A 57,671-nucleotide genomic window follows, 5' to 3' on the forward strand; every position below is an offset into this window, starting at 1 on the left:
TGGGGATATTTTCCATTACATGCATTCAAAAGGTTATTATCCTGCCTATGATTTGGGAATGCTTCTTAAAAATGACTTAAACAATGCTGAGCGTGCATTAACAATGCCTTATGAATAAAAAAAGCAGTGTGAAGATTCCCCTTTTCACCTGCATAAAATAACAGGTAAAAGGGGGAGTCTTTTGGACAAAAAACAGGAATTTTTAATAATTTTAATGACAAGCATCTTGTTGATCTTTGTTTTATATATCTTTAAAGGCTATATACCTTCGGTCAGTGGCAACAAAGAAGGACCAATTCAACAACAATGTAGTCTTTTGAAGAACGAATTATGGAGGTGAAAGTGGTCTAAAGCTGCTATGAACGGGGATGGAACTGTTCATTTATCGGAAAATGTGCCATTTCCCAGCATCCCTGATATAACTTCACTGTCATTTCTCGGTTTGGAGAGGGAGATTGATTATTATATCATTTACACCTTTTCAATATTTTGCTACTGTAAAATAAACTCTTTATTCGAAAAGCGGGGATGAAATATATGGACACGATTTTAACTCTTCAAGATGTTTCGTGGAAACGGGATGGCCGCAACATTCTAAGCGGCATTGACTGGAAAATGAAGAAGGGGGAGCATTGGGGAATTCTTGGGTTGAATGGTTCAGGAAAAACTTCTATCCTGAATATCGTATTAGGCTACCATTTTCCTTCTGAAGGAAGCGTAACGGTACTTGATCACCGGTTTGGGGAATCGTACCTGCCGGATCTTCGTAAAGAGATTGGCTTTGTCAGCAGTTCTTTAAACCGCTTTTCCCATATTATTGAGTATGAATCGATAGAAGAAATTATTGTAAGTGGAAAATTCGCTTCCTTTGGAATCTATGAAGAAGTGGCAAAAGCCGACTGGGATAAGGCGGATGACTTAATAGAAAGATTCCGTTTGGAAAAATTAAAGGGAAAACCATATCATCAGCTGTCACAAGGAGAAAGAAGAAGGGTTCTGATTGCACGCTCTTTAATGAACGATCCAAAATTATTAATATTGGACGAGCCTTGTACAGGGTTAGATATTTTATCCCGAGAGCAGGTTTTGGCTTTAACAAAGGAAATTGATAGAAACAACTGCAGCATTATTTATGTCACCCATCATATTGAAGAATTGGTCGAAGATATTACACATGTTTTGCTGCTGAATGATGGAAAGATAGTGGCTGCAGGCCCTAAAGAAAAAGTCTTAAAAGATGATTTATTGTCTGAAGCGTTTCAACTTCCGGTCAGCGTGCACTGGAAAGAAAAAAGGCCTTGGTTGTCGGTGGCCCAACATGCTGAAGTGAATAGTTAACAGGAATAAGCCGGCCATATGTGCCGGCTTATTTTTTATGTTTATTCATAGCCTAACTTATAGATAGGGACAAGTGTTTCAAATGTTTCTTTTGCCAATGATACGAATCGCTCACCATCTTTGACTATAGGGTCGTCTGCAGCAATATGTCTTCCGATCAGGAACTCAGCTTTTTTGACGTCACGGAAGCGTTCAAGCGCTTTTTTTAAGTCTATTTCATCTAGCCTGACAGCGTCCTTTTTCATATGGTCCATCGAAATGACAAAGTTGCCGGGCACTTTCTCTTGGATCACGTCCATATGATTCAAAAACTTCTTCGCAATTTCGGACTTTTCCGGTAACTCATATATATAGGCAAGCCAAAGAAATGCATGGTCATCAAAAAGCCCGACTTGAAAGTGGGGGTGTTTCTTATAGCCCCGCTTGTTATTTGCAATGGCCAACCACGTGTCTTTAGGCGGATTCACTGTTCTTCTAGCGTGCTTGGCAATATGTAAATACATTTCATTGCCGATCATGGCGGTTAAGTCGGAAGTTAGAGTTTCTCCAATTATTTTGAATTTCGGTTGAATTCTATTTTGGATGGCGGACATTCTCTTGTCCAGGCCGTCGATATGAAATGTCTGAAAGTCACTTTTTGTAAAACCATCAAACTGCATCATTAAAACTCCTCTCTCGAATGATATATTTAGTTTACCAAATAATTCACTGTGTATAATCAAAATGCTCTCAAAACGAAAAAACCCCAGGCATATGCCCGGGGGCTATGAAGGACTATTTCAGTAATCAGGCTGTTCATTGCCGCTATTGTCTAAATTTTGACCTGAATAGCCACTTGTATATCTGTTTTCAAAAGGGTTGACTTCTTCCTCGTATTCCCTTTTTCTACCTCGCGATACAATACCTGCCTCGCGTTCTTTTGGCCTTCCAGCCTGTCTTTCGGAATCCTTCCGAGATATTGCATGAACCCTTCCATTCAGACTATGTTTATCTCTGTCAAATCTATCTCCCATTGTGAAATTGTCCACTTTTTCGCCATGAATTTTTATATTGTCCGTATTATTCAGAGGCATATTTTCTGTAGATAAAGTCTCGGTCCTGCCTCGATCGACATGACTGTCCACAAGTACTAAAATACGTCCGTTCTCCAATTCACTTACATATCTGGCAACATCCGTTTCTGTCACACCAAGATCCAATAAAAGATCGGAGTACTTCCTTGGTTCTGTATCTTCATTTGTAAAAAAGAATTTGAGCTCCTTCCAGAAGTTGTCATACCTTTCAGTATGTTGGCGTCCATCTTTGACAGTCACGCCGGTTTTTTCCTCAATCGTATCGGACTTCAAAACATCATTGGCGATTACATATATATGATCATTATCTATTCCGTCATGCCTTAACGAATCAATGGCCTTCATAGCCTCAAAGCTTGTGGCGAAGATTCCGACAATATTCTTTTTCATTCTTGAAGCCCCTCCTCTTTAGTCTTTTGCCAGTGTCAGTTGAAGTGGAGTGTTTCATTTTGTTTACCCCGTCGTGATAGTTCTAAACTATCTATTTTTATGGCAACTCATCGTTGACTCTGACTTCTGTATTCCCCTTACGGAATTGGTGTGAGATAAGCCAAAGTATAATTTTTTTATCAAGATAATCTTTATTGAGCAGTATAGGGATGTTATAAAATCTGCCGGTTATTAAGAGTGTACAGTCCTTAAAGGCGGGGATCATTGCTTTCTTATCGATCGTACGATAAAGAAAATCATTGGCAAAAATGTTAGAGCAAGAAATATCGGCAGGAAGCCCCAGCCGATCGATCCGGCTTTTCCAAGCGCTATCTGAACGGTCTTCCAAGTGAGATACACGAAGAGCCCGACTATGATATTCTTCGTGACATTTAGCAGCATCCTCGAATTTTTGTACTGAAATTCGATGTTCCGTTCGTTTAGACTCGTCATATAATTATGCCATTCAGGATGTTTTTCAAAGAATGACATAAGAGTCGCAAGTCCTGCTGCCACGATTGGCAACGTGATCAATTCCCATTTCGACCCCCACCGGTCCACTTCACCAATTGCGTTATAGTGGCCAGGTACCTGATCGGGCAAATCTCCCCATATGACGATTAAATAAACAATGCATGCGGCATAGATAAGCCCAGCCGATAAGTCCAGCGCCTTTTCGAATGTTGTCTTCGGGATGTCCAGTTTCGGACGGTCGTAGTTTTTCATCTAAAACACCTCTTTTAGCTATACGGGCGAAAACCTTTCAGGTTTCATAACAGAATAAAGCAAGTATTACGAGAAAACACTACTTGACTGGAACATCAATACACGTGGTGAATTGTATTTGAAAGTCAGTTTTGCGCAAATTTCGGAAATCTTTTGTGCTGTATATTTTATATTAAACATCAGAAATTCAATTAGAACATATGTTGTTTTTTGTATAGTGAAGATTGAATTATATGATACAATGATGGTTAGTATGAAAGAGGAGAGAAAGCATTGTACGAATATATCAAAGGGACTGTGGGACAAATTGGCCCCGAATATGTAGTGATAGAAAATAATGGAATCGGTTTTCAGATTTTGACGCCGAATCCTTTCATTTTTTCCGCGAAAAAAGGAAAGGAAACAATTATCTATACATATCAGCATGTAAGGGAAGACATCCTTGCACTTTATGGCTTTGAATCCAACACGGAAAGACAGATGTTCAAGAAATTGATCAGTGTTTCTGGGATTGGCCCAAAAGGGGCTTTGGCCATTTTAGCTGTTGGAGAGCCTGAACAGGTCATCCAAGCAATAGAGATAGAAGACGAGAAATTTTTAACTAAGTTTCCTGGAGTCGGAAAGAAGACGGCCAGACAAATAATCCTGGATCTAAAAGGGAAATTGAACGACGTGATACCGGAAGGAATGGCGGAAGCTGCAGCAGGTGTTGAACATGAAGTGGCTGGAGAAACTTCGGATGTTTCGTTGGAATTGGACGAAGCGATGCTTGCTCTTGAGGCATTGGGATACTCTGAGAGGGAATTGAAAAAGATTCGTCCGAAGCTCGCGACAAATGACCTTACGACGGATCAATATATTAAAAACGCACTTCAATTGCTTCTGAAACAATAACATGGAAGGAGTGTTCATGGATGGAGGAAAGGGTACTTTCCGGAGAAGCTTCGATGAATGATGTATCTTTTGAACAAAGTCTCCGTCCGCAGTCGCTTTCCCAGTATATCGGCCAGGACAAAGTGAAAAACAATTTGTCCGTTTTTATTCAAGCGGCGAAAATGAGGAAGGAAGCTCTTGACCATGTTTTGCTGTACGGTCCTCCTGGACTCGGAAAAACGACACTGGCAGTGGTGATTGCAAACGAAATGGGTGTGAACGTCAGGACTACATCCGGACCAGCCATTGAGAGGCCTGGGGATCTTGCGGCCGTTCTTACTTCACTTGAACCCGGAGAGGTCCTGTTTATTGATGAAATCCATCGGCTGCCGCGTGCAATCGAAGAAGTTCTCTATCCCGCAATGGAGGATTACTGCCTTGATATCGTGATCGGAAAAGGACCCGAAGCAAGATCTGTCAGGCTGGACTTGCCCCCTTTTACACTTGTCGGCGCCACTACCCGTGCAGGGTCTGTTTCAGCGCCCTTGCGTGATCGGTTTGGGGTGCTTTGCCGCTTGGAATATTATAATGACAAGCAACTGACCGATATTGTCGTTAGGACTGCCGAAATTCTCGAAACTGAAATCGAATGGGACGGAGCGGTTGAAATTGCAAGGCGCTCCAGAGGAACACCCCGGATTGCCAACCGTCTTCTCAGAAGGGTCCGTGACTTTGCACAAGTTCGAGGGGATGGCACCATTACACTTTCGTTGGCTGATGAAGCTCTTGAACTGCTCCAAGTTGACAAGCTTGGGCTTGATCATATTGACCATAAGTTGCTTCGAGGAATCATCGAAAAGTTCAGGGGCGGTCCTGTGGGTATTGATACGATTGCTGCAAGTATTGGAGAAGAATCGACAACGATAGAAGATGTATATGAGCCGTATCTTCTGCAAATCGGCTTTCTGCAACGGACTCCGAGGGGACGAATGGTGACGAAGCAAGTATATGAACATTTCAAATTGGAGGTGCCGAACTCTTGAACGGGATGGCAAAGCTTTTGATGGTTGCCGGCGCAGTTATTTTTATTGCAGGGTTTCTGATCCATTTTCTTAAGCTTGGCAAGCTTCCTGGCGATATTGTCATTAGGAAAGGAAATGCTACTTTCTTTTTTCCCGTTATGACATCTATTATTATTAGTGTTATTCTATCGGCAATTTTTTTTCTAGTTGGGAGGCTTAAATGAGTTTTGAAAGTAGATATGTTTGATTTCGACCTGCCTGAGGAGCTGATTGCTCAAGTACCGCTTAAAGACCGATCATCAAGCAGGTTGATGGTATTGAATAAGAAGACTGGAGCTATAAAGCACGAAAGATTCAGCCACTTAATTGATTATTTAAATCCGGGAGACTGCCTTGTTTTAAATGATACGAAAGTTCTTCCGGCACGTCTGTTCGGCATAAAGTCGGACACCGGGGCAAAAGTGGAAGTTCTTCTGTTAAAACAAGTGGCCGGAGATTGCTGGGAGACCCTCGTCAAGCCGGCAAAACGAGTAAAAGTGGGAACCGAGATTACTTTTGGCGATGGCCGTTTGAAAGCGATTTGTACAAGGACAGAGGAACATGGGGGAAGGCTGTTCGAGTTTCATTATGAGGGGATATTTTATGAAATTTTGGACTCCCTTGGCAAGATGCCTCTCCCTCCGTATATAAAAGAACAGCTGGAAGACCAGGACAGGTATCAGACGGTATATGCACGGGAAAGAGGGTCAGCCGCTGCCCCGACGGCAGGCCTCCATTTTACAAATGAAATGCTTGAAACAATTAAAGAAAAAGGGGTCTATGTTACCTTTATAACCCTTCATGTGGGGCTTGGGACATTCAGGCCTGTAAGTGTGGATAGTATCGAAGACCATGATATGCATGCCGAGTTTTACCGCATGTCGGAGGAGACATCGTCCCTTCTTAACGAAGTTAAAAATAACGGAGGCAGAATCATTTCCGTAGGTACCACTTCAACAAGGACGTTAGAAACTATCGCAGTGGAAAATGATGGAGTTTTTAAAGCAGGCAGCGGCTGGACTGATATTTTTATTTTTCCAGGCTATAAATTCCGAGCAATAGATGGACTAATTACAAATTTTCATCTGCCAATGTCTACATTGATCATGCTTGTCAGTGCATTGGCTGGACGTGAAAATATTCTCCATGCATACGAAACGGCTGTTCAAGAAAAGTACAGGTTTTTCAGTTTCGGTGATGCTATGTTGATTATTTAATATAAAACAGGAAAGGGGGGTTCTCATTGCCTGCCATTACATATGAATTGATCAAGACATGCAAACAGACCGGTGCAAGGCTGGGGATGATTCATACTCCGCATGGATCGTATGAAACACCTATGTTTATGCCAGTAGGGACGCTGGCAACGGTCAAAACGATGAGTCCCGAAGAATTAAAAGAAATGGGAGCTGGAATTATTCTCAGCAATACCTATCATTTATGGCTGCGACCTGGAGAGGATATCGTCGAAGAGGCCGGAGGGCTTCATAAGTTTATGAACTGGGATCAGGGTATTCTGACTGATTCAGGGGGCTTCCAGGTATTCAGTTTAAGTGAATTCAGGGAAATTGAAGAGGAAGGGGTCCATTTCCGTAATCACCTGAACGGGGATAAATTATTTCTTTCACCCGAAAAGGCGATGTCTGTCCAAAATTCTCTAGGGTCGGATATCATGATGGCATTCGATGAATGTCCGCCGTATCCGGCTTCACATGAATACATGAAAAAATCGGTGGAACGGACATCGCGCTGGGCTGAGAGATGTCTCAAAGCTCACGAACGCCCGGAAGACCAGGGACTTTTCGGGATTGTACAGGGCGGTGAATATGAAGACCTACGAAAGCAAAGTGCAAAGGAGCTTGTTTCTCTTGACTTTCCAGGCTATGCGATTGGGGGCTTGTCTGTAGGAGAACCGAAAGATGTAATGAACCGTGTACTCGAGTTCACAACTCCACTCTTGCCGTCTGACAAACCCCGTTACTTGATGGGAGTGGGGTCACCGGACTCTCTTGTTGATGGAGCAATAAGGGGGGTGGACATGTTTGACTGTGTCCTTCCGACGCGTATAGCAAGAAATGGTACTTTGATGACGAGCCAAGGGCGACTTGTTGTAAAAAATGCGGCCTATGCCAGAGATTTTGGACCGCTGGATGAAAATTGCGATTGTTATGCATGCAGGAATTATTCACGTGCATATATACGTCATTTAATTAAATGCAATGAAACACTCGGAATTAGGCTTACGACTTACCATAATTTATATTTTCTGTTAAAATTGATGAAGCAAGTCAGAGATGCGATAAAAGAAGATCGTCTCGGTGACTTCAGGAAAGAATTTTTTGAGCGTTATGGATTTAATCGTCCTGACGCAAAAAACTTCTAAATAATACATCATCCAAGAAAGGGGGAAGGAACTTGCAGACACTTGCCAATCTAACACCGTTTATCTTGATGTTCGTGCTCTTTTATTTCTTGTTAATCAGGCCGAACCAAAAGCGGCAAAAGGCTGTCCAAACGATGCAGAGCAATTTGCAAAAAGGGGACAAGGTTATTACAATCGGAGGTCTCCATGGCACAATCGACGCAATTGATGAAGGGAAAGTGGTCATTCTTTGCGGTGATGGCAGCAGACTTACATACGATCGAAATGCGATTCGCGAAGTAGTACAATCTTAGAGAATATCAATGCAAAAAAGAAGCGTGACAGCATGACGCTTCTTTTTTATATTTTACGAATGATGCTGTGGGGGACCGCCTGCAATATTTACACCAAGAACACCCCCCATCATGGCGGTTAATGTATAACAAATGTAGTAAACAAGCTGTTCCAATGTAAAAAGGGAGCCGTGGCCTAAATATTGATACAAGAGAATGATCACGCTGTATAAAAGACCCGTTGCTCCGCCCAGTACCCATCCTTTTTGCTTGCCTTTGCCTCCGCAGATGAATCCGCCAGCAAAGACACTGAAAAAGGAGATGATCGTAATAAGCAAGGTGATGGATTTTTCCTGGGTATTTGTGAAAGATAGAATAAATGAAAAAACTAAACTTGTAATAGCAGCGAGCAAAAATATGGTGATTACCCCATATAAAACGGATACTCCGAATTTCTTTGCTTCGATCATCTTTCACTCCTTTCATATACTTTTGGGCAAAATACGCCTGTCCTTCTACAAACATATTCACAAACTCAGTTATTAGAAGCCTTTTTCCTCATGTTTATCAAATTGTTGCCCATACTAAGCCATGAGCTTTTTTGACAGGGGGAAACAAATAATGAACGATTTTCTGGTTATTATCGTGCGGACTATTATCCTATATGGGGTGATCCTTGTTGTTTTTCGGCTCATGGGAAAAAGGGAAATTGGGGAACTGAGTGTTCTCGATCTTGTGGTTTTTATAATGATGGGTGAGATGGCCGTGATTGGAATAGAACAACATAAAGATCCGATCTTGCACACGATTATCCCAATAGCGGTTTTACTTCTTATCCAGGCGGGAATGGCCTATATTTCATTAAAGAGCCGGAAATTCCGAAGCCTCGTTGATGGAAAGGCATCAATCATAATAGAAAAGGGAAAAATTAATGAAAAGGAGATGAAAAAACACCGCTATAATTTTGATGATTTACTCATGCAATTGAGGCAAAAGGATGTCAATAATATTGCGGATGTTGAATTTGCCATTTTAGAAACATCCGGAGCATTGTCAGTTTTTAAAAAAGACAATAACAAGAAGGATGGATCCGTTACCATCCCCTTTATCATTGACGGTGTAATCCAGTTGGACGGGTTAAAAGAATCGAACAAAAGCGAGCAGTGGCTTAGGCGTGAACTGGAGGCAAGAGGGCATAAAGAAATAGAAAACATTTCTTTTTGCAGCTTTCAGGACGGAAGATTCTATGTAGACTATATTGATGAGTGAGGGGTCTGCCCCCCCCCACCACATCAACCCATTACCACTTTAGTGTGATGGGAGTCAGACCCCTCTTTTTTCTACCTTATAAAATTTCCGATGACCGGGATTTTTGTCATGTCACTTTTTTTCACAAGTTTAAAGCCAAACAGCAAGGCTAAATAGATTAATGTTGTGAATATAATTCCTATGGCCAGTCTTATAAAATTTGAATCAAGGTATAGGCTGTCAAATATTATTTTTCCGCTCCACCCCGCAAGGATGGCTGCCGCGAAAAACTTTACATAATCATAAATATATACAGTAAATTGAACCTTTTTTAAAACGGTGGCATAATGCAGAGCAGTGATCAATAAGGTCCCGGTTGCAATTCCAAGAGCAGCTCCTGTAATTCCGATGTTCGGTTGGGATGCTAACAAGAAGATGACTGCCAGTTTGACGGCATTTCCGATCAAGCTGTTGATCATGGCGGCCCTAGCCAGGTCAAGGGCCTGTAAAATAGCCTGAAGCGGTCCCTGATAATAATGAAAGATGAAAAATGGGGCCATCAGCTTAATAAAATAAGCACCATTTTCCGAGCCGTATATAAGCTTCATTAATGGCTCGGAAAAAGTAAACAAAACAATTACGGACAACCCCCCGGAGAGCAGGGCGAAGCGCAGTGCCTGCTGAAGCCTGTATTCTACCAGCCTATGGTTGCGGACAGCGTTAGCCTCGCTTATGGCTGGGACAAGGGATGTGGCAAGGGAAAAAGTAATAAAAGAAGGCAGGGTCAGCAAAGGCAGGGCATAGCCAGTTAAAAGTCCATACTGTTTTGTGGCGATGCCGGCGGCAATCCCTGCCAACAGCAAACTTTGGGATACAATGATCGGCTCGAAAAACCAAGACAAAGACCCGATCATCCTGCTGCCGGTTGTAGGCAATGCCACATTCATCAATTCCTTGAACGTTTCTCTTCCACCTTTTAAGGCGTGTAAAAAATGTCTTCTGACGGGAAACCTTTTTTTCACTTTAAACATGGCAAACAAGTATAAAAGTGAAATGAGCTCTCCTATCACTGATGCAACCATTGCAGCCGCCGCCGCATATTCAATCCCCATTGGAAGAAAGGCCTTTGTAAGTACGGCAATCAGCGTAATGCGAACTGCCTGTTCTAAGATTTGGGATACAGCAGACGGCTTCATATTCTGCTTTCCCTGAAAATAACCTCTAATAACTGAGGAAACGGCAACGATCGGTATGATCGGCGCAATGGCTGTAAGCGGATAAAGGGTTCTGGGATCGGTAAAAAGTGTTTTGGAAAGCAGCGGCCCCAGCATAATTAACGCAGGGGTAAATATAAGAGAGAGCGTTCCGGTTACGGTTAATGAAACAACGAGAATCTTTTTTACTTTTCGCTGGTCTCCTTTTATATCTGCTTCAGCAACAGCTTTGGAAATGGCCACCGGCAGACCGAGTTGTGTAATTGTCACAACAAGGATCAATGTCGGATAAGCCATCATGTAAAGGCCTACCCCTTCTTCCCCGATCAACCGGGCAATAACAATTCTGTTGATAAAGCCAAGCAGCCTTGTCACTAGCCCGGCAGCCATCAAAATCATTGTGCCTTTTAAAAACTTTGACATCTATTTCCCTGCCTTCTCAAATTTGCTCAATTCGATTACAATTATGTATATGCATGGACTTGGACAAAGCATGACAAGTTCAGGTTTTGTCTTGCAAAATGAAGGGTGGGAATGCGGATGTCGGAACAAAGGCATGAGTACGATGATTATTTTCATAGGCTCAAACCTGCATTAATGAGCAAGGCTGAGGAGTTTGCGTTGCTTGGCTATGAGGATATCTCCATAAATGATATTTGGAGATATTTAACGGAAAAAAGATGGAAAAAACCCACAGAAGGGATAAGGGTACACGAATTGGTTTCCGATGTCCTGGCATTGAAGGCCGGTGACTTTATGAACTTTGTAACTGTCGAAGCGTATCGTTCGCAAGAAGATCCATTTGAGGGGATCGGGAATGATGACCTTCAACAATTATTGAAAACAGATGATGATTGACACTCCTATTTATCTGTTTCATAATCTAAACAGACATAAGAAGATGCATGTCATCGCAAGGAGGACTTATTTTTAATGGTAAAGAGAAGCAGGATCGTAGCCTTTTTTCTCATATTGATCTTTCTCGCTGGAATTATGGGCTCGACCACAAACAATATCATACAAAATATAAAGCTCGGTCTTGATCTCCAGGGTGGTTTTGAGGTCTTATATGACGTGGAACCGGCCAAAGAAGGGCAAAAAATAACAAAGGATACCTTGGTACATACAACAGATGCACTCAACCGAAGAGTAAACGTCCTGGGTGTAAGCGAGCCGAATATTCAGGTTGAAGGTACGAACAGGATAAGAGTTCAACTCGCAGGAGTCGAGGATCAGAACCAGGCCAGGGAGATTCTTGGAACTCAAGCAACGCTCACTTTTAGAGATGTTAATGACAAGGTGATGCTGGACGGCACTGATCTCGTTGAAGGAGCCGCCAAACAAAGCTTCTCCCCGGATACGAACCAGCCGATCGTACTCGTGAAATTGAAGGATAAAAAGAAATTCAAAGAAGTGACAGAGAAGATTGTAAGCATGAAGCCGAACAATCAATTAGCCATTTGGATGGATTTTGAGGAAGGCGTTGACTCATACGAAAAGGCGGTTACAAGCGGCAGCCAAAAAATGCTTTCCGCCCCAAACGTCAATCAGGTGTTTAATCAAACGGAAGTTTCAATTGAGGGGAATTTTACCACTGAAGAGGCTGAAAACCTTGCCAACCTGCTTAATGCCGGGGCCCTCCCTGTTAAATTGACGGAAGTTTACTCTACGTCAGTTGGTGCCAAATTTGGTGAGCAGGCAATGGATAAGACGGTTACTGCAGGAATCATCGGGATTGCGATTATCTTCTTATTTATGATCTTTTATTATCGCTTCCCTGGTGTCATTGCTTCGATCACCTTATCCATTTACATCTATTTGATTTTGCTATTATTCAGCCTGATGAACGGGGTTCTTACTTTACCAGGCATTGCAGCCTTGATCCTCGGTGTAGGAATGGCGGTGGATGCCAACATACTGACATATGAAAGGCTGAAGGAGGAGATTAGGCTTGGACGGTCACTGCGCTCAGCCTTCCAGGCAGGAAACAAGTCTTCGTTCGTTGCCATTCTTGATGCAAATATAACAACTCTTTTGGCCGGAGCGGTTCTATTTTACTTCGGTACAAGCTCTGTCAAGGGATTTGCGACAATGCTCATATTAAGTATATTGATGAGCTTTGTGACAGCTGTATACGGCTCGAGGTTCCTTCTCGGGCTATGGATCAACAGCCGCTTCTTTAAAGAAAAACCGGGCTGGTTTGGGGTGAAAAAATCTGAAATCCATGATCTGTCGGAAAATATTTCTGCGCACGAGCTGAAAACACCATTTGATCGATTTGATTTTGTAAAAAACAGGAAGAAATTTTATGTCTTTTCCGTCGCCCTGTTTGTTGCAGGAGCTATCGTCCTAGGTATGTTCAGATTGAATTTGGGAATTGATTTTTCAAGCGGAACCCGTGTGGAAATCGATGCCGGAAAACCTTTGACAACTGAAGAGTTGAAAGCTGATCTGGACGATATCGGAATGCCGTCTGATGACATTGTACTTTCGGGGGCAGATAAGGATATTGGCGTCGCACGTTATAAAGGTGTAATGACTAAAAATGAAATTGCAAAGCTGAAAGATCATTTTGAAGATAAGTATGGGGCAGAGCCAAATGTCAGCACGGTTTCATCAACAGTAGGTAAAGAACTTGCAAGAAACGCATTATATGCTCTTTCAATAGCAGCCTTAGGTATAGTTATCTACGTATCACTTCGTTTTGAGTTCAGGATGGGGCTTTCAGCTATCCTCGGCCTTGTCCATGATGCTTTTTTCATTGTCGCGTTTTTTAGCTTGACGAGGCTGGAGGTGGACTTGACCTTTATTGCGGCTGTGTTGACCATTGTGGGGTATTCCATCAATGACACCATTGTCACATTTGACAGAATCCGCGAAAATATGAGGGCGAAAAAACGTCTGAAAACTGAGCAGGATATTGCAGATATTGTCAACACAGGGCTTCGCCAAACCTTGACGCGTTCCATTAATACGGTATTGACGGTCATTGTCACTGTATTGGCGCTAGTAATCTTTGGAAGTGAGTCCATTCGAAATTTTTCGTTTGCACTGCTCGTTGGCCTATTAGCAGGTACTTATTCATCCATCTTCATTTCAGCGCAGATTTGGTACGATTTGAAGGTTAAGGAATTGAAGAAAAAAGGACCGATCAATACGGTAAAAGAAAAGAAGAAATGGTCGGATGAACCGCAAGTATAATAAAGCAGGAAACGTCCGTTCAACGACGATAACATTAACAGAAATATGGAGAAGCCTTCTGTTGGCCAGAAAAGCACGAGACAATTCCCATAATGGCCTTGCAGATCTTGAGGGTTAGGTGGACCCCGCAATGAATAGGAAACAATGAGTCTTGCCGCTTAGCTTACTCTATGTGGATTGAACTTTGCTAAACATCATGCGACGATTTAGCGAGATTTTTGATGGCATAGAGGCAGTGATTTCTGTAATCGTACTCTGAGTCATTATCCCTGAAAGCCATCTGCAAGAAAAAAAGGTACTTTGTCGAATAGGGGAGTAGGATGGTACGTCATAGGGAGGTTTGTCCCTGTGGCGCCGTCGACATATTCTGTCTCATAAAGCAGCATAAAGATTAATTTTTATTTGAAAAGCCGCGACTATGCGGCTTTTTTTCTTGGAAAGGGCAATATAAGTAATACCAGCTATTATAATGGGGGGTGGTTATTATGGAGCAGAAGGATCGTTTTAAGCAAGCAGAAACTGCAGCATGGGTAGGCATCATAGTCAATATATTATTAACGATTATAAAAGGAGTCTTTGGTATAAAAGCGAATAGTAAAGCATTAATTGCCGATGCGGTGCATTCAGCATCTGACATTGCCGGATCATTGGCGGTATATGTAGGTCTTCGGGCTGCGAAACAGCCTCCTGATGAGGAACATCCTTATGGTCATGGAAAAGCTGAATCTGTAGCGGCTATTATTGTCTCTGTCATTCTATTTATTGTCGGAGTGCAAATTGGAAAGTCTTCTTTTGAATCTTTCTTCAAACCTCTTGAAGCCCCGGGTTCGAGCGCGATCTATGCGGTATTATTTTCCATCATTGTCAAGGAAGCATTGTTTAGGTACAAATACCGGCTAGGGAAGAAGCTCAATAGTGAGGCATTGGTGGTAAATGCTTATGAACATCGTTCAGATGTCTATTCTTCCATCGCTGCACTGATTGGAATCGGGGCATCCATCATAGGAAATAAACTGAACGTTGAGTGGCTGGTTTTTGGGGATCCGGTAGCAGGTTTGGTTGTTTCAGTGATGGTTATGAGAATGGCGTGGAAACTTGGGGCAGAATCTATATATAACACCTTGGACCATGTGTTGGATGACGAAAAAACCACCGTTTATAAAAAAATAGTTTTATCCGTACCTGATGTGAAGAGAGTTGATGAACTTCATGCCCGCCAGCATGGATATTATGTGATCATTGATTTGAAAATTGCTGTCAATCCGGAAATAACAGTAGCTGAAGGACATCAGGTAGGTAAAAATGTGAAAAAAAAGCTGCTCAGCCAACCGGATGTTCATAATGTGCTTGTGCATATCAATCCATATTACTCCGAACCCGACCCTATAAAAAATGATTCAAATGACAGGTGAATTGGCAATATATTGGGTACGGCAAAGAAGCCGGTATTTTGTGGAATTGAAAGGAACTCTTCCATTTTGTATAATAGGAATTCTGGGAGAGTGAGAAAATGTTACAGCCAAATACCCGCTGGATCGTTCGGAAAAATGATGAGAAAGCGGTTCAAATGTTATCTGATAAACTTGATATATCCCCGTTAACGGCCACATTACTTGTAAACAGAGGAATCGATGATCCTGTTGAAGCCAATCGATTTTTACATATTGAACGGGAAGACTTCCACGATCCATATTTGATGCAGGATATGAAAAAAGCGGTAGAACGGATTTCCCGCGCAATCCAGGATCAAGAAAAGATCCTGGTATATGGCGATTATGATGCTGATGGTGTAACAAGCACCGCAGTTTTAATGACGGTATTAAGAGACTTGGGAGCCTCTGTTGAATTTTACATACCAAATCGATTTACAGAAGGATATGGCCCGAATGAAAATGCTTTCCGCCAGGCTGCAGATAATGGAGTCAAGTTAATCATAACTGTAGATACCGGAATTGCGTCTGTACATGAGGCAGAAATCGCGAAACAGCTTGGAATGGATCTGATTATCACGGATCATCACGAAATCAGGCCTGAAATACCATCTGCATTTGCTATTATACATCCGAGGTATGATGACACCCCTTATCCGTTTCCGGATCTTGCGGGAGTAGGTGTCACTTTTAAGCTTGCCCATGCATTATACGGGTCTGCGCCTGAACAACTTTTGGACCTTGTCGCTATTGGAACGATTGCCGACCTGGTACCCCTGCATGGAGAGAACCGGCTTATTGTCAAAAAAGGCCTACGGGTTCTCAGACAAACAGAACGTCCTGGATTAGCTGCAATGAGCAGGATGGCAAGTGTAAATCTCGCAGAAGCGAATGAAGAAACGATCGGTTTCACAATCGGTCCTCGTCTGAATGCGGCGGGAAGGCTGAATTCAGCCGTACCTGCTGCTGAACTACTGCTATCGGAAGATGGTGAGACAGCGGAATTGTTGGCTCGCGATATAGAACAATTGAACACTGAAAGGAAAGACATTGTTTCGGAAATAACGAAAGAAGCCATGGAAATGGTGGACACACTCTATCCGACTTCAGAAAATCATGTGCTCGTCATCGGAAAAGAGGGATGGAATCCAGGAGTGGTCGGTATTGTAGCCTCAAGACTAACTGAAAAGTACTACAGGCCAGCCATTGTATTGGGCTATGATACAGAAACGGGGAAGGCCAAGGGATCTGCAAGAAGTATTAAAGGTTTTGATTTGTTTGAAAGTCTGCTGTCTTGTTCCAGCTTGCTTGAACACTTCGGAGGACATCCAATGGCTGCTGGAATGACGCTCTCTATCTCTGATGTTGAAGAACTTAGAGCCCAATTGAACTTTTTAGCAAAAGAGCAGCTGAGTGAAGAAGATTTGGTTCCATTCACAGATCTTGATGCAGAGGCCTCATTAAGTGAAATAAGTATTGATTCAATTAAAGAGCTGGACATGCTGGCTCCATACGGGGTTGGCAACTCGAAGCCGAGGTTTATGGTCGATCAAGCTGTCCCTCAGGATATAAGAAAAATCGGAGCGAATCAAAATCATTTGAAGCTGACTCTGAAACAAGCGGGGGGTACGCTGGATGGGATCGGTTTTAATCTCGGGTATCTTGCAGACAGTATCTCTCCCGATGCAAAGCTTTCCGTCATCGGGGAACTGGCTATCAACGAATGGAATAATATGAGGAAGCCGCAAATATTTATTAGAGATGCCGGTATTAGGGACTGGCAGCTGTTTGACATGCGCGGAAAAAGACGGCCTGACAGCTGGCTTCCACTTTTGCCGAAAAAGAATGTTTATTTCATCGTTTTTAGACAGCAAACCATAAAAGAATTTCCGTTGGATGCCGCTGAGTCAAATATCAAATTGATTGCAGATTCCGAAGAGGCGAAACAACTGATGATCGAAGGGAAGAGCATCGTATTACTTGATCTCCCTCCGAATTTATCCCTTCTCGAAGAATTGATAGAAGGAAAGGCGCCAGATCGTATATACGCTCATTTTTTACATGATCAGGGGCAATTTTTTAAGACGATCCCGACAAGAGATCACTTTAAATGGTATTATGCCTTTCTAGCGAAGAGACGCACGTTTGATGTAAGAAAATACGGTAAAGAACTGGAAAACTACCGTGGTTGGTCAAAAGAAACAGTCCAGTTTATGACTCAAGTGTTTTTTGAGTTGGAATTTGTTACAATTAAAGATGGAATTATCGTTCTTAACCAAGTTAAAATGAAGAAAGATTTATCTGATTCGCCTGCCTATCGGCAGAAACAGGCGGATATTGAACTGGAAAATGTGCTGATCTATTCATCATATCAGGATTTAAAGCAATGGTTTGAGAAGCGAGTCGCACACCCTGTTAATCATGAGGAGGAAGTGGATGCATGGACTTAAAACAATATATTACAATCGTTCCGGATTGGCCCCAAAAAGGAATTTTATTTAAAGATATCACGACATTGATGGATAATGGCGAGGCTTATCGGTATGCAACAGATCAAATAGTTGAATATGCCAAACAAAAGGAAATAGATATTGTCGTCGGTCCTGAAGCGCGCGGATTCATCATTGGCTGCCCAGTTGCCTATGCCCTCGGAGTCGGCTTTGCCCCGGTCAGGAAAGAAGGAAAGCTTCCAAGGGAGACAATTAAGGCGAATTACGGAAAAGAATACGGCAAAGATGCTTTGACCATTCATAAGGATGCCATTAAAAAGGGTCAGCGGGTCTTGATTACTGATGATTTATTAGCCACTGGGGGGACGATTGAAGCGACAATCGAGCTTGTTGAAGAATTGGGCGGAATTGTTGCGGGTATCGCTTTCCTCATTGAACTCTCTTATTTGGACGGAAGGAAAAAGCTTGAGAATTATGATCTTCTGTCATTGATTACTTTTTAATGCACAAAATTACTGAAAAGCACTCTCTATTTGAGTGCTTTTTATTATAGCTGCCTACATAAAATTCGATATAATTTGATAAAATGATGGAAAATAACAGCTCGTTCTTTACAACCAACGTATAAAAAACGATAATAGTAATCATATATTCTTTTTAGATTCGACATTTTTCATAATCTTTATTTTTATAAAAAAGGTGATCCTTGTGGCAAAAGATAACATTTTAACAGCTGAAGATGTCTTTGAACGGACAAGTAAATATTTAAACGAGGAACACGTCGGACTGGTTAAAAGGGCTTATGAATTTGCCCGTCAGGCCCATAAGGATCAATTTCGAAAATCCGGGGAACCTTATATTATCCATCCGGTCCAAGTAGCGGGTATACTTGCTGACCTCGAATTGGATCCTGCTGCAGTTGCAGCCGGTTTTCTTCACGATGTAGTGGAAGATACACAGGTGACAATCAAGCAGATTTCCGAGGAGTTTAATAGTGAAGTGGCAATGCTTGTTGATGGTGTCACTAAACTAGGGAAAATAAAATATAAATCGCATGAGGAGCAGCAGGCTGAAAATCACAGGAAGATGTTTGTCGCCATGGCGAAAGATATCCGGGTCATTTTGATCAAGCTTGCTGACCGACTCCACAATATGCGGACATTAAAACACTTGGCACCTGAGAAACAAAGAAGGATTGCCAATGAGACGCTGGAAATCTTTGCTCCGCTTGCCCATAGGCTTGGGATTTCGAAAATCAAGTGGGAGTTGGAGGATACATCGCTTCGATACCTGAACCCGCAGCAATACTACCGCATCGTCAATCTGATGAAACGGAAGCGGGCAGAAAGGGAGCAATACTTGGACAACGTTATGGATGAAGTGGAAAAGCGGCTGGAAGAAGTTGAGATTAAGGCTGAGCTTTATGGCCGGCCCAAGCATATTTATTCCATCTATCGGAAAATGACTCTCCAGCACAAACAATTCAACGAAATATATGATCTTCTTGCCGTACGGATAATTGTGAACAGCATCAAGGACTGCTATGCCGTTCTCGGTATCATCCATACCTGCTGGAAGCCGATGCCTGGAAGGTTCAAAGATTATATTGCCATGCCCAAGCCGAATATGTATCAGTCGCTCCATACAACAGTTATCGGGCCAAATGGCGAGCCGTTAGAAGTGCAGATACGGACAATAGAAATGCATAGGATTGCCGAGTACGGGATCGCAGCTCACTGGGCTTATAAAGAAGGAAAGACAATTGACCAAAAGGCTTCCTTTGATAAAAAACTCTCCTGGTTTCGGGAAATTTTAGAATTTCAAAATGAATCAGCTAATGCCGAAGAATTCATGGAGTCATTAAAGATCGATTTATTTTCCGACATGGTGTTCGTGTTCACTCCAAAAGGGGATGTTATCGAACTTCCAGCCGGATCGGTCCCTATTGATTTTGCCTACCGCATCCACTCAGAAATCGGCAACAAGACCATCGGTGCAAAAGTCAACGGGAAAATGGTAACGCTGGAATATAAGCTTCATACAGGCGATATAATTGAAATCCTTACTTCCAAACATTCATATGGACCGAGCCAGGACTGGCTTAAGCTGGCACAGACATCTCAGGCTAAAAATAAAATAAAGCAATTTTTCAAAAAGCAGAGAAAAGAAGAGAATATCATTAAAGGCAAGGAATTGGTTGAAAGAGAGATCAAAGAACTTGAATTTGATGTCAAAGATATTCTTGTTCCCGAAAATATTGAAAGAACGGCCGAGAAATTCAATTTTCCGACCGAAGACGATATGTATGCCGCTGTCGGTTATAATGGGATTTCAGCACAACAGGTTGCCAATAGGCTGACAGATAAATGGAGAAAGAAACGGGATGAGGAAGAGGCAGTCAAAGATATTGTAGCTGAGGGGAAACAATCTCCGCGTCCAGGTAGACATGAAGCTGGGGTTAAGGTAAAAGGAGCGGATAATTTGCTTATTCGTCTTTCCCGATGCTGTAATCCTGTGCCAGGTGATGAGATAATCGGATTCATCACAAAGGGGAGAGGTGTCTCTGTCCATAGATGCGATTGCCCAAATGTCACCAACTCCGAACAAGAAAATCGCCTCATCCCTGTTGAGTGGGTGCAAGGTGGAAATACCCGAAAAGAGTACAATGTCGATATTGAAGTGTTGGGCTATGATCGCCATGGACTTTTAAACGAAGTCCTGCAGACAGTGAGTGGGACAAGAACGAATATCACTGCTGTAACTGGCAGGACAGACCGGAATAAAATGGCTACGATCATGGTGACTATTGCCATTCATAACATCAGCCACCTTCATAAGGTCGTGGATAAAATTAAACAGATTCCGGACGTGTATGCGGTCCATCGAATTATGAACTAAAAGGAGCATTAGAAAAGTGAAAATCGTGCTTCAAAGATGTAAACAGGCAAAGGTGACGGCAGAAGGAAAATTGACAGGGTCCATCGGTAAAGGCTTTGTTCTGCTGGTTGGCATCACTCATGAGGACACTGAAAAAGAAGCGGAATGGCTGGCTGATAAAATCGTAAATCTCCGTATTTTCGAAGATGAGGATAGGAAAATGAACCAATCATTAAAAGATGTGGGTGGCGAAATCCTGTCAGTCTCGCAGTTTACACTATATGCCGATTGTAATAAAGGCAGGCGTCCAAGTTTTGTCGACGCAGCCGTGCCATACATGGCGAATGCCATGTATGAACGTTTTAATGAATTGTTGCGGAGCAGGGGTGTGAAGGTGGAGACAGGCGTTTTCGGAGCCATGATGGAAGTGGACCTTATCAATGACGGGCCGGTTACCCTTGTATTGGAACGAAATAGTTAAAAAAGTATGTGGATAGCATTATATGTATTAACGCTCAGCTTGTAGAGAAATTGGTTGTTATTTCTCTACAAGCTTTATATTTTTTGTATTTTTCATCAGTTTTTTCACTCAATATAAAGGGAAAAACACTTTCACATCAATCTTGGCGGTACAGGTGTATGGTATCTTCTACCTTGCAGACGCCTGTTGGCTGCGCCCGCTTGGATAACTTCCTCAACTGGCCAATAAAGAATTCCATACAGTTCTGCCATATTTCCGAGTCTTGGTTCCACTATTTTTTTAGTCTAAGTGATGTCAAATGAACAAGGAGAAAAATTATATAATCCAAAATACACAAAAAGCCATCGAGGTTTTCTCGACAGCCTGAGCTATAATTGTTTGCTGATCCTTAATTCAGGGTTATTGAAATTTTGGTGCTCTTTGAGAAGATGTAGTGTGTCTAAGTAATGTCGACTGTCCTTCTAAATAAAACGGGTATACTTCTTTTATTTAAAATAATCATTGAGCCCTTCCACAATCGCTTCGATAACTTTTTTACGGTATTTTTCAGTTTTTATTATTTTTTCTTCATCCTCGTTGCTCAAATACCCAAGTTCAAGCAAGACAGCCGGTTGAGTATTTTCCCTCATTACATAGTAATTTCCAAACTGTGAACCCCGATCTTTCAGTTGGATCGATTCGGATAAATGGCTGTGGAGTGTATCAGCCAGCCGCCTTTCATATGAATGATAATAATATGTCGTATGACCGGAAGCGGAAGAATCGTCGATGCTGTCATAATGCAGGCTGATAAAAGCGTCCGCCCTGTTCTCGGCAGCTTTGTTTGTCCTGTCATAAAGGGGGACATACTTGTCGCCTGTTCTTGTCAATACGACATGGGCATCGGCTTTCTCTAGCTTTTTTTTAAGCATTTTTGCCGTTTTCAATGTCAGGTCTTTTTCAAGTGTTCCGTTTGTTCCTGCAGCACCCTGATCATGCCCTCCATGTCCTGCGTCAATCACGATGAGCTTTCCCGATATTCCTTTGCCAGGTCTCCTTTGGCTGGCCGGTCTGTCAGTCATCGAAACAATCCAACTTGCAATGTAGCCTTTTTTTCCTTTGGAAGTTTTCACTTCAACCCAGTCATTTTTTTGGTCAATGACTTCGTATACTTCTCCAGCATATGCTTGTCCGACAATGCTTGATTCGATATCAGGTTTCTTTCTAATTTTTGAATCATCATGAAGAACCATGACATTGGCCGGTTCCCGTTTCGCTTTATCTTGGGCTACTTTGATATATTCACTGCTAACCCAGGCAGTCCCTGATTCAAAAGGAATCTTGGACCACCCGTTGTTCTCTTCGATAACTTTTACTTTGTCTCCTTCTTCCAGCTTGCCGAGAATATTACTTTCAGTGCTCGGCTCAGATCGGACATTCAAGTTTTGAACAGCAATGATTCCTTTTGATGGCTTTACTTTTCCCGCTTTTTTAGATGCCAGCCAACCGGCTATCCAACCGGTTTCTCCTGATTTTAATTCGATTTCATACCAGTCGTCTTTTTCTTCGATTACAGGATATGTTTCCCCTTTTTTTAATTGGGTAATGATTGGGTAAGAAGCGCCGGGTTTTTCGCGGACATTGACCACTTCACCTAAAATTGTGGCGGTTTCGGTGTCTTCAATGGTGAATGACGGATCCTTGCCGCATCCGGCGATTATGAAAATGAGTGCAAGAATCATCAATATCTCTCTTTTTCCCACGAACATACCGCCTTTCTCTCTTGGTAATCATTATCGCATGATGCGTAAAAATAAAAAAGTGCTTGATTGTTTTTCTTTATTTCTAAAGAAATGGCCCACTTTTCATCATTATAAATTTTTGCGTATTGTAAATAATAAATGAATAACAGTTCCAGGAGGATTTTTATGCGGATTAATGAAAAAAGTCGTTACGCAGGGTCGGCTTTGCCAAATACGGCCGGATTAGATTTACAAAACTTGCTTGATAGGGAATCTGAAGAAGGACCAGCTCAATTCATGCATGAATCTGGCTGGGACAACTCAGGAATACAATTATTAAAAAGAGAGCTCAAACGGGGTTAAGCATTGACAAATTCTGTATACCTTCGTATGATTATATAAATAATTACAGATAGTTCATCCGGTGAGGGAGAGAGTAGTTGGGAACGGTTTGATCAGAGAGGAAATATCCAGGCTGAAAGTATTTCCGCAAATTGCCCCAGTGAAAGACACTCCTTAGGATTCCGCTTCGAACAGCCTTTGCTTAGTAGGAGTAGGACGCTAACAGCGTTATGTGAAAAGTGAAAGTGAAAGATCACTTTTAAAAGGGTGGCACCGCGGGAAATACTCTCGTCCCTTGTTTTACGAAACAAGGGACTGAGGGTATTTTTTTTATCGGATGTGATGGAAAGGAGATATGAGATTGTCTATTCAAATTCCAAGAGGTACACAGGATATACTCCCAGGCGAAGTGGAAAAATGGCAGTTTATTGAACAAAAGGCGAAAGACATATGCAAAAGATATTTATACAAAGAGATCAGGACACCGGTTTTTGAACATACGGAACTTTTTCAACGGAGTGTTGGGGATACGACGGATATTGTCCAGAAAGAAATGTATACGTTCGAAGACAGAGGAAGCCGGAGTCTGACGCTGCGTCCGGAAGGTACGGCAGCTGTTGTACGGTCTTACGCCGAAAATAAAATGTACGGACAAACGGTCCAACCTGTCAAGCTATATTATTTAGGGCCGATGTTTCGTTATGAACGTCCGCAAGCCGGCCGTTACCGCCAGTTTGTACAATTTGGGGTGGAGGCAATTGGAAGCGATGATCCGGCCATAGATGCGGAAGTCATATCACTCGCGATGGAGCTTTACAGGGAGCTAGGTTTAAAAAAGCTGCGCCTTGTTCTCAACAGCTTGGGTGACAGTGCGAGCAGGAAGGCGCACAGGGATGCGTTAATCGCTCATTTCAAACCTAGAATTGGAGAATTCTGTGAAGATTGCAGGCACCGCCTTGAAACGAATCCACTGAGAATCCTGGATTGCAAACGGGACCGTGAGCATGAACTTATGTCTTCTGCACCTTCAATACTGGATTATTTGAATGATGAATCACGGGATTATTTTGATAAAGTAAAAAAATATCTGGAAGACATGGAGATAGAATATGTGGTGGACCCGACCCTTGTTAGAGGCTTGGATTATTACAACCACACGGCTTTTGAAATTATGAGTGATGCAGAAGGCTTCGGTGCTATTACCACTTTATGCGGTGGTGGAAGATACAATGGGCTTGTGCAGGACGTAGGCGGTCCTGACCAGCCGGGAATCGGATTTGCGTTAAGCATCGAAAGACTTATAAGCGCACTCGAAGCAGAAGGGGTTTTACCTCCTCATGAGGAATCCATTGATTGTTATATTATCGCACTTGGAGAAAAAGCGATGGATTATGCTGTCCCTCTTTTGCAGGAGATTCGGAGGGAAGGTCTTTCCGCGGAGAAAGATTATATGGGGCGCAAGATGAAAGCCCAGTTCAAGGCCGCAGAACGAATGAATGCCAAGCATGCCCTTATTATAGGGGAGGATGAACTGGAAAAAGGAAAAGCGGCAGTTAAAGATCTGCAAACGGGCGATCAAGAAATTGTTCCGCTTGAAAATATTGTTGATTTTTTAATCAGAGGAAAATAAGGAGAGTCTGCTCATGTATGGAAGAACGTATTACTGTGGAGAAATTACAGAAAGTGCAATTGGAGAAGCTGTTAATTTAAAAGGGTGGGTTCAAAGACGCCGTGATTTGGGCGGATTGATATTCATCGATTTACGCGACCGTACGGGTGTCGTTCAAATTGTTTTTAATCCAGAAATTTCAAAAGAAGCTTTGGAAACAGCGGAAACAATCCGTAATGAGTTTGTTATTGATGTAAGCGGAGAAGTGGTTAAGCGGGATGAAGCGACTTTTAATCCCAAAATCAACACAGGGACAATTGAAGTGATTGTTAATAACGTGAACATTATCAATAAGGCAAAAACCCCTCCGTTCATGATCGAGGACAGGACGGAAGCTGCAGAAGACATACGGTTAAAATACCGCTATTTGGATTTACGCAGGCCTGAGATGTTCGAAGTATTCAAGATGCGCCATGATATTACAAAAACGATTCGGAATTACTTGGATGAGAATGGTTTTCTTGATATCGAAACGCCGATGCTGACAAAAAGCACACCAGAAGGTGCAAGGGATTACCTTGTCCCAAGCCGGGTTCATCCTGGGGAATTTTATGCATTGCCGCAGTCACCTCAGTTGTTCAAGCAGCTGTTAATGGTCAGTGGATTTGATAAATATTACCAAATTGCCCGCTGTTTCAGGGATGAGGATCTAAGGGCGGACCGTCAACCTGAATTTACACAGGTGGATATTGAAACTAGCTTCATGAACCAGAAGGACATTATGGATATGACAGAAAAGATGATGGCCAAAGTCATGAAAGATGTAAAAGGCATTGAGGTTCCTTCTCCGTTTCCAGTCATAACATATGATGAGGCGATGGCCCGTTTCGGTTCCGATAAACCTGATACTCGTTTTGAAATGGAACTTCAGGACGTTTCCGAAATCGTCAAAAACTCTAATTTCAAGGTTTTTTCCGGGGCGGTCGAATCTGGAGGACAGGTGAAAGCCATTGTTGTAAAGCAGGCAGCTGAAAAATACTCCAGAAAAGATATTGATGCGCTGGGCGAATATGCATCCATTTATGGAGCAAAAGGGCTTGCCTGGATGAAGGTCGAAGAGGACGGGATCAAAGGACCAATTGCCAAATTCTTTGATGAAGAGGAAGTGAAGCAGCTTACCTCTGTCCTTGATGCAGAAATCGGCGATTTGATTCTTTATGTTGCGGACAAAAAGAGCGTTGTGGCTGACTCTCTCAATGCCTTAAGGTTGAAGCTTGGAAAAGACCTTGGGCTTATCGATGAAAGCAAATTCAACTTCCTTTGGGTCGTAGACTGGCCGTTATTGGAATATGATGAAGAGGAAGGGCGATACACAGCAGCACACCATCCATTTACAATGCCTGTCAGGGAGGACGTCGAGTTGCTTGAAGCAAAGCCTGAGCTTGTACGCGCGCAGGCCTATGACCTTGTCTTAAACGGGTATGAACTCGGAGGAGGTTCCTTGAGGATTTTCGAAAGGGATATCCAGGAAAAAATGTTCAAAGCACTCGGGTTTTCGGAAGAGGAAGCTCGGGAACAATTCGGATTTTTGCTTGAAGCTTTCGAATATGGCACTCCACCGCATGGAGGGATTGCGCTTGGCCTTGATAGGATGGTTATGGTTCTTGCCGGACGATCCAGCCTTAGAGACACCATTGCTTTTCCAAAAACAGCAAGTGCAAGCGATCTTCTGATGAAAGCACCGGACGAGGTAGACAGTAAGCAATTGAAAGAACTTCATCTTCAAGTTGGAGAGAAGAAAATATAATATAAAAGGTTGAAGCAAAAACGCAAGGCCCCTTGTTATTGTTTTGACAAGATAACTTAGCCACCAACACCTTGGTTATTAAAGTGAATACAAAAAGGAAAGCAGGTCCGGCATTTAAAGAAGTCGGCCTACTTTCCGTTACTCAATGGAAATTTCTGTGAAGTCGTCATTATCATCGATAACCCGTTTTTGTTCTCTAGCGTCTTGGTGTTCACTGAACCTCTCATTGGATTCCTCACTAGATTGCCAACTGGATTCTTCACTGTCTTCCACACTAGACTCATCCCCAGCATCTTCCTTATCTTCATTTTCTTGCTTGAAGCTTTCAAAATCAGCTTTTAAATCTTCAGCAATTTCTGTGGGAAGTGTACTTGATCCATATGTTGCCCCTATGTTGAGCTGTCCGCCTAAATCCTTAATTCCCAAAGAACCGAAATTATTGTTTTGCTCATATTTATCCAATAAAATTTTATCAACCTTTATTTCTCGTATGACGACAGATTGTTCGTCCTTTTTCGGAATGGAATTCTTTTTAAGCTTTTCTAATTCGTCCTTTAGTTCTATTGTCTGTTGCCTGTTTTCTTCTATGATCCCCTCCATTATGGCAAAATGCCCTTCCATAACAGCTAACCGCTCATCCAAACTGTTTACTTTGGATTGGATGGGTGCCAGCGTTTCTGAAATAAACTTGGACAATTGCGTTAAAAAGTGCTCATCCACCGTAATATATGCTTCTCGTTTTTTAGTTGTTTCCTTATCTGATCTCTTGGGAATTCTATTCCGTTCATTATAGTCATATTGGGAGGATATGGTTTCTTTTTTCCACTTACTCTCCAGTTTAAGAAGCCTGTTCATATGTACATCTATTGAATTTATTTTTTTCACTTGTTGTTCAAGTGTCTGTACCCTTTTCGTGAGTTTCTGTATTTCCTCATCATTATTTTCATTTCGGTTGAATAAACCTTTTATAGGCATTATCAATTCACACCTTTATTGTTTAAAAGAATGTTGTTCTAAAATGAAAGGGGTTGTTCAAAATGAAAGCAAAAACGACCATTAATTTGCATGGCTTGCACATTCGGTCAATAGACAGGAGATCTTCCGTTACTTTAGGCAGTACAAATTCGCATGGAAACCATGTTTTCAACCATCGAAATGAAGGATTTGGGGAGCAAAGTGGCGATGGAGTAATACAAAATTATCCTATTTCGGTTGTAGAAGATTCTGATTTTATCGATAATAATGGCCTGAAAAAGTAAATCTACTGGATAGGTATATTTTCTTGTTGGGTATATCTTTTCTTATATGTCACAAATAGGAGGCCGCTCTCAAATTTAGCTTGTACATCTTTATGATCAGCAGGTTCTGGCAGCTCAATAACCCTCTCAAATTCTCCATGATGCCGTTCAGCTAGAAAGGGGGATCCTGAAACAATCGGTTTTTTACTTATTCCTTTGACAAGCAGCTTAGTTCCCGAGAGTGATAGCTGAACCTCGTCTTTCTGAAGACCTGGTAATTCAATGATAACCATTATTTGTGTGTCCGTTAAATAAATATCTACTAACGGGAATTTGGTCGAAGGTCTGCTTGCCTGTGAACTTATTGGATATCGCTGAGAGTTTTGCCCCGACGTATCCATAAATTGGTCGAAAATGGCATCCCAAAAGTTTCCGTTTTGGTATTTTTGTGCCATTTCCATCCACTGTTTCAGTTTTTCCAGGTCCATTATTCCTACCTCCAAACATTTATCATTTTACTTGGACAGGAATAGGATAAGTTGCACAAGTATGTTCGTAATGGAGGACTTGACTGAACCACCGTTCAAGCATACCGGACTTCCCTAATTTAAAGTGCTGGCTTGATCTTCAAAGTTAGTACGAAGAAGAATTTCATTTTTGACTATCCTTTTATATATGTATTAACACTGGGATCCATTCATTACTCCAATTCTTTACACTTCAGAGGGGGCGGGTTCTTTCGCATTTATCTCATATATGGAAGAGCTTTGTAATATATTCACTAAAAGGAGGGAGGGGCCATGCATGAATGGGGGATCTATTAATATAAATATATATATGTTAAAGATAAATTCCTTCGAGAACGCATCTGCCGTTAATATAGGCCAAAACTTGTTGGCTAATTGGAATAATTCGGATAAGAAAACACAAGGTTTTGGACAGAACTTTGGAGATGACAGTGCCTTTTTTAGTCCGCAAGGATTTATTGATGACCGTGATCTAGTGGATTCTCCATCCACCTTTAATGCCTTGCCTAAGATGAGGGGGAAAGGGTGATATAGTGTTTGGACCTGTAGTCATAAACCTGTTGGTATTTAAAGTCAATACAATGGATCGAAACGCATCCGTAAACTTAGCAGCTTCTGCGAGGTTTGATGTTTTTCTGTCCAATAAACAAAACTATGGTTTAGGGGAAGAAAACGGCGACTTTTCGATCATGAATGTCCCGCTCAATCTTGTCAATGACCAAGATGTCAATGACTCTAATTCACAGAAGACAAGTGTTATATAAAAACGGTAAATATGTTCAGAAAGGCGAACCGAAAGAGGTTCGCCTTATTGTATGATTGGGCTAGGGGCAGAATTCCGTTGTATAAGAACAGTTAGCTTAACTTTTATCAATTGGATTAGCAAGGTTGGCTCTGTATGGAAGATTATCCAGCATGATTTCGATTGATATATTTTTGTGCCTGTGATAATATTTAATCAATCAGAAAAGTCCTGATGTGTTCGTTTAAATACCTTATCGTTTTGACCGACAAGTTTTAACTACGGGAGCTTGGAGTTTCCATATCGATGGCAAGCCTTTGGTAAAAGGACGCTTGAGATTTGGAGCAGAGCACCCACCTGCTGAGAGCGGGTTCAAAACAAAGGATCATAAAAAACGGCACAATCGGGACTTTTCACTTTGTAAAAACAATCCGCTTTATTGCGGATTGTTTTTTGTTTTTCGGAATGATTGAATCGAAATTGTTCAATTTTTTTAATCGTTTGATCATGCAAATATGGAGTAAGAGCTGAAGGTGTTAAAGGTACCCCTGTTATTTGCTTGCCAATGTTTTTATTTTCCTTTAATCTAATTCCAGAGTCCATTCGAATTTGGAGATGATTTTCATGTTACATCAGTTTTCGCGCAATGAATTGGCAATTGGAAAAGAAGGGTTGGATATATTGAAAAACAGCACTGTCGCTGTTCTTGGGATTGGCGGAGTGGGTTCATTTTCCGCTGAGGCCTTGGCAAGGTCTGGAGTTGGAAAATTAATACTTGTTGATAAAGATAATGTCGATATTACGAATGTCAACAGACAGATCATAGCCTTGTTGTCCACTATTGGACAGCCAAAAGCGGATTTGATGAAAGAAAGGATCAATGATATTAATCCGGAATGTGAAGTAGTGGCTTTAAAGATGTTTTATACCGAAGAAACATATGAGGAATTTTTTTCGCATGATCTTGATTTTGTTGTGGACGCATCAGATACGATTTCTTATAAAATTCATCTAATAAAAGAATGTCTTAAAAGGGATATACCGATGATCTCAAGTATGGGAGCCGCAAACAAGATGGATCCAACGAGATTCATGATCAAGGATATATTCAAAACACATACAGATCCGATTGCAAAGGTGATCAGAACAAGGCTTAGGAAAGAGGGGATCAAAAAAGGGGTTCCCGTCGTATTTTCGGATGAAAGCCCGATCGTTGTAAAAGAAGAGGTCGTTACGGAAGTCGGAAAACAAGATTCGGTAATAAGGAAAGCCAAAATGCCCCCTTCATCGAACGCCTTCGTTCCTTCAGCCGCTGGGCTTATCATGGCCAGCCATGTTGTAAGGAATCTGTTGAAAGATATTCATATTGAGCGAGTTAATAATGGTTAGAAATTGACGGGACCTTGCGGTCCCGTTGGTTATTTTATTCCATTTTGATTGATCTTTTCATAGACAGCTGCCAAGGCTTGTTCGAATTTCCCCGTTTTTAAGGGCTTGTAATATTCTTTGCCTTTTAATTTGTCTGGGAGATATTGTTGTTTAACCCATCCTGATTCATAGTTGTGAGGATATTTGTAGTCAATCCCCCTGCCTAATGCTTCCGCTCCTTTGTAGTGAGCATCTTTCAAATGAAGGGGAACTTCTCCGCTTTTTCCTGATCTGATATCACTTAACGCTTCGTCCATCGCTTTATAGGCAGAGTTGGATTTCGGAGATAAGCATAATTCAATCACTGCGTTCGCCAAAGGAATTCGGGCTTCAGGAAAACCTATTTTTTCCGCTGTCTGTACTGCTGCGAGTGCCCTGGGACCGGCTTGCGGATTAGCCAATCCTATATCTTCATATGCGGTGACAAGCAAACGTCTTGAGATGCTTGGTAAATCGCCAGCCTCAATCATTCTTCCTAAGTAATGCAATGCCGCATTAACATCGCTTCCACGGATTGATTTTTGAAAAGCGCTTAAAACATCATAATGCGCGTCTCCGTCTTTGTCATGAGAGAAAGCTTTTTTCTGAAGGCATTCTTCCGCGACTTCCACTGTAATGTGGATTACCCCGTCAATATCAGTTTCTGTTGAAAGGACAGCCAATTCAAGGGCATTCAACGCACTTCTTACATCTCCGCTGCTTGCGGCAGCAAAATGGTGAAGCGCATTCTGATCCAAATCAATCTTATATTTGCCGAGACCGCGTTCTTCATCATGGAGTGCCGTTTCAATGGCTTTGACCATATCAGACTTTTCTAAAGGGAAAAGTTCGAAAATCTGGCATCGGCTTCTTATTGCTGGATTGATTGCATGGTATGGGTTACTTGTTGTCGCTCCGACCAGAATAATCATGCCGTTTTCCAAATATGGCAGAAGGAAATCCTGCTTCGCCTTGTCAAGGCGGTGCACCTCATCCAATAATAGTATGACCTTCCCGCTCATTTTTGCTTCGGCAGCCACAATTTCCATATCCTTTTTATTATTTGTCACTGCATTTAATGATCGGAATGCATACTTTGTACTTCCAGCGATGGCACTTGCAATCGAAGTTTTTCCAATGCCGGGAGGGCCATATAAAATCATGGATGAGAGTTGTTTTGCTTTTACCATCCTAGAGATGATCTTTCCTTCGCCAACAAGATGCTCCTGTCCGACTACTTCATCAATTGTTCTTGGACGCATCCGAAAAGCCAAAGGTTGTGAGTTCATGACATCCTCTCCAAACTGCTGTTCTATTCTTTGTTGCTTCTATCATACCAAACTTGCCTCCCATATGCATTTTAACTTGCTTATATGCTATAATGGAGTAATGCAAAGGGGTAGAGGAATGAAGAGAAAGCAGCATTTACAAAAAAGATTCGTCTTATTTTCTGTTGGATTGCTTATCATGGCCCTTGGAATCACGCTGACGATCGTGGCTGATTTAGGTGCCGCTCCTTGGGATGTTCTTCATGTCGGCCTCTATTACCAATTCGGCTTGACAATCGGTACCTGGAGTATTATTGTCGGGTTTATCGTCCTGGGTTCTGCCGGGATCATGATGAAAGAGTGGCCGAAGTTCGGAGCTTATTTAAATATGATTTTAGTTGGCATTTTTATTGATATGTATATGCTCTTGCCGTTTATGACAGAGCCGCAATCGTGGCAAGGAAAAGCTGTCATGTTTTTAGTTGGAATGGTTGTTTATGCATACGGCATGGGAATCTATTTATCAGCAGAGTTTGGAGCCGGTCCAAGAGACAGCTTTATGCTCGCTTTGACTGCCAAGACGAAATGGAAAGTCTCCAATGCAAGGCGGCTGATGGAGATTGGTGTGCTTGCAATCGGTTGGCTGCTTGGAGGCCCTGTTTTTATAGGAACAATCGTATTCAGTATTGTTGCAGGCACTTTCATCGGCATTGCTTTGCCGCAATGCCGGACACTTACACATAAATGGCTTAGAGATTCTGTGGAAAACGAAAAAGTGAAAGAAATCGAACGGGGTGCAAGTGTATGAAAATTTCTACCAAAGGTCGTTATGGTCTGACAATCATGATTGAACTTGGAAAAAGATATGGAGAAGGACCCATATCCTTAAAATCGATCGCACAATCTCATAATCTTTCCGAACATTATTTGGAGCAGCTTGCTGGTCCTCTTCGGAATGCGGGATTAGTCAAAAGCGTAAGGGGAGCATACGGCGGTTACATTTTGGCGAAGGAGCCTTCAGAAATTACGGCCGGTGATATCATCCGTGTATTGGAAGGCCCTATCAGCCCTGTAGAAGGTATTGAGGATGAAGAACCTGCTAAAAGGGCATTATGGATAAGAATACGCGACGCAGTAAAAGATGTTTTGGACAGCACGACTGTTGAAGATTTGGCCAATCATGAAGACGAAGGCCAGGTACAACCATATATGTTTTATATCTAATCTAAAAAATTGGTGGGAACAATGAATAATATTTATTTGGATCATGCCGCAACAACACCGCTCCATCCTCAGGCTGTCGAGAAAATGACAGCTGTAATGAAGGAAATATACGGAAACCCGTCCAGTATCCATGCTTTAGGGCGCCAGGCCCGGCATTTGCTGGATGATGCCAGGGCGAAGATAGCCCGGACAATTCATGCAAATGTTAATGAACTCGTCTTTACGAGCGGTGGGACGGAAGCGGATAATCTCGCAATCATAGGTACAGCCATCGCGAATCGTAGTAATGGGAAGCATATTATCACGTCGTCCATTGAACATCATGCCGTACTCCATGCCTGTCACTTCCTTGAGAGGGAAGGGTATGAAGTAACCTATGTACAACCTGGTGAAAATGGATTGATTCACGTGAAAGATATAGAAAAAACTCTTCGGGACGACACAATCCTTGTCTCGATCATGTATGCAAACAATGAAGTGGGGACCATTCAGCCAATCAAGGAAATCGGTTCGTTATTAGAAGGCCACCAGGCCTATTTTCATACGGATGCTGTACAGGCTTATGGAACTGAAGAAATTGATGTGAATGATCTTCAAGTTGATCTTTTGTCCGCTTCTGCACATAAAATAAACGGGCCAAAGGGCGTCGGGTTTCTCTATATCAAGAATGGAACAAGGATCGATTCCTTGTTTTATGGCGGAGAGCAGGAGTTGAAAAGACGTCCGGGTACAGAAAACCTCGTATCCATTGCAGGTTTTGCTGAAGTTGCTTCCATTACCTCAAGGATGCTGGAAGAAAAAAGGAAAGCATATAAGCACCTTAAGGATCAATTTCTTCAGACACTTGATGATGAAAAGGTTGATTTTACAATCAATGGTTCAACGGAGGAATCGATTCCTCATCTTCTGAATATCAGCTTTCCTGGTACGGATGTGGAATCACTTCTTGTGAATCTTGATCTTGCAGGAATTGCAGCATCAAGCGGCTCCGCATGTACAGCTGGTTCTGTTGAGCCCTCCCATGTATTGACAGCGATGTTTGGCGACGGATCGGAACGGACACGCAATTCAATCCGCTTCAGTTTCGGGCTTGGCAATACTAAGGAAGAAGCCAAAGAAGCAGCTAAGAGGACAGCTGAAATTGTTCGAAGGCTTACCATATGAAAGGAAGAAGATGACCATGAAAAAAGCACCGAAAGATACACGTGTGGTCGTCGGTATGTCCGGTGGAGTCGACTCTTCTGTAGCAGCCCTGCTTTTAAAAGAGCAAGGTTATGATGTGATCGGAATTTTTATGAAAAATTGGGATGACACGGATGAATTCGGCGTCTGCACGGCTACTGAAGATTATAATGATGTCATACGGGTATGCAATCAAATCGGTATACCGTATTATGCCGTCAACTTTGAACAGCAATATTGGGATAAGGTGTTCACTTATTTTCTTGATGAATATAAAGCAGGAAGAACGCCTAACCCTGATGTAATGTGCAACAAGGAAATAAAATTTAAAGCATTTTTGGATCATGCACTAAAGCTTGGTGCCGACTATTTAGCTACAGGCCATTATGCTCGGGTTGAACGCAACCATGGGGAAGTTAAAATGCTGAGGGGTATCGATCAAAACAAGGATCAGACGTATTTTTTAAACCAACTGACTCAGGACCAGCTTCAAAAAGTCATGTTTCCTCTCGGGGATATCGACAAGAAAAAGGTAAGGGAAATTGCGAAAAAAGCGGGATTGGCCACTGCAGAAAAAAAAGACAGCACTGGAATCTGTTTCATCGGAGAACGGAATTTCAAGGAGTTCTTAAGTGGCTATCTTCCGGCTCAAAAAGGTGATATGGAAACCTTGGAAGGAAGAAAAATTGGCACCCATGACGGTTTGATGTATTACACAATCGGTCAGCGCCATGGTCTTGGTATCGGCGGAGCAGGCGATCCGTGGTTTGTTGTCGGGAAAAATCTTGAGAGAAATGTTTTATATGTGGAACAAGGATTCCATCATCCGGCATTATACTCAGACAGTATACAGGCAATCAGGGTTAACTGGATTTCGGATCAGGAAAAACGGCAGGAGTTTACTTGTACGGCAAAGTTCCGTTACCGCCAGCCCGATGAGGAAGTCACAGTGAAATTGGTGCCTGGAAATGAAGCCGAAGTCATATTTGAAAAGCCGGTAAGAGCCGTAACTCCTGGACAGGCTGTCGTCTTTTATGATGGTGATGTTTGCCTTGGTGGAGGAACGATTGACCGGATTTTCCGCAATGGACAAAAATTAACATATGTTGGATAATTGAAAGGCTGCTTATACTCATAAGCAGCTTTTTCAAAGTGATAATAAAATCATATTTAAAAGAATTTTCATTCAAATTTAGATTTTAGATCCAGTCAGTACCCAGGATTAGCAAACCTCGCACACCTTTTATTCGAGGAGTCTGCTCGGAGCATACGATCAGTCAATATGAGCTCCTATTTAGTGGATTCCCTTAGTACCACGGGTGTACAAGTAGTACTATACGCAAGCGAAACGCAGGATATTGCGTCCTGAGCCTGCATTGGATGTGGGTGGCGACTTGATGTGTTGTCCGTCTGCGAAATGCCAGCGCCTCAAGTTCATAAGTGGCCAAAGCTAATGAATGGGAATTGCCTAATGATCTAGGCGGCTACGCATTCCTTTGGAGGTTTACACATCGTCAAGCGGGCGGTCGCACTTTTCTTAAGTCGTATATGTTATAATTTTATAGTAAAAGAACTTATGTACGGAGTGTAGCAAATGGAAAAAAACAAGCAGGGCATTGAATATTTACAACAGGGAGAAATTGAAAAAGCCGTCCAGATGTTTACGGAGGCCATCGAAGAAAACCCGAAAGATCCCGTAGGTTATGTAAACTTTGCGAACGTTCTTTTGTCAGTTGGAGATCCCCAGCGGGCGGAGGAATTTTTAAAGCGCGCAATTGAACTGGATGATCAGGCGACAGCGGCCTACTATAGTTATGGGAATTTATACTTTAATCAGGAGAAATATCCGGAAGCCGCCGGTATGTTTGAAAGAGCATTGGCCATCGGGCCGGAAACAAATGATTTACATTACATGCTTGGCATGTGTTTTGTAAATCTGGGCAGGAATGAGTTGTCACTCCCATACCTTCAAAGGAGTGTGGAACTGGATGATACGGATACTGAAGCAAAATTTCAGTACGGACTTGCATTGGCCCGGGCAGGAGTCATGGACGAAGCGATTAAGAAGCTGACAGAAGTGGTCGAAGCGGATCCCGAGCATGCGGATGCTTTTTATAATCTGGGAGTTGCATATTCGGGAATGGAAAATCTATTGGAAAATGCCTTGGAATATTTTAATAAAGCGTTGGCTATCCAGCCTGACCATATTCTTGCCGGTAATGGAAAAAAACTGGTGGAACAGGCGTTGAAAGAGCAAGACTAAGCAATAGGGGAGGTCCCGGCAGTGGATTCGCTCGATCTGTTTTCTGAAGATGAAAAGTTCATAAAGGGCCGGCCCCTCGTCACGATTTTTCATAATGAACAAAACCTTTATTCAGTCATAAGAATTAAAGTGGAAGAGACTAACGAGGAATACAAAGAAAAAGAAGCGGTCATCACAGGTTATTTTCCAAAAATACACGAACAAGAAACGTATATTTTTTACGGAGGATTCAAGGAACACCCTAAGTTCGGTCTGCAATTTCACGCAAAGCATTTCAAAAAGGAAATGCCCCAGACCAAACAAGGTCTCATCATGTATCTTTCCGGTGATTTATTCAAGGGTATTGGTGAAAAAACAGCTAAAAGAATCGTGGAAGCACTCGGAGAGAATGCTATCAGTATCATTTTAAGCAAACCTTCTGTTTTGGATGAAATACCACGAGTTTCTCCTGAAGTTGCAAAAGATTTATATGAGACTTTGCTTGAACATCAGGGACTTGAGCAGGTAATGATCGGTTTGAACAAATACGGGTTTGGACCGCAAATATCCATGAAAATTTACCAGGTTTACAAAGAAGAAACATTAACCATTATTGAAAAAAACCCTTATCAGCTTATTGAAGATGTAGAGGGGATTGGATTCGGCAGGGCTGACGAGCTGGGAGTCCAGCTAGGTATTGTCAGCAATCATCCGGACAGGATCAAAGCAGGCTGCTTGTATGTTCTTGAACAGCAATGTATGCAAAACGGCCATGTCTATTTGGATGCGGAGCAGCTCCTTGAACAGGTAAAACAGCTATTGGAAAGCAGCCAGGCTGTCGAGATCCCTTTTCAATTAATTGCTGATTCTCTCATTCAATTGAAAGAGGAAGGAAAAATAATCGGGGAAGAACAGCGAGTGTACATTCCGTCGCTTTACTTTTCCGAGAAAGGTCTTGTTACAAACATTCGCAGGATTCTGGATCAAAAGCAATACGCCGATCAATTCCCTGAATCTGAGTTTTTATTGGCGCTTGGGAATTTGGAGGAGAGATTGGGAGTCCAGTATGCACCCTCACAAAAGGAAGCGATCCAAACGGCTCTTACTAGTCCGCTGATGATCCTGACTGGAGGTCCCGGAACTGGTAAGACGACCGTCATAAAAGGGATTGTGGAACTGTATGCCGAGCTTCACGGATGTTCCCTCGATCCTCATGCATATAAAAGGGAAGACGTATTTCCGTTTATTTTGGCTGCCCCGACCGGGCGTGCCGCAAAAAGGATGGCGGAGTCGACTGGGCTTCCGGCCATGACTATTCATCGGCTATTGGGCATGTCAGGTCAGGAGGACATGGATGCAGAAAGTGATCGGCAAATAGAGGGGAATATCGTGATTATCGACGAGGTGTCGATGGTCGACACTTGGCTTGCTCATCAGCTGTTCAAATCCCTCCCTGATTCCATCCAAGTCATTCTTGTAGGGGATGAAGATCAACTTCCTTCAGTTGGACCCGGTCAAGTTCTTAAAGATCTTTTGGCATCCAATACTCTCCCGGTTGTTCAATTAACAGATATTTATCGTCAAGCTGACGGTTCGTCGATTGTGGAAATGGCGCATGAGATAAAGAATGGGAACATACCAGCAGATATTACAGTGCAGCGGAAAGACCGTTCCTTTATCAAATGTCAGGCACCGCAAATCGGGGACGTTGTTGAACAGGTTGTAAAAAATGCTATATCGAAAGGATACACCGCTAAGGATATTCAGGTACTGGCACCCATGTACAGAGGACCTGCAGGAATCGATAACTTGAATAAAATTTTGCAGGAAGTTTTTAATCCCAAAAAAGATAAAAGAAATAAGGAGATCGTCCTGGGTGAGACTAAATTCAGGATAGGGGATAAAGTGCTGCAACTCGTCAACCAGCCTGAAAAAAATGTCTTTAATGGAGATATCGGTGAAATTATATCAATATTGTATGCGAAGGAAAATGTCGAAAAACAAGACATGATCATTGTCTCTTTTGAGGGGACGGAAGTAACATACATGCGCCAGGATTTTAATCAGATCACCCATGCTTTTTGCTGTTCTATCCATAAATCTCAGGGAAGCGAATTTCCGATTGTCATTCTTCCCGTTGTAAGAAATTATTATCGGATGCTACGTCGGAATCTATTATATACAGCTATAACAAGGAGCCGGCAATTTTTAATTTTGTGCGGGGAAGAAAGTGCATTTCGTGTTGGAATTGAGCGTGAAGATGACCAGAAAAGACAAACAACATTGCGTGAGAAGCTGGCAGGTGAGAATAAACAGCAAATAGAAGAAAAAATGGATGACAATTTCAATCAAGAAGAATTATCATATGAAGATAAACTTTTCATGACAGATCCCATGATTGGTATGGAAAATGTTTCACCTTATGATTTCCTCGATTGAGCAGAAAATAAAAATGTTCGAAAAAGGCGGTGTTTCTTTTTGCGGACATTTTCTTTATTGAAAGGGATGCCGGTTTATGACCGGAATGGTGAATTGTTAGGTGAAGTTTGCGACATTTGCATAGGCGATGAGGGAATGGTGACAGATCTTTTGCTGCAGATGAAAGGGTTCATCGGTAAAAAGCTGCGTGTTCCCGTCCAGTCTATTTCATCCTTTGGCGAGGATGGAATCATGGTCGACAGCAACGGGCATTGCTCCAAATACCAGGAGCTTGATGATGAGTATACCATGCATCATGGGCGCCCTTTAGCCAAGAAAATGACAATGACGCCGCATGGCGAACAGCTCGGAATGCTGGATGACGTATATTTTTTGGAAAAAGAGGGCACAATCGTTGGATATGAGCTGACCGATGGATTTTTTTCAGACATAACGGAAGGGAAGAGGATAATCCGTACCCTTATTCCTCCGAGTATAGGAAAGGATGCCATCATCGTGTCGGCAATTAATCAACGAGGTGGCAATGCCCATGATGAAATGTCCGAATTGTCAAAGTAAGGACCTTGGTAAAATTGGGGTCAATCAGTATTACTGCTGGAATTGCTTCATCGAACTTTCCATCGGAGAGGAAATCATTTATACCCATCAGGTGGAAGAAGATGGTACCTTGAGTTCCTTGGATGACTTGTTTGACGAGCGGGAACGCAAATTGAGCTAGAGGCTGCCTTTGATGAGGCAGTCTCTTATTTTTTTCTTCCTCTCGATTAAAAACATAAAAAATGCGGAAAACTAATCGAAGGAGGGAAGATTTTGAAGCAAAAGCGGCTCCGCTTACTATACAATTTGGCTGTCGTGTTATTATTATTTATCATTCTTTATTGTTTTCTTTTGATAAAACCCCTTTGGAAACCGATATTTACTATTGTGGGCATAGGGCTCCTTCCGTTTGTCATTGGGGGGTTTATTGCTTATTTGCTGCACCCGGTTGTTGAGAAATTAGAATTGCTTGGCATCAATCGGATTGTGGCTATTCTTGCCATTTATGTGCTGTTTTTTGGGGGAATAGGCTATTCTGTTTACATAGGGATTCCTGTGCTTATTGACCAAGTAAGCCATTTCTCGGAACGCATTCCAGAACTGGCGGGCCATTACAAAGGGTTGGTCAAAGATTTGCATGAATCCACATCAAGATGGCCGGATGGAATACAGGCACAAATTGAAGAACGCGTTGATGACTTTGAACAATGGCTAACCCGGTTTTTGGAAAAAATGATGTCCATTTTTAAAGGGTTGATCAATTTTGTTTTTATTTTGGCAGTCATCCCGTTTATTTCTTTCTACATATTGAAGGATTTGGATTTGATCAAAAAAGCTGCCTGGTACATGACGCCTAAAAAATGGCGGAAACAAGGAAAGGAATTTCTTTCTGCTGTCAATATTTCCCTTGGAGGATACATCCGTGGCCAGTTGCTCGTTTGTGTATTGATCGGAACGATTTCTAGCCTGTTATTTTGGATGATTGGGTTGGATTATCCTGTGATTATGGGATCAATTGTAGCTTTTACCAATATTATTCCCTATTTTGGTCCGGTGATCGGGGCTGTACCTATCATTGCCATTGCTTTGCTAAGCTCAGTCAAGCTAGCGTTAATGTCCGCCGGAATTATTGTTTTTCTCCAGCTGTTGGAGGGGAATGTCCTATCCCCTTTTATCGTTGGGAAATCTATCAACATCCACCCGCTTTTTATTATTGCCGCTTTGATTGTAGGTGGAGAATGGGGAGGTGTGATCGGTATGCTTGTCGCCGTTCCTTTTTTGGCGATTGTAAAAGTGGCTGTTGTCCATTCACGTGATCATTTTATCAAGGCAAAACAGACTTAACATTGACAAAGGATTTCTCATTACCTATAATTTCTAGTAGTTAATACTTGAAAACGAAGAAGGATCCATTCTTATTACTGCCCATCTGAGCAACAGGCTGTTCTGTTGTGGAAGAGAGGAATTTCCGCGGCTGAAAGAAATTCCAGATGAAGAGTAATAATGAGCTAATCCGGAGTGCAGTTAAAAGCCTGCCGTTCACCGCGTTAAGGTCCTGAGAGATGACAAAGATTTTGCTTTGTTAAATCAGGGTGGTACCGCGTGCAAGCTTCGCCCCTGGCTGGGGAGGAGCTTTTTTTATTTTGTAATTAGAGGAGGAAAATTCATGAAAAAACTGACCGGCTCACAAATCAGAAGGATGTTTTTGGATTTTTTTCAGGAAAAAGGACATAAGCTTGAGCCTAGTGCTTCCCTCATTCCACATGATGATCCATCCTTGTTATGGATCAATAGCGGTGTTGCAACACTTAAAAAATATTTCGATGGAAGGGTGATTCCCGAAAATCCGAGAATAGTGAACGCTCAAAAGTCCATTCGGACAAATGATATTGAAAATGTCGGAAAAACGGCTAGACATCATACCTTCTTTGAAATGCTCGGCAACTTTTCCATTGGGGATTATTTCAAGAAAGAAGCAATTGAATGGGCATGGGAATTTCTTACAAGTGAAAAATGGATTGGATTTCATCCGGAAAAACTGTCTGTAACGATCCATCCTGAAGACGATGAGGCCTTTGAACTGTGGAATAAAGTGATCGGTTTGCCGAAAGAAAGGATCATTCGTCTAGAGGAGAACTTCTGGGATATCGGTGAAGGTCCGAGCGGCCCGAATTCAGAGATTTTCTATGACAGGGGACCGGAATATGGCGACGATCCGAATGACCCTGAGCTATTTCCAGGTGGAGAAAATGAAAGATACCTTGAAATCTGGAATCTTGTCTTTTCACAGTTCAATCACAATCCAGACGGGTCATACACACCTCTTCCAAAGAAAAACATCGATACAGGAATGGGACTCGAGCGGATGGCTTCTGTTGTTCAAGACGTCCCTACTAATTTTGAGACCGATTTGTTTATGCCGATCATTAAAGAGACAGAAAAGCTATCATCGAAAACATATGGTGAAGATACGGAAAAGGATACTGCATTCAAGGTGATCGCCGATCATGTGCGGACTGTTGCCTTTGCCGTAAGCGATGGCGCGCTTCCTTCTAATGAAGGACGTGGATATGTATTGAGGAGACTGCTCCGCAGGGCTGTCCGCTATGGAAAAGAATTAGGGATTGAAAAACCTTTCATGTACCACCTCGTGCCTGTGGTGGGTAACATCATGGAGGATTTCTATCCTAAAGTACTGGAGAACGCGGAATTCATTCAGCGGGTGATCAAAAATGAAGAAGAACGCTTCCACGAAACATTGCATGATGGATTGGAAATCTTATCTTCAATGATTCAAAGTGCGAAAGCGGAAGGAAAGGATATGATTTCTGGGGAGGATGTTTTCAGACTCTACGATACGTACGGCTTTCCTGTTGAATTAACAGAAGAATATGCTGAAGAAGCGCAAATGAAAGTCGATCATGATGGATTTGCAAAAGAAATGGAAAAGCAAAGGGAAAGAGCCCGCTCTGCAAGGAGCGAAACGGATTCAATGCAGGTTCAAAGCGGAACGCTCGCAGAATTGACTACCAGCAGTGAGTTTGTAGGTTATGAGCGCCTTGATGTGAATTCAGTCGTTCTGGCTATCATAAAGGACGGCGGTATGACTGAAAAAGCGGGCAAAGGGGAGGAAATCCAGTTCATATTGGATGTCACGCCTTTTTACGCGGAAAGCGGCGGCCAAGTTGCTGACCGTGGAATTGTAAGTGGACCTGGCTTGGAAGTTGAAGTAATCAAGGTCATAAAAGCTCCAAACGGCCAGAATTTGCATACCGGGATTGTCAAAGAAGGCACCATCAAAACCGGCAGTGCTGTAAATGCAAAAGTCGATGAGAAAATGCGCAGCCAAATCATCAAAAACCATACAGCAACCCACTTATTGCATAAGGTATTGAAGGATGTTCTAGGCATCCATGTTAATCAGGCAGGCTCATATGTTGGACCGGAAAGGCTCCGTTTCGACTTTTCTCATTTTGGGTCTGTAACAGATGAAGAATTGAAAATGATTGAAGAGAGGGTTAACCGTGATATTTGGGCCAATCATCCCGTTGTCACGAAACTGACAAGTTTGGCAGAAGCGAAAGAAATGGGAGCCATGGCTCTATTCGGTGAAAAATACGGAGAAGACGTACGTGTTGTATCCGCAGGAGACAGTCTGGAATTGTGCGGAGGCTGTCATGTATCCAATACTGCTGAAATAGGCTTGTTTAAAATTGTTGCTGAAAGCGGAATTGGGGCTGGAGTGCGCAGGATTGAAGCGGTGACTGGGGAGCATGCGTTCCGATTCATGGATGACCAGGTTAAAGACTTGCATGCTGTGGCTGACAAGTTGAAGACCAAGCCGGCTCAAACGGTGGAAAGAACGGAAGCCCTCCTTCTGGAATTAAAGGAACTCCAAAGGCAAAATGAATCCCTTACATCAAAACTGGCTCATGTCGAAGCAGGAAGCCTTGTCCAAAAAGCCAAGGAGGTTGAGGGGATCAAAGTAATTGCCAGCATTGTCCAGGGTGCGGATATGAATACACTGAGAAATATGGGGGATGATTTAAAGCAGCAGCTTGGTTCAGGGATTGTCGTGCTTGGATCGGCGCAAAACGGAAAAGTGAATATTATCGCCGGAGTAACGAAAGATCTGATGGAAAAAGGGTATCATGCTGGAAAATTGGTCAAAGAGGTTGCTTCCCGATGTGGTGGAGGCGGTGGAGGCCGTCCGGATATGGCTCAGGCCGGAGGAAAAAATCCTGATCAATTGGAATCAGCTCTATCATATGTGGGCGAATGGATAAAATCCGTTTGATTCCGGCTTCAAATCATGTACAATGAAGGTAATGTTTGACAGCCGGGCCAATCTGTACGCAAGTTCTGAAAGAAGGTGTTGTTGAAAATGGGCTCTTTTGATAAAACAATGCGTTTCGAGTTTTATGAAGATCCAATGGAACATGACGTTAAAGAAGTTTTACTGCATGTATACGGGGCTCTTCAAGAAAAGGGTTATAATCCAATCAATCAAATAGTCGGTTATTTGTTATCCGGCGACCCCGCCTATATTCCAAGGCACCAAGATGCACGTAATATTATGAGGAAGCTGGAAAGGGATGAAATCATCGAAGAGCTGGTGAAGTCCTATTTAAAGCAGCATCGTGAGGAGAAGTAAATTTGAGAATGATGGGCCTTGATGTTGGCTCCAAGACAGTGGGGGTCGCAGTCAGCGATGAAATGGGCTGGACCGCCCAAGGTATTGAGACAGTATCAATCGATGAAGAAAAAAACAGGTTTGGATTTGAACGGATTGGTGAAATTATTAAAGAATACAGTATTGGACAAATCATTGTCGGCCTGCCAAAGAATATGAACAATACGATTGGCCCACGCGGAGAAGCGTCGATGGCTTATGCTGAAAAATTAAGAAGCAGGTTTCAGCTGCCTGTCCAGTTATGGGATGAACGACTGAGTACAATGGCGGCCGAAAGGGTCCTTCTTGCAGCGGATGTCAGCAGAAAGAAAAGGAAAAAGGTCATCGATAAAATGGCAGCTGCAATGATATTGCAAAGTTTCTTGGATAGCCAACAAATAATGAGGTGATTACTAATGGAAAATGGTGAAAATTATATTACAGTTGTAGATGAAGAAGGCAACGAAGAATTATTTGAAGTGCTCTTCACTTTCGACTCTGATGAATTCAACAAATCATATGTTTTATATTATCCTGCTGGAGCAGATAATGATGAAAACGAAGAAATTGAGATTCACGCATCCTCTTATACTCCAAACGAAAATGGAGAAGCAGGGAATATGCAGCCTATTGATACCGATGAGGAATGGGACATGATAGAAGAAATGCTCAACACCTTCCTTGCTGAAGAGGAAGAAGAGTAATAAAAATACGCCGATCCGGATATAACAGGTCGGCGTATTTTTATGTCCGTACGCACCACGACACCTTTCTTTTTGGCACTTTCGATCAAATCAGTGGATTTTCGCTGACGTTCAATAAAATTATTGTATAATAGGTGTGGTGCGCAAACAAAATATCAGCAATATCGGGAGGGGGACCCCTGCTTAATGAAGAACGAAGAAAAAAATAAAATAGATAAGCAGGCACGGGCAGCTTTGATGAAAGAGAATTTGCTCGAAAAAAGGAGTGAGGCAGTCATCATAAGAAAAATTGTTTCCATTATAACGCTGACTTGCGGTGCTTTGCTTTTAATAGCCGCACTTGGCAGTTATTTATATATAAAATCTGCCCTCAAACCGGTTGATTCAGACAGTAAAAAAGAGATCCAAGTGGAAGTGCCAATCGGTTCATCAACAACTTCCATTGGAAAGTTGCTTGAAGATAAAGGAGTTATAAAAAACTCCTCCGTCTTCAAATACTATGTCAAATTGAATAACATATCAGGTTTTCAGGCTGGTACTTATACATTCTCACCATCCATGTCATTGAAAGAGATCTCGCAAAACCTGCAAACCGGGATTCTGGCTCAAAAGCCGGCATTTAAAATTACGGTTCCGGAAGGTTATTCTTTGGATCAAATAGCTGGATTGATTTCAAAACAGACAGGTGAACCGAAAGAAAAGGTATTGAAGGAACTTGATAAAGAAGAGACTGTTAAGCTTTTTGAAGAAAAATATCCGGAGCTTTTGACGGATAATGCGTTAAGCAACAAAGTGAAACATCCATTGGAAGGGTATTTATATCCGGCGAGCTATCCATATTACGAAGAAAAGCCATCCATTGAGGCAATCATCGATCCGATGATTAAAAAAACTCAGGAAGTTATAGCGAAGTATTCGGATAAAATAGAAGAAAAGGATATCAGTATCCATGAACTGTTAACGATGGCATCTCTGATTGAAAAGGAAGCAACGGAAAAAGCGGACAGGCATTTGATTTCAAGTGTTTTCTATAACCGCCTTGATCAGGACATGCCCCTTCAGACAGATCCTACTGTTTTATATGCATTGGGCAAACACAAAAAGCGGACCATGTATAAAGATCTAAAAGTGGAGTCACCATATAACACGTATAAAGTTAAAGGTCTGCCGCCAGGACCGATTTCCAATGCGGGTGAATCGTCAATTGAGGCAGCACTAAACCCGGCAGACAGCCAATATTTGTACTTCCTGGCTGAACATGGCACTGGGGAAGTCCATTATGCAAAAACATTAAAAGAGCATAATGAATTAAAAGCAAAATATATCACGGATAAAAGGAAGTAGGTGTCAAGAAAATGGATCGTTCCATTGATCATTATATTGAATCCTTGCTTCCGACAAGAAATGAACTATTTGAGGAAATGGAGAAAGTTGCAGAAAAAGAGCACATTCCGATTATGGAACAAATGGCTATCGAGGTGATGCTTCAATTCATGAGGATGCAAAATCCGGCTAAAATATTGGAAGTTGGAACAGCAATCGGCTATTCGGCATTAAGGATGGCAGATGCTTTGCCTGATGTGGAAATTGTAACCTTAGAAATAGACCCGGTAAGAGCGGAACAGGCAAGGAAATACTTCCGGAAAGCCGGTGCAGATGGACGAATAACCATATTGGAAGGCGATGCATTGGAGTTAGTTGATAAAGTCACGGAACGAGGCCCTTATGATGCTATTTTTATTGATGCAGCAAAAGGCCAGTATATGAAATTTTTCAATATGTATGGCCCGCTGCTTGGCGACCGGGGATGCATTTACTCTGATAATGTCTTATTCAGGGGGTATGTTGCGGAAGAAATCGTCCAACAGCGGCGTTTCAGAAGTCTTGCTAGAAAAATGAAGGAATTCAATAGGTTTCTTATGGAGCATGAAGGGTATATTACCACCATTATTCCTGTAGGGGACGGGCTTGCAGTGAGCAAAAAGCGATGAATATATACTAAACTGATGCCCATGCTCTTGAACAAAAGTCATTTTTGTAATATGATGACATAGATAATAACATAAAGAACTAATTTGAATAATAGATAGCGCGCCCTCCATGTGGCGCGCTGTCATGTATTTCATGACCAGATAATCCATCTTGTATGGATGAGGGAATTATAAGGAGTGAAGGGAAATGGCTGCAGAAAAAGAATTTCATATGACAGAAGCCGGAAAAGAAAAATTGGAACAGGAACTTGATTACTTAAAAACCGTTCGAAGAAAAGAAGTGGTAGAGCGGATAAAGGTGGCAAGAAGTTTTGGGGATCTTTCGGAGAACTCGGAATATGACTCTGCGAAAGAAGAACAGGCGTTTGTTGAGGGACGAATAACCACTTTGGAAAACATGATCCGCAATGCGAAAATCATTGAAGAAGATGATCTAAATTCTGATAAAGTGTCTCTCGGGAAAACGGTTACGTTCAAAGAGCTTCCTGACGGCGACGAAGAAACATATACCATAGTCGGAAGTGCCGAAGCCGATCCGTTTGAAGGCAAAATTTCCAACGATTCACCAATCGCCAAAAGTCTGATGGGACAAAAAGTGAATGAGGAGGTAACAGTTCAGACGCCTGGCGGTGAAATGAGAGTAAAGATCGTTTCAATCAACTGACAAAAAACACGGGTGCCTTTCAAAAAAGGCATATCCGTGTTTTTTAATGGGTTGCAACCTCGTGCAGGATTTTAGAAGCAGCCAACCACAAAGGATTTTATTCTTAGGGTTATATCTCTTTCCACTCGCGGCAACAATGGGAAAGAGGTGCTTGAAATGCTGCAAAAACGAATATTGTTCATAACAGTTCTGATATTTATGATGATGGCTGGCCTCTTGGGAAGGTTAATGCAAATACAATTATTTCAGGCTGAGAATTTTTCTGAAAATCACGTGAACTTAATTAAGGAGAGTGTCAGGCAAAGAACACATGAGCTGATTTTGGATGACGGAAGGGGGCAGTTCCTCGATAGGGATGGAAACCCGCTTTCCTACGAGGAAAAATCAGTGCTTGTCATTTTTCCTTTTATCAAAAAAATGGACTGGAACAGTGCACAAGTTGCAAAAATCTTAAATGTTTCCCATCAGGATCTTATAAAACAAGTGGAGGGGTCCAGGGAGCCTATCGTTGCAGGGGGGAAGGACCCGCTTTTATTAACAGAGAGGCAAGCTGATGATATCAACCAGCTTCAAATTCCCGGAGTGTTCGCTGTTAAAAAGAAAATATTTCCTGAGCATCCCCCCGCTGGACAATTCATTGGCGTTTATGGAGAAAATGAGGAAATATTTAAAAGCCGCTACCCTGACAAAGATTGGAGAAATAAGTCTGTTGGACTTTCAGGTTTGGAAAAAAGTTTTGATGAGTTTCTGCAGGCTGAAAGTGAATCTAAATTTGTCTATCATGTTGATGGAATAGGAAACCCTTTATTCGGTATCGATGTTAAATATGCAGGTCAGGCCAATCCTTTTTTTCCGTTGCATATCAAAACAACGATTGACCAAAATTTGCAAAAAGAGATTGAACACTTGTTGGATGAACATAACATTCAAAAGGGTGGAGCAATCTTGCTTGATGTTGAGACAAACGATTTATTGGCAGTCGCTTCAAGGCCTCGCATTAACAGCCGGGATCCTTTTTTCGATGAAGGATCAAAAAATATGATGTTCAAGCAGCTCATACCGGGATCAGTGTTTAAAACAGTCATCGCTGCAGCAGCGGTAGAGGAAGGGCTTGTATCAGAAAAGGATCAGTTCCGGTGTGATTTAGATATAAGGGGAAACCCTGCTGAGCGGAATCTAGGCCGCCTGGATTTTGAGGAAAGCTTTGCCAGGAGCTGCAACCGCACCTTTGCAGAATTGGCGTTATCTTTAATGGAAAAAGACCCGAAGATTCTTGAAGATTATGCTCGAAAGCTTGGTTTGCTTGACTCTGTCTCATGGCAGGGGGATGTGTTCCGACTAAGGGAATTTAAACAGTTTGAGCATGATTCCGGCAGAATCTTTGCTGATAAAGAAAGCAGAAAAGACCAAAATTTCATAGCGCAGACCGGTATCGGCCAGCAGGAGGTCCGCCTTTCTCCGATAGCTGTGGCAAACATGCTAGCCTCGATTGCAAGAGGAGGACAAAAAATGTCTGTCAGGGCGGTAAACGAGATTCAATATGGTGATGGAACAACAATGACTTCATTCAACCCTCAAAAGCCGGAGGGAGAGCAATTATCGCCATACACAGCGATTAAAATGCAACAACTTCTAAGGAGAGTAGTAACCGACCCTGAAGGGACGGGAAGCGTTCTTAAGGATTTGCCATATGAGGTGGCTGGAAAAACCGGCACTGCAGAAACTTCGGTCCTTCATGATGGAGAACAGCTACATCATAAATGGTTTGCTGGTTACTTCCCATTTGATGACCCTAAATATGTGCTTGTTACTGTGAATGTGGATGTACCCGACGATCAAGGCGGTGTCAATCTTCTGTTCGCTGATATTGTTCAGATGATTCATCAACAAAACCCATGACTTGCCTTCCACGTGAAAAATGGATGCATGTTTTCCCTTGTCCATGATATTATAGGTACAATGACGGGGGGGATTTTTAATGCCGATAGATTTCAAGGATGATAAATCACGCTCTGCTCTTCGTGCAAAACGGAGAAAAACGAATATTGTTCTAAACACGCTTATTGCGGTAGTCATCATTTTAATTTTACTTGTAGGAGGAACCATCTTTTTCGGCGGAAGTGATACGGGGGAAGAACAGGCGAAACGCCCGCAGAATACCGAAAAAGAAATTACTAACAAACCTGCTGACAAGAGTGACGAGACCGATGATAACTCAAAAGAGGATACACCAGATGAAGAGGAGGAAGATGAAAACGGCAAATTGGAAGAGATAGAAAGTGATGAACCGAATGTTGAAAAAGTCTTGATCAATCCTGCCTGGAAACCGATAGGGACTGAGCAGGGAGACGGTCATCAATCATCATATAACATGGGAACAACTGACTGGAATGAAAAGCTCAAGGCCGCTGCTTATGCCGTCGACATTCCTGTTGAAAACATGACTACATGGTGGGTCACCGGCGGTGACGATCCAGACAATCAAGCCGAATTGACAGTATCCGCAAAGAACAGCGATGATACATACCGCGTAAATATCGAATGGGTTACCGGTGAAGGCTGGAAGCCTGTCGAAGTAAAAAAACTGATTCAAAATGATAAAAGATAATTAAGAAATCGGCGAATTTGCCTGCTTATCGGCGACAAGGAGCAGACAAGTGCTGGAGTAATCGGCCTTCAAAAGCGATTGGTTTGATCTTTGAATCGCTGGCTCTAACAGGCGGGCAACGCGGTGACGCAGACTGCCTCAGGGTGGCTATATCCTGTGGTTTCGGCAGACTCAGGACGCGACATCCTGTCCGGGAAGCGGGACGGTAAAAAATTTAGACTTTATTAACAGAACAAGGGAGCAGGAGAAATGAAAATAGCAGTTATAGGAGCGATGGAAGAAGAGGTTGAGCTGCTGCGCGAAAAAATGGATGTGCATAAGGCAGAAGTGATCGCTCATTGTGAGTATTTTATCGGAACCTTACAAGGTAAAGAAGTCGTTTTATCAAAATCCGGGATAGGAAAGGTAAATGCAGCCATGGCCACAGCTATCCTTTTTGAAAGGTATAACCCAGATGTCGTAGTCAATACGGGATCTGCCGGTGGGTATAATTCGGAGCTGAAAATCGGTGACCTTGTTATTTCGAGTGAGGTTTGCCATCATGACGTTGACGTAACCGCATTTGGATACAAATACGGCCAGGTTCCCCAGCTACCGGAAGCTTTTAAGGCGGATGCATCAATGATTGAAATTGCCGAAGCTGCAGCACGATCGATTGAAGGGGTTCAGGCAGTCAAAGGGCTGATTGCTACCGGCGATACGTTTATGAGTGACCCTGACAAAGTTGAGTTTGTCAGGGGAAAATTTCCCGATATTCAAGCAGTGGAGATGGAAGGAGCGGCGATCGCCCAAGTAGCATACCAATTCGACATTCCATTTGTCATCATCAGGTCTTTATCAGACATCGCCGGTCAGAAATCCGAAATCTCATTTGATAAATTCATTGAAAAAGCTTCAGTCAATTCAGCCAACCTTGTCATGGAGATGATTAAGGGGCTGGAAAAATAATACAAAGCCGAAGGCAGACGCCTTCGGCTTTTCATTCAACAAGCTTTTATTTGGTTAATTCAAGAAATTCTTCTACGTCTTTTATACAGAGATCAACAGCTGCCTGCCAAAAATCTTCCTTCGTCAAGTCCGCTCCCAAGTGTTTTTTAGCCAATTCTTCAACGGTCATTCTTCCAGTGTCTTTCAGAAGTGAAATGTATTTTTCCTCGTAACCTTTGCCTTCCTTCTTTGCCTGGGCATAAATTCCAAGTGAAAATAAATAGCCGAACGTATAAGGGAAGTTATAGAAAGGAATGTCTGAAATATAGAAATGTAGTTTGGATCCCCAAAAATACGGGTGATATTGACTTAATGAGTCGGCATAGGCTTCTTTCTGCGCTTTCTCCATTAATTGGTTCAGTCTTTCCGTGCTTACCATACCCTTTTTGCGTTCCTCGTAGAAGCGTGTCTCAAAAAGAAAGCGGGCATGAATATTCATGAAAAAGGCAATGGAATTTTGGATTTTGCTTTCCAGGAGTGCGATCTTCTCACTATTCTCTTTTGCCTGTTCAAACGCTGCATCAGCAACGATCGTTTCGGCGAATGTAGAGGCGGTCTCAGCTACATTCATTGCATAATGACAGTTTAAAGGATGGACATCTTTCATTGCATAAGTGTGGAAAGCATGACCTAATTCATGTGCAAGGGTCGAAACATTTTCGTATGTGTCTGAGTATGTCATGAAAATCCTGGACTGGCTGCTCAAAGGAAAGGAAGTACAAAAACCTCCAGGCCGCTTTCCAGGCCGATCCTCTGCTTCAATCCATCTGCCTTTGAACGCTTTTTCAGCAAACTTGGAAAGTTCATCGCCAAATTTACCAAAATGATCGATGATAAAGGCGGCACCTTCCCGATAGGTATATGTTTTTGATGAATCAGTAGCAGGGGCATCCAAGTCATACCAATTCAGCTTTTCAACTCCGAGCAGGTGAGCTTTTCTTTTGAGAAATTCTACAAAAGGCTTCTTGTTATCTGAAATGACTTTCCACATGATGTCCAATGTCTCTTTGCTCATTCGGTTATATTCCAAGGCCTCTTTTAAAACATCATTCCAGCCTCGTTTTTTATATACAGCCAGGCGAAAGCCGGAAAGATGATTTAATGTAGTAGCAATGAGTTCAGCATTTTTGCCCCATGCTTTTTCCCATTCATCAAATACATTTTTCCGTACTTGCCTGTCAAGGCTTGAAAACTTATTTTGGGCCTGGCCGACAGATAAAAGAACTTCCTTGCCATTTTCTTTAAAAGGAATACATAGTTGGCTGACAATCGCATCATACATTTCTTCCCAGCCGTGATAGCCGTCCACCGCTAAATCATTGATCAAGGCTTCTTCTTCTTTTGACAATTTATCTACCGCCTGCCTGCGCCTTTCATTCAGAATGAAACTCAATTCATTTAAATGTTCGTTTTCAACGAGGCTCTTCCAGACAGAGTCATCAATTTCAAGAATGGCCTTATCCAAATGGGTCAATGCCGTATTAAGTTGTGAAGCTAATGCAGTGACAATTCCTCTTAGCTCATTGGCATTTACATCATCTGTATTCTGTGCTTGAAGGCACGATACGAAAGATTCGGCTTGTTCAAGACCTGAGTCGGCCTTTTGAAACTTTTCCAGAATATCGGATAGTCCACTATCTTCACTGCCTGAGGCATCCCAGCTCTTTATGCTTGCTTCGAATGAATGAATTTCTTTCTCCACTTTCTCCAGGTGGTCCCGAAATTCTTTAGATGAACTGCCCCCGGGAAAAATAACATCTAGATCCCATGTCATTGAATATGTACTTGGAGTCAAAAGCATTCTCCTCCTATAGAAATTTCTTTTATTATATGATAATCTGTTATTTTTTCATAACAAAGCTAATATAAAAAGAACTATTTTGGAGAGACAAGCAATTGTCTTTTTTTTCCATCATATACATGTAACCAGTGGGTCATTACATTAGGGGGGTGAGGAATTGTCGGGAATTCTGACCGCTATCGGCTTGCTATTCAAAGAACTGGTCTTTCTTGTGTCATATGTGAAAAATAATGCATTTCCTCAGCCGCTTTCTCCGGAAGATGAAAAAAAATACTTAATGAGAATGGCTGAAGGGGATGAAGAAGCACGAAACATATTGATTGAGCACAACCTCCGACTTGTCGCCCACATTGTAAAGAAGTTTGAAAATACAGGGGAAGACTCGGAAGATTTGATCTCCATAGGCACTATCGGATTGATCAAGGCCATTGAAAGCTATTCGTTCGGAAAAGGAACAAAACTTGCGACCTATGCGGCTCGCTGCATAGAGAATGAGATTATAATGTCATTAGGGTAGATGGAAATTCTTGAATTCATTGAATCTGATTTAAAGAAGGAGTACAATATACATAACCGATTAAAGAAGGAGGGGGGCAACTTGAGGAAAACAGTTTTATTAGCTTCTGTTTGGGTTGTTGCTTTCGCATTAATTATTATCAACATTTTAATTAACCCCGGATCATTCTTTACGAACGGAACATTAATAGTTGGTTGGTTGTTTTTTTCTTTTCAACTGACCTGGAGTCAATCTGAACGGTTTTATATGCAACTCAAAAGCATTTGGTTTTTTGTGAAAAATCCCGATTGTATATGGAACATGCAAGTTGAACTTTGTGGGAATTTCCATTACGAAATGCTAGGAAAAATCGATTCGTTTTTTTTGTCCAAGTACGAAGAAATAAAAATAACAAAATTAAGCAACTGCAGGGTGCTTTACAAAATCAATACATTAGCGTTTGAGATTGTCATCGAAGAGAACCAAATCCGATTTACGATAGATGATTTGGAAGTTTCCTACCGAAGGTCCAGAACAATCATACAAAAGGAAATCGGCGGCTTGCTTGAAGGTTTATCACGAATAGCAAAGGAAGATAGTAGTGATTACTACTTAAACATTAACTTTAAGGAGTATAATCCCTATTTTGGATTTTTTGTTAGGCGTTTGAATGCAAACGAAATTAATACTTTCAATGTAAAGTTTAATATCGATAACGAAAAGGTTAGTATAAACAAAAAATCCATTGAACTTCATACTGATAGTCTTAGCAAGCTAACCGATTTATCCAAAGAATATTTATCATTATCCCCACGCTAACTATAGGTGGGGCTTTATTAATTTATTAAATACATCGCAAACTAAATATAGTTCATCTTCCACAGTGGAAAGTGAGTCGTAAAGAATTATAGATCCTTTCTTAGAAATTGCAACATAGTACTCGTTTCCATCGTGTTCCGCAATATATTTCATCTGTATGGATGAGACGTTTCCCTCTGCAGCAGCTTCCTTATACTCTTCACTTTTATGAACATTTGGACCAAAGAACCCAGCTGTTTTCAAATGGGCACGCTTTAAGTCGGCAATCCAGGCACCAGCAACTTCTGATATTAAAGGGATCATTTTTTTGAAATCCATATTTACCGGATCCAATTCATAGCGATTGGTGGAGTTTAATTTGTTAACAAAGTCTAAGCTTGCATCAGTCTTAGTCTGAATGATTAATAAATTATCAATATCATGATAGTAAGAATAAAAATTAAGAGGTTCAAAGTAATGATTAAAGTCTCTCCCGAAAACCCTTCCTCTTCTTTTATGTATATAGTCGTGATGGCAAATGTACTGGTCAAAACCTAAATGGAAATTCGAGATGTTTATTTTAAGACTTATTTCTGAACTACCTTCGTCCTTAAGAAGGGTTTGTTGAATAGGTACTAAAAATTCATCAGCAAAAAATCTATTAACATTACAAATAAGAAATGACTTAGCCAATGGATCTCCTCCTATTTAGTACAATTGGATACTTAATTTATTCGCAGTTTTTCTAACTCACCCTATCGTTTATTTTTTATAATAGAGAAAAGCCCGGAAGGGCTTATTCTAATTTACAAACGTAGTATTACGAGCTTTCCAATCTTCGAGCTTGATAAACACCCAAAATCCATAAATACCGAGTGTAATGACCGTAAAGAACCACCATTTAATCCAATGACCAAATAAACCAATTGCAGAACCATGAAATTGCATTCAATTACCTTCGATGACAGTGTGATTAATTTTCCATCCATAGATCATCGTAATGGACCATGGATAGCAAATACCAAAGGTGCAAACCGTGACAAGTGTACCAAGAATAACCCAACCTATGTATTGTAGTAGACCACCATCAAAGAATGAACTTCTACCTTTGTACGTTTCAACCTTATTAGTTTGAGCCAACTTTTCTCCCTCCATCTCTAATGTTAGCTTCTTCAAACATTGTTGTTATCATCTTTTCGGAGCCCTATAACCAGCATTTTGCGCTTCTTGTTCAGAACAGAACCACTGAGCTACGTTTGTTGTCCTGTCATAATAAGTACTTCCAGGAACGTGATATATTCCATTTTGACTACCTTTGATATTGCAAGCTGCTTGATCCTGCGCAGGCTTCGGTTCTGGCTTAGGAGCTGGTGCCGGCTTTGTTTCAGGTTTGGGCTGTGGAGCAGGATTAGTTTCTGCCTTTGGCTCCGGCTGAGCTACTTGCTTTTTAGGTTGTGGCTCTGGCTTCGGTTCAGCTTTCTTCAAAGGTGGTTGATTTGTATCTTTCTTAGGAGCAATAGCAACAGCTTTTTCTTTTTCCCTTTCCGGCTCTTTAAATCCATCATCTTGAGCATAGTTTTCAATTGCCCAGATGCCGATGCCTTTTTTCTTAGCTTTTTCTTGTGTGGCTTCAAATTCATCAAGATATTTCGTGTTCGGGGGATAGACGGCCACTCTGGCAAACCCTTTTTCAAGCAGCATATTATTAAAGAGCTTGTCCTCAATCCAAACATAGGCAAGGAGACGGCCATATTTGTCCCTTTCTTGCGTTCCGAGCTCAAGGGTGACCATTTGATTCTCTAGGGTTTTAGTCGTGAATTTAGAAGCTTCTGGACCAAATGGCTGCACTCCCAACCGTGGATGCTTAGTTTCCGGGGTATCTACTAAAATCATTCGAACTTTTTCTGATTTGCCATTTAAATCAACTTCGATTGTATCACCATCAACAACACGGGTGACTTTAACTTTTTCTCCCTTTACATCACTAGGAGGGGAGCGCTCACTGGGAACATCTACTTTGGCAGATACTTTTAATTGTTTTTCATCATCAACAAACTTACCAGCCAATAATTTTCCATCGAGACCTATTACTTCTATAACCGAATCAGGTTGGTCATCGTGCAACGATACTTTTATCTCTTGTTTTCCTGACTTCAATTCTTCGATAGGAATGGCATCTAATGAAAATTTTCCGTCCTGGACAGTAGCTGCTTTTTCTACATTCTTGTCCTTGCTATCCTTTAGGGTAACCAAGAGGGCGGTTTCATCCGGAAAATTGGTCTCTCCGGAAATTTCAACTTGGTTGTCAATAACCTCACTAGCAATCTTTAATTCTGGTGTAAATGTTTTTTCTGTTTCAGCCTGCTTCGTCTGAGTTTCTTTTTCTGGTGCCGTTGATACTTGCTCTGTTGGTTCAATATTAAGTGCCAAAATAAAAGTAAGAATGAATAAGGCCAGAAATGGTACGCCTGTGATCAAACTGATAAATTTAAATGATGGCCCTTTTTTAAATAAACCTCTAATGATAGAGAGGACAATAAAAGCTAATAATGCCGCTCCACTAGCAAGGATGGCCATAATTAGCAAAAAATCAAGAAACACCTGAATTACCCCCATTTTAATTTTGTTGCAAAAAGAGTGCTTAGCTTCTTGGAAGTGTTTTGTTCATTAGATATTTATAAGAGAAGCCCCGAAGGGCTAATCTACTATTATTTAATTTTATAACCACCAGTTAGTTTTGGTTCTGCTACAATGCGATCATCTTTTTCATATCTAAAGACCACGCCTGTATACGGAGATTTACCAGATCGTTCAACCATTTCTTGAACCGCAGGACCTACAGATTCCACCATAGCCAATTGTTGGTCGACACTAGGAATGAAGAAATCGGAACTAACGTATACATTGGTTACTTCCCAATCATCTTCCATAGAGGGTTCAACACTTGTTATAATTCCATCACCAGTTTCGATAAGATCGTTAACCCAAGAATCGAACTCCTCGTCAGTTAAATCTTGTGAGCCGTTTTCGCTTGATTCATTATTTTCTTTGCTTTTTGTTTTTTTCTGAGCTTCTTTTTTCTTTTCTTCTGCTTCTTGGGCTTTAATTAATTCTTCTAGTTTAATTTTTTCCAGTCGCTCTTCGACTTCTTTTAACTCAGTAAGAGCTTGTTCATCATTAGGTTTTTCCTTTAATGCTTTATTAAAGGCGGAAGCAGCTTTTTCAAGTTGATAATCCTTAGCAAATTCTCTACCTTGCTGCATGTGTTTTTTGTATTCTGATGATGTACATGCAACCAGTGCTAGAGCGCAGAACAAAATGAACACACTAATAAAAACTTTTTTCATAACTTTTCTCCCTGTTCTTAAGTACTTAAAAAAGAGATCATTTATTATTTGACTTATCTATAATGCTTTTTATTTGCTATTTATTCCTCTGTATATTGTACGTCGTCAACCCATTCAAGGGCCCTAAGATGAAGACCACGAGTTACCAGTAATACTATTATTGACAATACAAAAGCAGCACCGTAGCCACCATATTTCAATCCTAGCCAAAAAGTTATAACTGTCCAAAAGATCGACAATAATGTCAATAAAATGATTGCTA

At 41.8% G+C, this 57,671-nt stretch carries 58 protein-coding genes, 1 other RNA gene, 2 pseudogenes and 1 other annotated feature (2 of these 62 cut by a window edge); of the genes and pseudogenes, 45 read left to right on the top strand and 16 right to left on the bottom strand.

All coding sequences use genetic code 11. From position 1 onward, the window contains the following. Positions 1 to 118: the 3' portion of a spore coat protein gene (locus C509_RS0104510; protein ID WP_018705718.1), read on the top strand. Its footprint begins 383 nt before the window's first position; only the last 118 of its 501 coding nucleotides appear in the window; its start codon lies beyond the left edge, outside the window; it ends in the stop codon at positions 116 to 118. 419 nt (positions 119 to 537) lie between these two features. Then, positions 538 to 1,338: an ABC transporter ATP-binding protein gene (locus C509_RS0104520; protein WP_018705720.1), complete on the top strand. Its 801-nt coding sequence runs from the start codon at positions 538 to 540 to the stop codon at positions 1,336 to 1,338. Positions 1,339 to 1,379: 41 nt separating this feature from the next. On the opposite strand, the gene C509_RS0104525 is transcribed toward C509_RS0104520, so the two are convergent. From C509_RS0104525 to C509_RS0104535, 3 genes are all read right to left on the bottom strand, one after another. Further along, positions 1,380 to 1,997, bottom strand: a complete 618-nt coding sequence (locus C509_RS0104525; RefSeq protein ID WP_018705721.1) for a YktB family protein — start codon at positions 1,995 to 1,997, stop codon at positions 1,380 to 1,382. A gap of 120 nt (positions 1,998 to 2,117) precedes the next feature. Beyond that, a complete protein-coding gene (locus tag C509_RS0104530; RefSeq protein WP_018705722.1) occupies positions 2,118 to 2,801 on the bottom strand; it encodes a YflT domain-containing protein in 684 nt (227 codons plus the stop codon). 261 nt (positions 2,802 to 3,062) lie between these two features. Continuing rightward, positions 3,063 to 3,566 (bottom strand): DUF1648 domain-containing protein, encoded by a 504-nt coding sequence (locus tag C509_RS0104535; RefSeq protein WP_018705723.1) that lies wholly within the window; start codon positions 3,564 to 3,566, stop codon positions 3,063 to 3,065. 273 nt (positions 3,567 to 3,839) lie between these two features. Between C509_RS0104535 and ruvA the strand changes: the two genes are divergently transcribed. Genes ruvA through yajC form a run of 6 tightly spaced genes read left to right on the top strand, consistent with a single transcriptional unit; the run spans position 3,840 to position 8,176 of the window. Then, positions 3,840 to 4,460, top strand: a complete 621-nt coding sequence (gene ruvA, locus C509_RS0104540) for a Holliday junction branch migration protein RuvA (protein WP_018705724.1) — start codon at positions 3,840 to 3,842, stop codon at positions 4,458 to 4,460. 20 nt (positions 4,461 to 4,480) lie between these two features. Continuing rightward, positions 4,481 to 5,482, top strand: a complete 1,002-nt coding sequence (gene ruvB / locus C509_RS0104545) for a Holliday junction branch migration DNA helicase RuvB (RefSeq protein ID WP_018705725.1) — start codon at positions 4,481 to 4,483, stop codon at positions 5,480 to 5,482. Next, positions 5,479 to 5,685 carry a DUF2905 domain-containing protein gene (locus tag C509_RS0104550; protein WP_018705726.1) on the top strand — a complete coding sequence of 69 codons (207 nt, stop codon included), beginning with the start codon at positions 5,479 to 5,481 and terminating at the stop codon, positions 5,683 to 5,685. Before ruvB ends, C509_RS0104550 begins: the two co-directional genes overlap by 4 nt. A 3-nt stretch (positions 5,686 to 5,688) precedes the next feature. Then, positions 5,689 to 6,717 (top strand): tRNA preQ1(34) S-adenosylmethionine ribosyltransferase-isomerase QueA, encoded by a 1,029-nt coding sequence (gene queA, locus C509_RS0104555; RefSeq protein WP_018705727.1) that lies wholly within the window; start codon positions 5,689 to 5,691, stop codon positions 6,715 to 6,717. 26 nt (positions 6,718 to 6,743) lie between these two features. After that, complete coding sequence (gene tgt / locus C509_RS0104560; RefSeq protein WP_018705728.1) at positions 6,744 to 7,883, top strand: tRNA guanosine(34) transglycosylase Tgt; 1,140 nt, start codon at positions 6,744 to 6,746, stop codon at positions 7,881 to 7,883. A gap of 32 nt (positions 7,884 to 7,915) precedes the next feature. Beyond that, the gene (gene yajC / locus C509_RS0104565) at positions 7,916 to 8,176 is read left to right on the top strand and encodes a preprotein translocase subunit YajC (protein WP_018705729.1); all 261 of its coding nucleotides are present in this window, start codon (positions 7,916 to 7,918) and stop codon (positions 8,174 to 8,176) included. Positions 8,177 to 8,229: 53 nt separating this feature from the next. Here yajC and C509_RS0104570 read toward each other — a convergent pair whose 3' ends face one another. After that, on the bottom strand, positions 8,230 to 8,625 hold the full coding sequence (locus tag C509_RS0104570; protein ID WP_018705730.1) for a TIGR04086 family membrane protein: 396 nt from the start codon (positions 8,623 to 8,625) through the stop codon (positions 8,230 to 8,232). A gap of 151 nt (positions 8,626 to 8,776) precedes the next feature. Between C509_RS0104570 and C509_RS0104575 the strand changes: the two genes are divergently transcribed. Then, complete coding sequence (locus C509_RS0104575; RefSeq protein ID WP_018705731.1) at positions 8,777 to 9,424, top strand: DUF421 domain-containing protein; 648 nt, start codon at positions 8,777 to 8,779, stop codon at positions 9,422 to 9,424. A 71-nt stretch (positions 9,425 to 9,495) separates the two neighbouring features. Here the strand turns inward: C509_RS0104575 and spoVB are convergent, their stop codons facing one another. After that, positions 9,496 to 11,040, bottom strand: a complete 1,545-nt coding sequence (gene spoVB, locus C509_RS0104580) for a stage V sporulation protein B (RefSeq protein WP_018705732.1) — start codon at positions 11,038 to 11,040, stop codon at positions 9,496 to 9,498. A 117-nt stretch (positions 11,041 to 11,157) separates the two neighbouring features. On the opposite strand from spoVB, the gene C509_RS0104585 reads away from it, so the two are divergent. The 7 genes from C509_RS0104585 (at position 11,158) to dtd (ending at position 21,056) form a co-directional block, all read left to right on the top strand. Then, complete coding sequence (locus tag C509_RS0104585; protein ID WP_018705733.1) at positions 11,158 to 11,475, top strand: post-transcriptional regulator; 318 nt, start codon at positions 11,158 to 11,160, stop codon at positions 11,473 to 11,475. Between the two features lie 75 nt (positions 11,476 to 11,550). Continuing rightward, positions 11,551 to 13,818, top strand: coding sequence for a protein translocase subunit SecDF (gene secDF / locus C509_RS0104590; protein WP_018705734.1), 2,268 nt, complete (start codon positions 11,551 to 11,553; stop codon positions 13,816 to 13,818). Between the two features lie 485 nt (positions 13,819 to 14,303). Beyond that, positions 14,304 to 15,230 carry a cation diffusion facilitator family transporter gene (locus tag C509_RS0104600; protein WP_018705736.1) on the top strand — a complete coding sequence of 309 codons (927 nt, stop codon included), beginning with the start codon at positions 14,304 to 14,306 and terminating at the stop codon, positions 15,228 to 15,230. A 98-nt stretch (positions 15,231 to 15,328) separates the two neighbouring features. Continuing rightward, the gene (recJ, locus tag C509_RS0104605) at positions 15,329 to 17,698 is read left to right on the top strand and encodes a single-stranded-DNA-specific exonuclease RecJ (RefSeq protein WP_018705737.1); all 2,370 of its coding nucleotides are present in this window, start codon (positions 15,329 to 15,331) and stop codon (positions 17,696 to 17,698) included. Continuing rightward, positions 17,689 to 18,201, top strand: coding sequence for an adenine phosphoribosyltransferase (locus C509_RS0104610; RefSeq protein WP_018705738.1), 513 nt, complete (start codon positions 17,689 to 17,691; stop codon positions 18,199 to 18,201). The genes recJ and C509_RS0104610 overlap by 10 nt, the downstream gene beginning before the upstream one ends. Before the next feature lie 205 nt (positions 18,202 to 18,406). Further along, positions 18,407 to 20,596, top strand: a complete 2,190-nt coding sequence (locus C509_RS0104615) for a RelA/SpoT family protein (protein ID WP_018705739.1) — start codon at positions 18,407 to 18,409, stop codon at positions 20,594 to 20,596. A 16-nt stretch (positions 20,597 to 20,612) separates the two neighbouring features. Beyond that, positions 20,613 to 21,056, top strand: coding sequence for a D-aminoacyl-tRNA deacylase (gene dtd / locus C509_RS0104620; RefSeq protein ID WP_018705740.1), 444 nt, complete (start codon positions 20,613 to 20,615; stop codon positions 21,054 to 21,056). A 131-nt stretch (positions 21,057 to 21,187) separates the two neighbouring features. Here dtd and C509_RS26390 read toward each other — a convergent pair whose 3' ends face one another. Then, positions 21,188 to 21,328 (bottom strand): hypothetical protein, encoded by a 141-nt coding sequence (locus tag C509_RS26390; protein WP_169509176.1) that lies wholly within the window; start codon positions 21,326 to 21,328, stop codon positions 21,188 to 21,190. A 213-nt stretch (positions 21,329 to 21,541) separates the two neighbouring features. Continuing rightward, positions 21,542 to 22,798, bottom strand: a complete 1,257-nt coding sequence (locus C509_RS23345) for an N-acetylmuramoyl-L-alanine amidase family protein (RefSeq protein WP_018705741.1) — start codon at positions 22,796 to 22,798, stop codon at positions 21,542 to 21,544. A gap of 165 nt (positions 22,799 to 22,963) precedes the next feature. Between C509_RS23345 and C509_RS25975 the strand changes: the two genes are divergently transcribed. From C509_RS25975 to aspS, 3 genes are all read left to right on the top strand, one after another. After that, positions 22,964 to 23,140, top strand: a complete 177-nt coding sequence (locus C509_RS25975) for a hypothetical protein (protein WP_018705742.1) — start codon at positions 22,964 to 22,966, stop codon at positions 23,138 to 23,140. Between the two features lie 52 nt (positions 23,141 to 23,192). Beyond that, positions 23,193 to 23,418 (top strand) — a binding site (T-box leader). A gap of 62 nt (positions 23,419 to 23,480) precedes the next feature. Next, on the top strand, positions 23,481 to 24,749 hold the full coding sequence (hisS, locus tag C509_RS0104635) for a histidine--tRNA ligase (RefSeq protein ID WP_018705743.1): 1,269 nt from the start codon (positions 23,481 to 23,483) through the stop codon (positions 24,747 to 24,749). Between the two features lie 13 nt (positions 24,750 to 24,762). Continuing rightward, complete coding sequence (gene aspS, locus C509_RS0104640) at positions 24,763 to 26,535, top strand: aspartate--tRNA ligase (RefSeq protein WP_018705744.1); 1,773 nt, start codon at positions 24,763 to 24,765, stop codon at positions 26,533 to 26,535. A gap of 138 nt (positions 26,536 to 26,673) precedes the next feature. On the opposite strand, the gene C509_RS25005 is transcribed toward aspS, so the two are convergent. Further along, complete coding sequence (locus tag C509_RS25005) at positions 26,674 to 27,510, bottom strand: hypothetical protein (protein WP_018705745.1); 837 nt, start codon at positions 27,508 to 27,510, stop codon at positions 26,674 to 26,676. Between the two features lie 62 nt (positions 27,511 to 27,572). On the opposite strand from C509_RS25005, the gene C509_RS0104650 reads away from it, so the two are divergent. Continuing rightward, positions 27,573 to 27,794, top strand: a complete 222-nt coding sequence (locus tag C509_RS0104650; RefSeq protein WP_018705746.1) for a hypothetical protein — start codon at positions 27,573 to 27,575, stop codon at positions 27,792 to 27,794. Between the two features lie 2 nt (positions 27,795 to 27,796). On the opposite strand, the gene C509_RS0104655 is transcribed toward C509_RS0104650, so the two are convergent. Next, positions 27,797 to 28,261, bottom strand: a complete 465-nt coding sequence (locus C509_RS0104655) for an Hsp20/alpha crystallin family protein (RefSeq protein ID WP_018705747.1) — start codon at positions 28,259 to 28,261, stop codon at positions 27,797 to 27,799. Positions 28,262 to 28,577: 316 nt separating this feature from the next. Between C509_RS0104655 and C509_RS0104660 the strand changes: the two genes are divergently transcribed. The 4 genes from C509_RS0104660 to C509_RS0104675 all read left to right on the top strand — a co-directional run bounded on the left by C509_RS0104660 (position 28,578) and on the right by C509_RS0104675 (position 30,431). Next, positions 28,578 to 28,829 (top strand): hypothetical protein, encoded by a 252-nt coding sequence (locus C509_RS0104660; RefSeq protein ID WP_018705748.1) that lies wholly within the window; start codon positions 28,578 to 28,580, stop codon positions 28,827 to 28,829. A 4-nt stretch (positions 28,830 to 28,833) separates the two neighbouring features. Continuing rightward, positions 28,834 to 29,064 carry a hypothetical protein gene (locus C509_RS0104665; RefSeq protein ID WP_018705749.1) on the top strand — a complete coding sequence of 77 codons (231 nt, stop codon included), beginning with the start codon at positions 28,834 to 28,836 and terminating at the stop codon, positions 29,062 to 29,064. A 203-nt stretch (positions 29,065 to 29,267) separates the two neighbouring features. Next, positions 29,268 to 29,456: non-coding RNA, 6S RNA (gene ssrS / locus C509_RS25370), on the top strand. Positions 29,457 to 29,666: 210 nt separating this feature from the next. Next, positions 29,667 to 30,431: a tRNA threonylcarbamoyladenosine dehydratase gene (locus tag C509_RS0104675; protein WP_018705751.1), complete on the top strand. Its 765-nt coding sequence runs from the start codon at positions 29,667 to 29,669 to the stop codon at positions 30,429 to 30,431. 29 nt (positions 30,432 to 30,460) lie between these two features. Here the strand turns inward: C509_RS0104675 and C509_RS0104680 are convergent, their stop codons facing one another. Next, positions 30,461 to 31,738 (bottom strand): replication-associated recombination protein A, encoded by a 1,278-nt coding sequence (locus C509_RS0104680; protein WP_018705752.1) that lies wholly within the window; start codon positions 31,736 to 31,738, stop codon positions 30,461 to 30,463. A gap of 118 nt (positions 31,739 to 31,856) precedes the next feature. Between C509_RS0104680 and C509_RS0104685 the strand changes: the two genes are divergently transcribed. The 19 genes from C509_RS0104685 (at position 31,857) to mtnN (ending at position 50,928) form a co-directional block, all read left to right on the top strand. Further along, entirely contained in the window at positions 31,857 to 32,525 is a 669-nt protein-coding gene (locus C509_RS0104685) for a YczE/YyaS/YitT family protein (protein ID WP_018705753.1), read from the top strand. Then, positions 32,522 to 32,941 carry a cysteine metabolism transcriptional regulator CymR gene (cymR, locus tag C509_RS0104690; RefSeq protein WP_018705754.1) on the top strand — a complete coding sequence of 140 codons (420 nt, stop codon included), beginning with the start codon at positions 32,522 to 32,524 and terminating at the stop codon, positions 32,939 to 32,941. The genes C509_RS0104685 and cymR overlap by 4 nt, the downstream gene beginning before the upstream one ends. A gap of 21 nt (positions 32,942 to 32,962) precedes the next feature. Continuing rightward, complete coding sequence (locus C509_RS0104695) at positions 32,963 to 34,105, top strand: cysteine desulfurase family protein (protein WP_018705755.1); 1,143 nt, start codon at positions 32,963 to 32,965, stop codon at positions 34,103 to 34,105. 16 nt (positions 34,106 to 34,121) lie between these two features. Further along, the gene (mnmA, locus tag C509_RS0104700) at positions 34,122 to 35,237 is read left to right on the top strand and encodes a tRNA 2-thiouridine(34) synthase MnmA (protein WP_026319680.1); all 1,116 of its coding nucleotides are present in this window, start codon (positions 34,122 to 34,124) and stop codon (positions 35,235 to 35,237) included. A 480-nt stretch (positions 35,238 to 35,717) separates the two neighbouring features. After that, positions 35,718 to 36,386 carry a tetratricopeptide repeat protein gene (locus tag C509_RS0104705; RefSeq protein ID WP_018705757.1) on the top strand — a complete coding sequence of 223 codons (669 nt, stop codon included), beginning with the start codon at positions 35,718 to 35,720 and terminating at the stop codon, positions 36,384 to 36,386. Between the two features lie 21 nt (positions 36,387 to 36,407). Continuing rightward, the gene (recD2, locus tag C509_RS0104710) at positions 36,408 to 38,804 is read left to right on the top strand and encodes an SF1B family DNA helicase RecD2 (protein WP_018705758.1); all 2,397 of its coding nucleotides are present in this window, start codon (positions 36,408 to 36,410) and stop codon (positions 38,802 to 38,804) included. Positions 38,805 to 38,843: 39 nt separating this feature from the next. After that, complete coding sequence (locus tag C509_RS0104715) at positions 38,844 to 39,362, top strand: PRC-barrel domain-containing protein (protein WP_018705759.1); 519 nt, start codon at positions 38,844 to 38,846, stop codon at positions 39,360 to 39,362. Then, positions 39,334 to 39,522: a hypothetical protein gene (locus tag C509_RS0104720; protein ID WP_018705760.1), complete on the top strand. Its 189-nt coding sequence runs from the start codon at positions 39,334 to 39,336 to the stop codon at positions 39,520 to 39,522. The genes C509_RS0104715 and C509_RS0104720 overlap by 29 nt, the downstream gene beginning before the upstream one ends. Positions 39,523 to 39,614: 92 nt before the next feature. Beyond that, positions 39,615 to 40,685, top strand: coding sequence for an AI-2E family transporter (locus C509_RS0104725; RefSeq protein ID WP_018705761.1), 1,071 nt, complete (start codon positions 39,615 to 39,617; stop codon positions 40,683 to 40,685). A gap of 322 nt (positions 40,686 to 41,007) precedes the next feature. Then, positions 41,008 to 43,638, top strand: coding sequence for an alanine--tRNA ligase (gene alaS, locus C509_RS0104730; protein ID WP_018705762.1), 2,631 nt, complete (start codon positions 41,008 to 41,010; stop codon positions 43,636 to 43,638). 87 nt (positions 43,639 to 43,725) lie between these two features. After that, positions 43,726 to 43,995, top strand: coding sequence for an IreB family regulatory phosphoprotein (locus tag C509_RS0104735; RefSeq protein ID WP_018705763.1), 270 nt, complete (start codon positions 43,726 to 43,728; stop codon positions 43,993 to 43,995). Between the two features lie 2 nt (positions 43,996 to 43,997). Then, positions 43,998 to 44,423 carry a Holliday junction resolvase RuvX gene (gene ruvX, locus C509_RS0104740; protein WP_018705764.1) on the top strand — a complete coding sequence of 142 codons (426 nt, stop codon included), beginning with the start codon at positions 43,998 to 44,000 and terminating at the stop codon, positions 44,421 to 44,423. 6 nt (positions 44,424 to 44,429) lie between these two features. Continuing rightward, positions 44,430 to 44,717 carry a DUF1292 domain-containing protein gene (locus C509_RS0104745; RefSeq protein ID WP_018705765.1) on the top strand — a complete coding sequence of 96 codons (288 nt, stop codon included), beginning with the start codon at positions 44,430 to 44,432 and terminating at the stop codon, positions 44,715 to 44,717. 186 nt (positions 44,718 to 44,903) lie between these two features. Next, positions 44,904 to 46,061 (top strand): endolytic transglycosylase MltG, encoded by a 1,158-nt coding sequence (gene mltG / locus C509_RS0104750; protein ID WP_018705766.1) that lies wholly within the window; start codon positions 44,904 to 44,906, stop codon positions 46,059 to 46,061. A gap of 11 nt (positions 46,062 to 46,072) precedes the next feature. Then, positions 46,073 to 46,708, top strand: coding sequence for an O-methyltransferase (locus C509_RS0104755; protein ID WP_018705767.1), 636 nt, complete (start codon positions 46,073 to 46,075; stop codon positions 46,706 to 46,708). Between the two features lie 187 nt (positions 46,709 to 46,895). Next, entirely contained in the window at positions 46,896 to 47,372 is a 477-nt protein-coding gene (gene greA / locus C509_RS0104760; protein ID WP_018705768.1) for a transcription elongation factor GreA, read from the top strand. 156 nt (positions 47,373 to 47,528) lie between these two features. Then, the gene (locus C509_RS0104765) at positions 47,529 to 49,271 is read left to right on the top strand and encodes a peptidoglycan D,D-transpeptidase FtsI family protein (RefSeq protein ID WP_018705769.1); all 1,743 of its coding nucleotides are present in this window, start codon (positions 47,529 to 47,531) and stop codon (positions 49,269 to 49,271) included. A gap of 79 nt (positions 49,272 to 49,350) precedes the next feature. Next, positions 49,351 to 49,980, top strand: a complete 630-nt coding sequence (locus C509_RS0104770; RefSeq protein WP_018705770.1) for a DUF1510 family protein — start codon at positions 49,351 to 49,353, stop codon at positions 49,978 to 49,980. A 249-nt stretch (positions 49,981 to 50,229) separates the two neighbouring features. Further along, entirely contained in the window at positions 50,230 to 50,928 is a 699-nt protein-coding gene (gene mtnN, locus C509_RS0104775; protein ID WP_018705771.1) for a 5'-methylthioadenosine/S-adenosylhomocysteine nucleosidase, read from the top strand. Positions 50,929 to 50,974: 46 nt separating this feature from the next. Here mtnN and C509_RS0104780 read toward each other — a convergent pair whose 3' ends face one another. Next, positions 50,975 to 52,768 (bottom strand): M3 family oligoendopeptidase, encoded by a 1,794-nt coding sequence (locus tag C509_RS0104780; RefSeq protein ID WP_245542432.1) that lies wholly within the window; start codon positions 52,766 to 52,768, stop codon positions 50,975 to 50,977. 157 nt (positions 52,769 to 52,925) lie between these two features. Between C509_RS0104780 and C509_RS26895 the strand changes: the two are divergent. Together C509_RS26895 and C509_RS26900 are read left to right on the top strand one after the other, a co-directional pair. Beyond that, positions 52,926 to 53,279, top strand: a pseudogene (locus tag C509_RS26895) (sigma-70 family RNA polymerase sigma factor); the annotation flags it as partial. 87 nt (positions 53,280 to 53,366) lie between these two features. Next, on the top strand, positions 53,367 to 54,083 hold the full coding sequence (locus C509_RS26900; RefSeq protein ID WP_018705774.1) for a hypothetical protein: 717 nt from the start codon (positions 53,367 to 53,369) through the stop codon (positions 54,081 to 54,083). Here the strand turns inward: C509_RS26900 and C509_RS0104790 are convergent, their stop codons facing one another. The 5 genes and pseudogenes from C509_RS0104790 to C509_RS0104810 form a co-directional block, all read right to left on the bottom strand. Next, entirely contained in the window at positions 54,084 to 54,755 is a 672-nt protein-coding gene (locus C509_RS0104790) for a hypothetical protein (protein ID WP_018705775.1), read from the bottom strand. It lies immediately after the preceding gene. Between the two features lie 108 nt (positions 54,756 to 54,863). After that, positions 54,864 to 55,217 (bottom strand): annotated as a pseudogene (locus C509_RS26395) (hypothetical protein). Positions 55,218 to 55,250: 33 nt separating this feature from the next. Next, positions 55,251 to 56,663, bottom strand: coding sequence for a thermonuclease family protein (locus C509_RS27445; RefSeq protein ID WP_018705778.1), 1,413 nt, complete (start codon positions 56,661 to 56,663; stop codon positions 55,251 to 55,253). Positions 56,664 to 56,770: 107 nt separating this feature from the next. Next, a complete protein-coding gene (locus tag C509_RS0104805) occupies positions 56,771 to 57,409 on the bottom strand; it encodes a hypothetical protein (protein ID WP_018705779.1) in 639 nt (212 codons plus the stop codon). Positions 57,410 to 57,489: 80 nt separating this feature from the next. Beyond that, on the bottom strand, positions 57,490 to 57,671 hold the 3' portion of the coding sequence (locus tag C509_RS0104810; protein ID WP_018705780.1) for a hypothetical protein. The gene runs 181 nt beyond the window's last position; 182 of the gene's 363 nt are visible here — the last part of the coding sequence; its start codon lies beyond the right edge, outside the window; its stop codon occupies positions 57,490 to 57,492.

Origin of the sequence: Siminovitchia fordii DSM 16014 = CIP 108821, assembly GCF_000374565.1 — a bacterium.
Taxonomy (GTDB): domain Bacteria; phylum Bacillota; class Bacilli; order Bacillales; family Bacillaceae_C; genus Siminovitchia; species Siminovitchia fordii.

Coding starts and splice junctions, on each gene's coding strand:
- C509_RS0104520 (WP_018705720.1), top strand. CDS start 538: ATGGACACGATTTTAACTCTTCAAGATGTTTCGTGGAAACGGGATGGC.
- C509_RS0104525 (WP_018705721.1), bottom strand. CDS start 1,997: ATGCAGTTTGATGGTTTTACAAAAAGTGACTTTCAGACATTTCATATC.
- C509_RS0104530 (WP_018705722.1), bottom strand. CDS start 2,801: ATGAAAAAGAATATTGTCGGAATCTTCGCCACAAGCTTTGAGGCTATG.
- C509_RS0104535 (WP_018705723.1), bottom strand. CDS start 3,566: ATGAAAAACTACGACCGTCCGAAACTGGACATCCCGAAGACAACATTC.
- ruvB (WP_018705725.1), top strand. CDS start 4,481: ATGGAGGAAAGGGTACTTTCCGGAGAAGCTTCGATGAATGATGTATCT.
- C509_RS0104570 (WP_018705730.1), bottom strand. CDS start 8,625: ATGATCGAAGCAAAGAAATTCGGAGTATCCGTTTTATATGGGGTAATC.
- C509_RS0104575 (WP_018705731.1), top strand. CDS start 8,777: ATGAACGATTTTCTGGTTATTATCGTGCGGACTATTATCCTATATGGG.
- spoVB (WP_018705732.1), bottom strand. CDS start 11,040: ATGTCAAAGTTTTTAAAAGGCACAATGATTTTGATGGCTGCCGGGCTA.
- C509_RS0104585 (WP_018705733.1), top strand. CDS start 11,158: ATGTCGGAACAAAGGCATGAGTACGATGATTATTTTCATAGGCTCAAA.
- secDF (WP_018705734.1), top strand. CDS start 11,551: ATGGTAAAGAGAAGCAGGATCGTAGCCTTTTTTCTCATATTGATCTTT.
- C509_RS0104600 (WP_018705736.1), top strand. CDS start 14,304: ATGGAGCAGAAGGATCGTTTTAAGCAAGCAGAAACTGCAGCATGGGTA.
- recJ (WP_018705737.1), top strand. CDS start 15,329: ATGTTACAGCCAAATACCCGCTGGATCGTTCGGAAAAATGATGAGAAA.
- C509_RS0104610 (WP_018705738.1), top strand. CDS start 17,689: ATGGACTTAAAACAATATATTACAATCGTTCCGGATTGGCCCCAAAAA.
- C509_RS25975 (WP_018705742.1), top strand. CDS start 22,964: ATGCGGATTAATGAAAAAAGTCGTTACGCAGGGTCGGCTTTGCCAAAT.
- aspS (WP_018705744.1), top strand. CDS start 24,763: ATGTATGGAAGAACGTATTACTGTGGAGAAATTACAGAAAGTGCAATT.
- C509_RS25005 (WP_018705745.1), bottom strand. CDS start 27,510: ATGCCTATAAAAGGTTTATTCAACCGAAATGAAAATAATGATGAGGAA.
- C509_RS0104650 (WP_018705746.1), top strand. CDS start 27,573: ATGAAAGCAAAAACGACCATTAATTTGCATGGCTTGCACATTCGGTCA.
- C509_RS0104655 (WP_018705747.1), bottom strand. CDS start 28,261: ATGGACCTGGAAAAACTGAAACAGTGGATGGAAATGGCACAAAAATAC.
- C509_RS0104660 (WP_018705748.1), top strand. CDS start 28,578: ATGAATGGGGGATCTATTAATATAAATATATATATGTTAAAGATAAAT.
- C509_RS0104675 (WP_018705751.1), top strand. CDS start 29,667: ATGTTACATCAGTTTTCGCGCAATGAATTGGCAATTGGAAAAGAAGGG.
- C509_RS0104680 (WP_018705752.1), bottom strand. CDS start 31,738: ATGAACTCACAACCTTTGGCTTTTCGGATGCGTCCAAGAACAATTGAT.
- C509_RS0104685 (WP_018705753.1), top strand. CDS start 31,857: ATGAAGAGAAAGCAGCATTTACAAAAAAGATTCGTCTTATTTTCTGTT.
- cymR (WP_018705754.1), top strand. CDS start 32,522: ATGAAAATTTCTACCAAAGGTCGTTATGGTCTGACAATCATGATTGAA.
- C509_RS0104695 (WP_018705755.1), top strand. CDS start 32,963: ATGAATAATATTTATTTGGATCATGCCGCAACAACACCGCTCCATCCT.
- mnmA (WP_026319680.1), top strand. CDS start 34,122: ATGAAAAAAGCACCGAAAGATACACGTGTGGTCGTCGGTATGTCCGGT.
- C509_RS0104705 (WP_018705757.1), top strand. CDS start 35,718: ATGGAAAAAAACAAGCAGGGCATTGAATATTTACAACAGGGAGAAATT.
- C509_RS0104720 (WP_018705760.1), top strand. CDS start 39,334: ATGATGAAATGTCCGAATTGTCAAAGTAAGGACCTTGGTAAAATTGGG.
- alaS (WP_018705762.1), top strand. CDS start 41,008: ATGAAAAAACTGACCGGCTCACAAATCAGAAGGATGTTTTTGGATTTT.
- C509_RS0104735 (WP_018705763.1), top strand. CDS start 43,726: ATGGGCTCTTTTGATAAAACAATGCGTTTCGAGTTTTATGAAGATCCA.
- C509_RS0104745 (WP_018705765.1), top strand. CDS start 44,430: ATGGAAAATGGTGAAAATTATATTACAGTTGTAGATGAAGAAGGCAAC.
- mltG (WP_018705766.1), top strand. CDS start 44,904: ATGAAGAACGAAGAAAAAAATAAAATAGATAAGCAGGCACGGGCAGCT.
- C509_RS0104755 (WP_018705767.1), top strand. CDS start 46,073: ATGGATCGTTCCATTGATCATTATATTGAATCCTTGCTTCCGACAAGA.
- greA (WP_018705768.1), top strand. CDS start 46,896: ATGGCTGCAGAAAAAGAATTTCATATGACAGAAGCCGGAAAAGAAAAA.
- C509_RS0104765 (WP_018705769.1), top strand. CDS start 47,529: ATGCTGCAAAAACGAATATTGTTCATAACAGTTCTGATATTTATGATG.
- C509_RS0104770 (WP_018705770.1), top strand. CDS start 49,351: ATGCCGATAGATTTCAAGGATGATAAATCACGCTCTGCTCTTCGTGCA.
- mtnN (WP_018705771.1), top strand. CDS start 50,230: ATGAAAATAGCAGTTATAGGAGCGATGGAAGAAGAGGTTGAGCTGCTG.
- C509_RS0104780 (WP_245542432.1), bottom strand. CDS start 52,768: ATGCTTTTGACTCCAAGTACATATTCAATGACATGGGATCTAGATGTT.
- C509_RS0104805 (WP_018705779.1), bottom strand. CDS start 57,409: ATGAAAAAAGTTTTTATTAGTGTGTTCATTTTGTTCTGCGCTCTAGCA.